The 53,538-nt window shown below is 73.0% G+C and carries 58 protein-coding genes and 1 riboswitch (2 of these 59 running past the window's edge); of the genes, 24 read left to right on the forward strand and 34 right to left on the reverse strand.

Features of this window, described 5'->3' with window-relative positions:
* Positions 1-349, forward strand: partial view of a hypothetical protein gene (locus ACFV6E_RS00550; RefSeq protein ID WP_385458553.1) — the final stretch only. Its footprint begins 527 nt before the window's first position; only the last 349 of its 876 coding nucleotides appear in the window; its start codon lies beyond the left edge, outside the window; it ends in the stop codon at positions 347-349.
* Here ACFV6E_RS00550 and ACFV6E_RS00555 read toward each other — a convergent pair.
* Positions 333-2,900 (reverse strand): ABC transporter permease, encoded by a 2,568-nt coding sequence (locus ACFV6E_RS00555; RefSeq protein ID WP_385158616.1) that lies wholly within the window; start codon positions 2,898-2,900, stop codon positions 333-335. The genes ACFV6E_RS00550 and ACFV6E_RS00555 overlap by 17 nt on opposite strands.
* A gap of 7 nt (positions 2,901-2,907) precedes the next feature.
* Positions 2,908-3,798: an ABC transporter ATP-binding protein gene (locus ACFV6E_RS00560; protein ID WP_385158619.1), complete on the reverse strand. Its 891-nt coding sequence runs from the start codon at positions 3,796-3,798 to the stop codon at positions 2,908-2,910.
* Between the two features lie 235 nt (positions 3,799-4,033).
* On the opposite strand from ACFV6E_RS00560, the gene ACFV6E_RS00565 reads away from it, so the two are divergent.
* The gene (locus tag ACFV6E_RS00565; RefSeq protein WP_385458555.1) at positions 4,034-4,273 is read left to right on the forward strand and encodes a toxin-antitoxin system HicB family antitoxin; all 240 of its coding nucleotides are present in this window, start codon (positions 4,034-4,036) and stop codon (positions 4,271-4,273) included.
* Positions 4,274-4,277: 4 nt separating this feature from the next.
* On the forward strand, positions 4,278-4,652 hold the full coding sequence (locus tag ACFV6E_RS00570) for a fic family toxin-antitoxin system, toxin component (protein ID WP_385158625.1): 375 nt from the start codon (positions 4,278-4,280) through the stop codon (positions 4,650-4,652).
* A gap of 52 nt (positions 4,653-4,704) precedes the next feature.
* Here ACFV6E_RS00570 and ACFV6E_RS00575 read toward each other — a convergent pair whose 3' ends face one another.
* The 4 genes from ACFV6E_RS00575 to bioB all read right to left on the reverse strand — a co-directional run bounded on the left by ACFV6E_RS00575 (position 4,705) and on the right by bioB (position 9,064).
* Positions 4,705-5,400, reverse strand: a complete 696-nt coding sequence (locus tag ACFV6E_RS00575) for a class I SAM-dependent methyltransferase (RefSeq protein WP_385458557.1) — start codon at positions 5,398-5,400, stop codon at positions 4,705-4,707.
* A gap of 365 nt (positions 5,401-5,765) precedes the next feature.
* Complete coding sequence (gene bioD / locus ACFV6E_RS00580; RefSeq protein WP_385458559.1) at positions 5,766-6,482, reverse strand: dethiobiotin synthase; 717 nt, start codon at positions 6,480-6,482, stop codon at positions 5,766-5,768.
* Position 6,483: 1 nt separating this feature from the next.
* Positions 6,484-7,770: an adenosylmethionine--8-amino-7-oxononanoate transaminase gene (locus ACFV6E_RS00585; protein WP_385458561.1), complete on the reverse strand. Its 1,287-nt coding sequence runs from the start codon at positions 7,768-7,770 to the stop codon at positions 6,484-6,486.
* A complete protein-coding gene (gene bioB, locus ACFV6E_RS00590) occupies positions 7,763-9,064 on the reverse strand; it encodes a biotin synthase BioB (protein WP_385458563.1) in 1,302 nt (433 codons plus the stop codon). The genes ACFV6E_RS00585 and bioB overlap by 8 nt, the downstream gene beginning before the upstream one ends.
* A gap of 160 nt (positions 9,065-9,224) precedes the next feature.
* Between bioB and ACFV6E_RS00595 the strand changes: the two genes are divergently transcribed.
* A complete protein-coding gene (locus ACFV6E_RS00595; RefSeq protein ID WP_385458565.1) occupies positions 9,225-10,358 on the forward strand; it encodes an 8-amino-7-oxononanoate synthase in 1,134 nt (377 codons plus the stop codon).
* 54 nt (positions 10,359-10,412) lie between these two features.
* Here the strand turns inward: ACFV6E_RS00595 and ACFV6E_RS00600 are convergent, their stop codons facing one another.
* Positions 10,413-10,637 carry a DUF397 domain-containing protein gene (locus tag ACFV6E_RS00600; protein WP_385158643.1) on the reverse strand — a complete coding sequence of 75 codons (225 nt, stop codon included), beginning with the start codon at positions 10,635-10,637 and terminating at the stop codon, positions 10,413-10,415.
* Between the two features lie 9 nt (positions 10,638-10,646).
* Positions 10,647-11,504: a helix-turn-helix domain-containing protein gene (locus ACFV6E_RS00605; protein WP_385458567.1), complete on the reverse strand. Its 858-nt coding sequence runs from the start codon at positions 11,502-11,504 to the stop codon at positions 10,647-10,649.
* A 249-nt stretch (positions 11,505-11,753) separates the two neighbouring features.
* Here ACFV6E_RS00605 and ACFV6E_RS00610 point away from each other — a divergent pair, with 249 nt between their 5' ends.
* Positions 11,754-12,212 (forward strand): ATP-binding protein, encoded by a 459-nt coding sequence (locus ACFV6E_RS00610; protein ID WP_385458569.1) that lies wholly within the window; start codon positions 11,754-11,756, stop codon positions 12,210-12,212.
* Between the two features lie 419 nt (positions 12,213-12,631).
* Here the strand turns inward: ACFV6E_RS00610 and ACFV6E_RS00615 are convergent, their stop codons facing one another.
* Positions 12,632-13,549: a LysR family transcriptional regulator gene (locus ACFV6E_RS00615; RefSeq protein ID WP_385458571.1), complete on the reverse strand. Its 918-nt coding sequence runs from the start codon at positions 13,547-13,549 to the stop codon at positions 12,632-12,634.
* Between the two features lie 144 nt (positions 13,550-13,693).
* On the opposite strand from ACFV6E_RS00615, the gene ACFV6E_RS00620 reads away from it, so the two are divergent.
* Positions 13,694-14,308: a LysE family translocator gene (locus ACFV6E_RS00620; protein WP_385458573.1), complete on the forward strand. Its 615-nt coding sequence runs from the start codon at positions 13,694-13,696 to the stop codon at positions 14,306-14,308.
* Here the strand turns inward: ACFV6E_RS00620 and ACFV6E_RS00625 are convergent.
* From ACFV6E_RS00625 to ACFV6E_RS00645, 5 genes are all read right to left on the reverse strand, one after another.
* The gene (locus ACFV6E_RS00625) at positions 14,247-14,780 is read right to left on the reverse strand and encodes a DUF6328 family protein (RefSeq protein ID WP_385458575.1); all 534 of its coding nucleotides are present in this window, start codon (positions 14,778-14,780) and stop codon (positions 14,247-14,249) included. The two genes, ACFV6E_RS00620 and ACFV6E_RS00625, sit on opposite strands and share 62 nt — an antisense overlap.
* A 93-nt stretch (positions 14,781-14,873) precedes the next feature.
* Positions 14,874-15,347 carry a C40 family peptidase gene (locus tag ACFV6E_RS00630; protein ID WP_385158658.1) on the reverse strand — a complete coding sequence of 158 codons (474 nt, stop codon included), beginning with the start codon at positions 15,345-15,347 and terminating at the stop codon, positions 14,874-14,876.
* A gap of 3 nt (positions 15,348-15,350) precedes the next feature.
* Positions 15,351-15,545: riboswitch (cyclic di-AMP (ydaO/yuaA leader) on the reverse strand.
* A 336-nt stretch (positions 15,546-15,881) separates the two neighbouring features.
* The gene (locus ACFV6E_RS00635) at positions 15,882-16,190 is read right to left on the reverse strand and encodes a hypothetical protein (RefSeq protein WP_385158661.1); all 309 of its coding nucleotides are present in this window, start codon (positions 16,188-16,190) and stop codon (positions 15,882-15,884) included.
* Positions 16,191-16,197: 7 nt separating this feature from the next.
* Positions 16,198-16,833 (reverse strand): ATP-dependent Clp protease proteolytic subunit, encoded by a 636-nt coding sequence (locus ACFV6E_RS00640; protein WP_385458577.1) that lies wholly within the window; start codon positions 16,831-16,833, stop codon positions 16,198-16,200.
* A gap of 152 nt (positions 16,834-16,985) precedes the next feature.
* On the reverse strand, positions 16,986-17,381 hold the full coding sequence (locus ACFV6E_RS00645) for a twin-arginine translocation signal domain-containing protein (RefSeq protein ID WP_385458579.1): 396 nt from the start codon (positions 17,379-17,381) through the stop codon (positions 16,986-16,988).
* A 137-nt stretch (positions 17,382-17,518) separates the two neighbouring features.
* On the opposite strand from ACFV6E_RS00645, the gene ACFV6E_RS00650 reads away from it, so the two are divergent.
* Complete coding sequence (locus ACFV6E_RS00650; RefSeq protein WP_385158669.1) at positions 17,519-17,800, forward strand: type II toxin-antitoxin system Phd/YefM family antitoxin; 282 nt, start codon at positions 17,519-17,521, stop codon at positions 17,798-17,800.
* Between the two features lie 201 nt (positions 17,801-18,001).
* On the opposite strand, the gene ACFV6E_RS00655 is transcribed toward ACFV6E_RS00650, so the two are convergent.
* Positions 18,002-19,045 carry an ABC transporter permease gene (locus ACFV6E_RS00655; protein WP_385158672.1) on the reverse strand — a complete coding sequence of 348 codons (1,044 nt, stop codon included), beginning with the start codon at positions 19,043-19,045 and terminating at the stop codon, positions 18,002-18,004.
* Between the two features lie 142 nt (positions 19,046-19,187).
* On the opposite strand from ACFV6E_RS00655, the gene ACFV6E_RS00660 reads away from it, so the two are divergent.
* The 8 genes from ACFV6E_RS00660 (at position 19,188) to ACFV6E_RS00695 (ending at position 26,364) form a co-directional block, all read left to right on the forward strand.
* Positions 19,188-19,817, forward strand: a complete 630-nt coding sequence (locus ACFV6E_RS00660) for a TetR/AcrR family transcriptional regulator (protein WP_385158674.1) — start codon at positions 19,188-19,190, stop codon at positions 19,815-19,817.
* A gap of 191 nt (positions 19,818-20,008) precedes the next feature.
* Positions 20,009-20,311, forward strand: a complete 303-nt coding sequence (locus ACFV6E_RS00665; protein ID WP_385158677.1) for an urease subunit gamma — start codon at positions 20,009-20,011, stop codon at positions 20,309-20,311.
* A 25-nt stretch (positions 20,312-20,336) separates the two neighbouring features.
* Positions 20,337-20,648, forward strand: coding sequence for an urease subunit beta (locus ACFV6E_RS00670; protein WP_385458741.1), 312 nt, complete (start codon positions 20,337-20,339; stop codon positions 20,646-20,648).
* Positions 20,641-22,374 carry an urease subunit alpha gene (locus ACFV6E_RS00675; protein ID WP_385458581.1) on the forward strand — a complete coding sequence of 578 codons (1,734 nt, stop codon included), beginning with the start codon at positions 20,641-20,643 and terminating at the stop codon, positions 22,372-22,374. Before ACFV6E_RS00670 ends, ACFV6E_RS00675 begins: the two co-directional genes overlap by 8 nt.
* Positions 22,375-22,403: 29 nt before the next feature.
* On the forward strand, positions 22,404-23,078 hold the full coding sequence (locus tag ACFV6E_RS00680; protein ID WP_385458743.1) for an urease accessory protein UreF: 675 nt from the start codon (positions 22,404-22,406) through the stop codon (positions 23,076-23,078).
* Between the two features lie 123 nt (positions 23,079-23,201).
* Positions 23,202-23,885 carry an urease accessory protein UreG gene (ureG, locus tag ACFV6E_RS00685; RefSeq protein ID WP_385158683.1) on the forward strand — a complete coding sequence of 228 codons (684 nt, stop codon included), beginning with the start codon at positions 23,202-23,204 and terminating at the stop codon, positions 23,883-23,885.
* Positions 23,873-24,637 carry an urease accessory protein UreD gene (locus tag ACFV6E_RS00690; protein ID WP_385158686.1) on the forward strand — a complete coding sequence of 255 codons (765 nt, stop codon included), beginning with the start codon at positions 23,873-23,875 and terminating at the stop codon, positions 24,635-24,637. Before ureG ends, ACFV6E_RS00690 begins: the two co-directional genes overlap by 13 nt.
* Positions 24,638-24,771: 134 nt before the next feature.
* On the forward strand, positions 24,772-26,364 hold the full coding sequence (locus ACFV6E_RS00695) for an alpha/beta hydrolase (RefSeq protein ID WP_385458583.1): 1,593 nt from the start codon (positions 24,772-24,774) through the stop codon (positions 26,362-26,364).
* 55 nt (positions 26,365-26,419) lie between these two features.
* On the opposite strand, the gene ACFV6E_RS00700 is transcribed toward ACFV6E_RS00695, so the two are convergent.
* From ACFV6E_RS00700 to ACFV6E_RS00720, 5 genes are all read right to left on the reverse strand, one after another.
* Positions 26,420-27,436, reverse strand: a complete 1,017-nt coding sequence (locus tag ACFV6E_RS00700) for an NAD-dependent epimerase/dehydratase family protein (protein ID WP_385159143.1) — start codon at positions 27,434-27,436, stop codon at positions 26,420-26,422.
* Between the two features lie 102 nt (positions 27,437-27,538).
* Positions 27,539-28,270 carry a lysophospholipid acyltransferase family protein gene (locus ACFV6E_RS00705; protein WP_385458585.1) on the reverse strand — a complete coding sequence of 244 codons (732 nt, stop codon included), beginning with the start codon at positions 28,268-28,270 and terminating at the stop codon, positions 27,539-27,541.
* A 101-nt stretch (positions 28,271-28,371) separates the two neighbouring features.
* Positions 28,372-29,598 (reverse strand): ornithine--oxo-acid transaminase, encoded by a 1,227-nt coding sequence (gene rocD, locus ACFV6E_RS00710; RefSeq protein ID WP_385158694.1) that lies wholly within the window; start codon positions 29,596-29,598, stop codon positions 28,372-28,374.
* On the reverse strand, positions 29,595-30,437 hold the full coding sequence (ddaH, locus tag ACFV6E_RS00715) for a dimethylargininase (protein ID WP_385158697.1): 843 nt from the start codon (positions 30,435-30,437) through the stop codon (positions 29,595-29,597). Before ddaH ends, rocD begins: the two co-directional genes overlap by 4 nt.
* Before the next feature lie 253 nt (positions 30,438-30,690).
* Positions 30,691-31,176, reverse strand: a complete 486-nt coding sequence (locus tag ACFV6E_RS00720) for an Lrp/AsnC family transcriptional regulator (RefSeq protein ID WP_385158700.1) — start codon at positions 31,174-31,176, stop codon at positions 30,691-30,693.
* A gap of 109 nt (positions 31,177-31,285) precedes the next feature.
* Here ACFV6E_RS00720 and ACFV6E_RS00725 point away from each other — a divergent pair, with 109 nt between their 5' ends.
* The 4 genes from ACFV6E_RS00725 to ACFV6E_RS00740 are packed head-to-tail and all read left to right on the forward strand — an operon-like array spanning position 31,286 to position 35,467.
* A complete protein-coding gene (locus ACFV6E_RS00725; RefSeq protein ID WP_385158702.1) occupies positions 31,286-32,041 on the forward strand; it encodes a LytR/AlgR family response regulator transcription factor in 756 nt (251 codons plus the stop codon).
* Between the two features lie 9 nt (positions 32,042-32,050).
* Positions 32,051-32,446: a hypothetical protein gene (locus ACFV6E_RS00730; protein WP_385158705.1), complete on the forward strand. Its 396-nt coding sequence runs from the start codon at positions 32,051-32,053 to the stop codon at positions 32,444-32,446.
* A 49-nt stretch (positions 32,447-32,495) separates the two neighbouring features.
* Positions 32,496-34,256, forward strand: a complete 1,761-nt coding sequence (locus tag ACFV6E_RS00735; RefSeq protein ID WP_385158708.1) for a cation acetate symporter — start codon at positions 32,496-32,498, stop codon at positions 34,254-34,256.
* Positions 34,253-35,467, forward strand: a complete 1,215-nt coding sequence (locus tag ACFV6E_RS00740) for a sensor histidine kinase (RefSeq protein ID WP_385158711.1) — start codon at positions 34,253-34,255, stop codon at positions 35,465-35,467. Before ACFV6E_RS00735 ends, ACFV6E_RS00740 begins: the two co-directional genes overlap by 4 nt.
* A gap of 51 nt (positions 35,468-35,518) precedes the next feature.
* Here ACFV6E_RS00740 and ACFV6E_RS00745 read toward each other — a convergent pair whose 3' ends face one another.
* The 5 genes from ACFV6E_RS00745 to ACFV6E_RS00765 all read right to left on the reverse strand — a co-directional run bounded on the left by ACFV6E_RS00745 (position 35,519) and on the right by ACFV6E_RS00765 (position 40,131).
* Positions 35,519-35,677, reverse strand: a complete 159-nt coding sequence (locus tag ACFV6E_RS00745; RefSeq protein WP_037616653.1) for a hypothetical protein — start codon at positions 35,675-35,677, stop codon at positions 35,519-35,521.
* Positions 35,678-35,745: 68 nt separating this feature from the next.
* Entirely contained in the window at positions 35,746-36,699 is a 954-nt protein-coding gene (locus ACFV6E_RS00750) for a cytochrome c oxidase assembly protein (RefSeq protein ID WP_385158714.1), read from the reverse strand.
* Between the two features lie 154 nt (positions 36,700-36,853).
* Positions 36,854-37,879, reverse strand: coding sequence for a 6-phosphofructokinase (locus tag ACFV6E_RS00755; protein WP_385158717.1), 1,026 nt, complete (start codon positions 37,877-37,879; stop codon positions 36,854-36,856).
* 257 nt (positions 37,880-38,136) lie between these two features.
* Positions 38,137-38,865 carry a type 1 glutamine amidotransferase gene (locus ACFV6E_RS00760; protein WP_385158720.1) on the reverse strand — a complete coding sequence of 243 codons (729 nt, stop codon included), beginning with the start codon at positions 38,863-38,865 and terminating at the stop codon, positions 38,137-38,139.
* Between the two features lie 27 nt (positions 38,866-38,892).
* On the reverse strand, positions 38,893-40,131 hold the full coding sequence (locus ACFV6E_RS00765; RefSeq protein ID WP_385158724.1) for a MurT ligase domain-containing protein: 1,239 nt from the start codon (positions 40,129-40,131) through the stop codon (positions 38,893-38,895).
* A 153-nt stretch (positions 40,132-40,284) separates the two neighbouring features.
* Here ACFV6E_RS00765 and def point away from each other — a divergent pair, with 153 nt between their 5' ends.
* Entirely contained in the window at positions 40,285-40,854 is a 570-nt protein-coding gene (gene def, locus ACFV6E_RS00770; RefSeq protein ID WP_385158727.1) for a peptide deformylase, read from the forward strand.
* 78 nt (positions 40,855-40,932) lie between these two features.
* On the opposite strand, the gene ACFV6E_RS00775 is transcribed toward def, so the two are convergent.
* Positions 40,933-41,577: a TetR family transcriptional regulator gene (locus tag ACFV6E_RS00775; protein WP_385158730.1), complete on the reverse strand. Its 645-nt coding sequence runs from the start codon at positions 41,575-41,577 to the stop codon at positions 40,933-40,935.
* Between the two features lie 169 nt (positions 41,578-41,746).
* On the opposite strand from ACFV6E_RS00775, the gene ACFV6E_RS00780 reads away from it, so the two are divergent.
* Positions 41,747-42,973, forward strand: coding sequence for an acyl-CoA dehydrogenase family protein (locus ACFV6E_RS00780; RefSeq protein WP_385458587.1), 1,227 nt, complete (start codon positions 41,747-41,749; stop codon positions 42,971-42,973).
* Positions 42,974-43,001: 28 nt separating this feature from the next.
* On the opposite strand, the gene ACFV6E_RS00785 is transcribed toward ACFV6E_RS00780, so the two are convergent.
* Genes ACFV6E_RS00785 through ACFV6E_RS00795 form a run of 3 tightly spaced genes read right to left on the reverse strand, consistent with a single transcriptional unit; the run spans position 43,002 to position 45,830 of the window.
* The gene (locus ACFV6E_RS00785; protein ID WP_385159098.1) at positions 43,002-43,532 is read right to left on the reverse strand and encodes a cupin domain-containing protein; all 531 of its coding nucleotides are present in this window, start codon (positions 43,530-43,532) and stop codon (positions 43,002-43,004) included.
* 7 nt (positions 43,533-43,539) lie between these two features.
* Positions 43,540-44,754, reverse strand: coding sequence for a cytochrome P450 (locus ACFV6E_RS00790; RefSeq protein WP_385458589.1), 1,215 nt, complete (start codon positions 44,752-44,754; stop codon positions 43,540-43,542).
* Positions 44,751-45,830 (reverse strand): type III polyketide synthase, encoded by a 1,080-nt coding sequence (locus tag ACFV6E_RS00795; RefSeq protein WP_385458745.1) that lies wholly within the window; start codon positions 45,828-45,830, stop codon positions 44,751-44,753. The genes ACFV6E_RS00790 and ACFV6E_RS00795 overlap by 4 nt, the downstream gene beginning before the upstream one ends.
* A gap of 193 nt (positions 45,831-46,023) precedes the next feature.
* On the opposite strand from ACFV6E_RS00795, the gene ACFV6E_RS00800 reads away from it, so the two are divergent.
* Positions 46,024-46,734 (forward strand): transcriptional regulator, encoded by a 711-nt coding sequence (locus ACFV6E_RS00800; protein ID WP_385458591.1) that lies wholly within the window; start codon positions 46,024-46,026, stop codon positions 46,732-46,734.
* A 28-nt stretch (positions 46,735-46,762) separates the two neighbouring features.
* Here ACFV6E_RS00800 and ACFV6E_RS00805 read toward each other — a convergent pair whose 3' ends face one another.
* From ACFV6E_RS00805 to ACFV6E_RS00825, 5 genes are all read right to left on the reverse strand, one after another.
* Positions 46,763-47,002 carry a DUF6213 family protein gene (locus ACFV6E_RS00805; protein ID WP_385159106.1) on the reverse strand — a complete coding sequence of 80 codons (240 nt, stop codon included), beginning with the start codon at positions 47,000-47,002 and terminating at the stop codon, positions 46,763-46,765.
* A 25-nt stretch (positions 47,003-47,027) separates the two neighbouring features.
* Positions 47,028-48,413 carry an NADP-dependent succinic semialdehyde dehydrogenase gene (locus tag ACFV6E_RS00810; protein ID WP_385159108.1) on the reverse strand — a complete coding sequence of 462 codons (1,386 nt, stop codon included), beginning with the start codon at positions 48,411-48,413 and terminating at the stop codon, positions 47,028-47,030.
* Between the two features lie 113 nt (positions 48,414-48,526).
* Entirely contained in the window at positions 48,527-48,991 is a 465-nt protein-coding gene (locus tag ACFV6E_RS00815) for an NUDIX domain-containing protein (protein ID WP_385159110.1), read from the reverse strand.
* Positions 48,988-50,526, reverse strand: a complete 1,539-nt coding sequence (locus ACFV6E_RS00820; RefSeq protein ID WP_385458593.1) for an ATP-dependent DNA ligase — start codon at positions 50,524-50,526, stop codon at positions 48,988-48,990. Before ACFV6E_RS00820 ends, ACFV6E_RS00815 begins: the two co-directional genes overlap by 4 nt.
* 776 nt (positions 50,527-51,302) lie before the next feature.
* Entirely contained in the window at positions 51,303-52,289 is a 987-nt protein-coding gene (locus tag ACFV6E_RS00825) for an NAD(P)/FAD-dependent oxidoreductase (RefSeq protein ID WP_385458595.1), read from the reverse strand.
* A gap of 77 nt (positions 52,290-52,366) precedes the next feature.
* Between ACFV6E_RS00825 and ACFV6E_RS00830 the strand changes: the two genes are divergently transcribed.
* Both ACFV6E_RS00830 and ACFV6E_RS00835 read left to right on the forward strand, forming a co-directional pair.
* Positions 52,367-52,942: a helix-turn-helix domain-containing protein gene (locus tag ACFV6E_RS00830; protein ID WP_385159116.1), complete on the forward strand. Its 576-nt coding sequence runs from the start codon at positions 52,367-52,369 to the stop codon at positions 52,940-52,942.
* 86 nt (positions 52,943-53,028) lie between these two features.
* Positions 53,029-53,538: the 5' portion of an NADPH:quinone oxidoreductase family protein gene (locus tag ACFV6E_RS00835; protein WP_385159118.1), read on the forward strand. Its footprint extends 468 nt past the window's final position; 510 of the gene's 978 nt are visible here — the first part of the coding sequence; it begins with the start codon at positions 53,029-53,031; its stop codon lies off the right edge, out of view.

Raw genomic sequence — 53,538 nt, forward strand, 5'->3', positions numbered from 1 at the left:
GCACCGGTTCGACGCGCGCGACCTGCGGGAACAGCGCGCCGTAGAACGGGAGACGGCCGCGTCCGCAGAGCTGCGGACCGACGAGGCATCTGCGGCGGCCGGGTCCGCGGAGGTGCGGTCCGGCGAGGGCTCTGCGGCGGCCGGGTCCGCGGAGGTGCGGACCGGCGAGGGCCCTGCGACGGCCGCGTCCGCGGAGCCGCGGACCGACAACGATTCCGCGACGGCCGCGTCCGTGGAACTACGAACCGACGAGGCCCCCGCGACGGCCGCGTCCGTGGAACCACAGACCGACCAGGCCCCCGCGACCGCTGCCGGCCGGGACGCCCAGGGACTCACTCGTGAGCGATAGCCGCCAGCACGTTCATCCGTGAAGCCCGCAGCGCCGGGAGCAGCGCCGCGACGATGCCGACGAGGGCCGAGCCGATCACGACCGCGACGATGGTGGTCCACGGGATCGCCAGCGCCCGTAGCCCTTGCAGCGCCAGGACCTGCTGGACGCACAGGCCCCAGACCAGACCGAGCGCGAGGCCGAGCACCGCGCCGAACACGGCGATCACCACCGACTCCAGGCGGATCATCCGGCGGAGCTGCCGCCGGGCCAGTCCGATGGCGCGCAGCAGTCCGATCTCGCGCGTCCGCTCCACGACCGACAGGGCGAGGGTGTTGACCACCCCGAGCACGGCGATGATGATCGCGAGGCCGAGGAGCGCGTACACCAGGTAGAGGAGTACGGCGATCTGGTCGTGCACCAGGTCCTTGTAGTCGGCCAGGTCACGGACCTTTACCTGCGGATACGGGTCAAGCCGCTCGTCCAGCCGGGACCGCAGCAGGTCGGGGCCCGTGCCGGGCGCGGCGTTCACCAGCAGTGCGGAGTCCTGGCCGCCGGGCACGTACTTCTCGACCGTGGGGAAGCCGAAGAAGAGCCCGCCGCGCATGCCGGGGCCCTCGGCGCTGTCCTGGTCGGTGAAGGCGCTGGCCCGCAGGGTGGCGGTCCGTCCGCCGGGGAACTCGACCGGGACGGTGCTGCCGATCCGCACGCCGTGCTCCGCCGCGAAGTCCGCGTCCATGGCGAGGCCGCCGTCGGCGAGGGCCGCCGCCGTGCCGCCCTCGGCGTAGACGAGGTGGGCGACCTCGTCGAGCCGGGACTCGTACGCCGCGGCCGTGGTCTCGACGCGCTCGCCGTCCGGCAGCCGGACCGCCACGGGCGCGAACCGCTGCCGTACGACGAGACCGGTGCCCTCGGTGTCCCGGACGGTGTCGGTGACCTCCTGCGGGAACGGCATGAAGTTGTCGTTCTGGACCACGAAGTCGGCGCCCAGGGTCCGGTCGATCTGCTGGTCGAAGGACTTGCTCATGGAGGCGCTGGCCACGGACATCCCGCCGACCAGCGCGAGGCCCACCATGAGGGCCGCGGCGGTGGCGCCGGTGCGCCGCGGGTTGCGCAGCGCGTTGCGCCGGCTCATCCGGCCGACCGGCCCGAACAGCGCGGGGAAGCCCGCGCCCAGCACCCGTATCACGGGCCGCACCAGCAGCGGACCGGCGATGACCGTGGCGAAGAGCGTGAGGAACACGCCGAGTCCGAGCAGGGACGACGCGGTGGCGGTCCGCGTCGCCGCCGCGCAGCCGGCGAGCGCGGCGGCCCCGGCCGCGCCGACGACCCCGCCGACGATCGCGCGGGTCCGCAGCGGCCGCCCCACCCCGGCGATCTCGGCGTCGGCGAGCGCCGCCATCGGCGAGACGGCGGCCGCGCGCCGGGCCGGGAGGTAGGCGGCCAGGAACGTGACGCCCACGCCGACGGCGTACGCGGAGACGGGGGTCACCCAGCCGATCACCATCTCGGTGGACTTCAGGTTCATGCCGAGGGCGCCCATGAGCTCGATCAGGCCGACGGCGAGCCCGATGCCCGCCGCCAGGCCGACCGTCGAACTGACCAGGCCGAGCAGGGTCGCCTCGACCAGCACCGAGCGCCGTACCTGCCGCCGGTCGGCGCCGAGGGCCCGCAGCAGGCCCAGTTCGCGGGTGCGCTGGGCGATGAGCATCGAGAAGGTGTTGACGATGAGGAACACGCCGACGAGGACGGCTATCCCGGCGAAGCCGAGCATCACGTACTTGATCACGTCGAGGAATCCGCCGAGCTCGTCCGAGGCCGACTCGGCCTCCTCGCTCGCGGTCTGCAACTCGTATGTGCGCGTGCCCAGTTCGGTGGCGAGGCGGGCCTTGAGCGCGCTGTCGCTCACGCCCCGCGCGGCGACCACGGAGACGCCGGTGGCCAGGTCGTCGTCGCCGAGCAGCTTCGTCCGCGCGGTGGGCGGGTCCAGGAAGACCAGTGCGGCACCGGGGTTGGTGGTGGTGAAGGTGGCGATGCCGACGATCCGCACCTCGAACGAGCCGGGCCGTGCGATCACCGTCAGCGTGTCGCCCATGGCGACGTCCTTGGAGCGGGCGGTGTCCGCGTCGAGGAGCGCCTCGCCGGGGCCGTGCGGCGCGTGTCCTGAGGTCAGTTCCACCGGGCTGCGGTCGGTGACGAACCAGTCGCTGGCGATGGTGGGCGCGCCGGTGGTCGGCCCGACGGAGTCGTTGTCGCGGTCGACGACGGTGATGTTCTCGACGGAGACGTCGGCGTGCGCGCTCGCGACGCCTTCCGTGCGGGCCACGCGCTCGGCGAGCGCGGCGGGCAGGGTCCGGGTCGTCCCGGACGGTACCTGCGACTCCAGGTCGTCGCGGGGCGTCACGGTCACATCGGCCGAGGTCGAGGCGAACAGCCGGTCGAACGTACGGGTGACGGTGTCCGAGAAGATCAGGCTGCCCGCGACGAACGCCACGGACAGCACGACGGCCAGCGCCGACAGCAGCAGCCGGCCCTTGTGCGCGAGAAAGCTCCGTAACGTCGCCTTCAGCACGGCCGGGTCAGTCCTGGTCGGAGGGGGCCGGGTTGGAGCCGCCGCGGGGCGGTGCGGGGGCGGGGCCGCCGTCGTGAGCCGGGCGGCCGTCCTGACCGTCCTGACCGTCTTCGTCGAAGGCCGCGCGGACGGTGTCGAAACGCTTCATGCGCTCGAGCACCGCCTCCGCCGTCGGACCGGGCATCTCGTCCACGATCCGTCCGTCGCCGAGGAAGAGCACCAGGTCGGAGTGGGCGGCGGCGCCCGGGTCGTGGGTGACCATGACGACCGTCTGGCCGAGGTGGTCGACCGCCTCGCGCAGGAAGCCGAGGACTTCGAGCCCGGCCCGTGAGTCGAGGTTGCCGGTCGGCTCGTCCGCGAAGATCAGCTCGGGCCGGGAGGCGAGCGCCCGGGCGCAGGCGACGCGCTGCTGCTGCCCGCCGGACAACTGGGCGGGACGGTGCCGCAGCCGGTCGCGCAGGCCCAGGGTGTCGATGACCTGGTCGAGCCACTTCCGGTCGGGCTTCCGCCCGGCGATGTCCATGGGCAGCGTGATGTTCTCGACGGCGTTCAGCGTCGGGATCAGGTTGAACGACTGGAACATGAAGCCGATCCGGTCCCGGCGCAGCCGGGTCAGCTCGCGCTCCTTCAGCCCGGTGATTTCCGTGTCCCCGAGCCACACCTGGCCCGCCGAGACGGTGTCGAGACCGGCCAGGCAGTGCATGAGCGTGGACTTGCCCGAGCCCGAGGGGCCCATGACGGCGGTGAACCGGCCGCGGGCGATGTCCACGTCGACCGAGTCGAGGGCGAGCACGGTGGTCTCGCCGGTGCCGTACGCCTTGGTCAGGCCGCGGGCGCGGGCGGCGGTGCCGTCCGCGCCCGCCCGACCGGCGGCGTGCTCCGCTGTGGGTATGGACAAGGCCGCCTCCCAGCCGCTGGACGTGCCGAAGTCTTCCGTGGGGCCGAGGGTAAGGTGACCGCGGACACACCCGGTATCCCCCCGTGGTGCCGGGCCGTCTCCGCCCCAGGTCTGGCCCCCGAGATGCATGTAAGGGGCAATGTCCACCCGCGGGAGGAGCCGGCGCGCGCCGGGGGCCGTTGCCCCCGACCGGCCGCCCTTGCCGCCACTAGCGCATCGGCGCTAGCTTCAAGGTATGGCGAAGACGCAGCTGAACGTCCGGGTGGACGAGGGCACCGCCCGCACCGCCCGGGAACGAGCCCTGGAGCGCGGGATGAGCGTGAACCGCTACATCGAAGAGCTGGTCAGGCAGGACGCGGGAGAGGCGGGCCACACCTTCGTGGAGGCCGCCGCCGACTTCATGAAGCAGTACGAGACCGTCTTTGCCGAGGAGTTCGGCGCGGACCACGAGGGCGAGCGCGAAGGTCGTCGTTGATCCGTTGAGCCATCTCAGAATAGATCTCGCCTGGCTGCTCATGATCGCCGAGCAGAAGACGCCAGGAGACCCCCAGGTCACCGACTGGGGAGCACTCGTCGCCGCGGTCAGCCGCCACGAAGCGGAGATATTCGGCACCCCGGTGTACGACAGCCCGCACGCGCGCGCCGCCGCGCTGCTCCAACTCCTCTTGCACGTACCGGCGTTGGAGCGCTCCAACGCGCTGTTCGCGTCGGCCGTCGCCTACGCCTACCTGATCGCCAGCGGTGTCAAGGTCGCCACGACGCCCGAGCAGGTGCGCGACCTCGCCCTGCTGGTCAAGAACGGCCAGGCCACGGTCCAGGACATCGCCCGCGAACTGCGCCGGTGGAGTATGTGAGGGTCCGTACGGGGCCGTGGTCGCCGCTCATCCGTGAACGTCGGAGCGCCGCTCACTCCGTGAGGTCGGGGCGCCGGGCGTGGCCGAGGACGCAGTACGACGTGGGCAGCCGCGGCCCCTTCTCCGGCATCATCACCCGCCGGTACGGGCCCAGTTCGAACCCGGCGTCCCGCAGCGCCGCGATTGGGTCGCGGGAGAGGTGGCAGCCGCCGTTCAGCGGCGGCCACAGCGTGCGGTCCAGCGCGCGCTGGGTCAGCGACATCGTCCGCCCGCCGCCCGCGCCGTGCTCGAAGAACGCCACGGTCCCGCCGGGCCGCAGCACCCGCCGCAGCTCCCCGAGAGTGCGCCGCACGTCCCGGACGCTGCACAGCACCAGACAGAGCACGGCCGCGTCGAACGCCTCGCTCTTGACCGGCAGCGCCTCCGAGGTGCCCGGCACCACGTCGACGGGCACCTCGCTGCGGACGGCGGCCTCCACGGCCAGCTTGCGCAGCAGCCGCTCCGGTTCGATGGCGACCACCTCGGACACGGTGCCCGGATAGTGCGCGAAGTTCAGGCCGTTGCCCGCGCCGATCTCGACGACCCGTCCGGACAGGCCGGTCAGCAGCCGGTCGCGCACCGCGCCCATGCCGAGCCGCTGCTCCGCGGAGACGCTGATCCGGGCGTAGTAGCGGGCGAACAGTGGATGGTGCACGGGACCCCGCGGTGTCCGGTGCGTTCTGGCGGAGTCGGCGGACCGGAGCGCCATGGCGGTCCCTCCCTGCTTCCTGGCGGACGTGCCCCTGAGGGCATGCCCTGGCGGACGTGCCCTCAAGGGCATGCCCTGGCGGACGTGCCCTCAAGGGCATGCCCTGGTGGACGTGTCCCGGAGAGGCGTCTCCTGGCGGACGTGCCCCTGTGGACGTTCCTGACGGGCGTGCCCCTGCGGGGCATCTCTGGCGGACGTTCTCCCGGGGACGTCCCTTGGCGGACGTCTGCCCGGAGGACGGGTCTCACCAGGAGTGTCCCCCGCCCGCACGGCGCCCACCCCCGGCGCGCGCACCCGGTCGGGCGCGGACGGGCCCTCGGAAGCGCCACCCCCGGCGCCCGCCCGGGCGGACGGGACACGAGGGGCTACGGCGCCTGCTGGGCGGTGAACGCTGCCACGTCCCAGGTGCCGTGCAGCCGCGGGGCGAGCCAGCCGGCGGCCGCCGCCCGGAAGGCCGCGGGCGCCAGCGACCCGGACCCGGCGGGCACGGCGCCGAGCAGCGGCGCGCCCGTCACCTCCGGCAGATCGGCGAGGTTGCAGCGCGCCGCCAGGCCGGGGTCGGCCGGCCAGCTCCCGATGACGAGCCCCGAGCAGCCGAGGTCACGGGCGCGCAGTTCGCGCGTGGTGAGCTCCGTGCTGTTCAGGGTGCCGAGCCCGGCCGCCGCGACGACCAGGACCGGTGCGGCCAGCCGCCGGGCCGTGTCCGCGAGGGTGCCGCCCGCGTCGTCGAACCGGACCAGCAGCCCGCCCGCGCCCTCCACCAGGACGAGGTCGTGCTCGGTGGCCAGCTTGGCCGCCGCGTCCGCGACCTCGTGCGGGCGCACCGGCGCGAGCCCGGCCCGGCGGGCGGCCGTCGCGGGCGCCAACGGCTCGGGGAACCGGGCGAGTTCGAGCGTCGTCACCGCGCCCGCGAGCCGCGCCGCCTCGTCGGCGTCCCCGCGCTCACCGGGCAGCACCCCCGTCTGCGCGGGCTTCAGCACGGCGACCGTGCGTCCGGCGGCGAGCGCCGCGGCGGCGACGGCGGCCGTCGCCACCGTCTTGCCGACCTCGGTGTTCGTCCCCGTGATCACCAGGACCGCCATGTCATCCCTCCCGTGCGGCCGCGCACACCGCGCGCCCGATCCGTGCCAGGTCCGTGTCGTCGGTGACGTAGGGCGGCATCGTGTAGACGAGGTCGCGGAACGGCCGCAGCCACACGCCCTCCCGCACGGCGGCCCGGGTGGCCGCCGTGAGGTCCACCTCGTGGTCGAGCTGGACCACGCCGATCGCGCCGAGCACCCGTACGTCGCGCACGCCCGGCAGTCCGGCGGCGGGTGCGAGGCCCTCTCCGAGGCCCGTCTCGACCCGCTTGACCTGCGCGCGCCAGTCCTGGCCGAGCAGCAGGTCGATCGAGGCGCAGGCCACGGCCGCGGCCAGCGGGTTGCCCATGAACGTGGGCCCGTGGGCGAGCACCGGCACCTCGCCGCGCGAGATTCCGTCGGCCACCCGGGCGGTGCACAGCGTGGCCGCCATCGTCAGATAGCCGCCGGTCAGCGCCTTGCCCACGCACATCACGTCCGGTGTCACGCCCGCGTGCTCCGCCGCGAACAGGGCGCCCGTACGGCCGAATCCGGTCGCGATCTCGTCGAACACGAGCAGCACGCCGTGCGCGTCGCACGCCTGACGCAGCACCCGCAGATAAGCGGGGGAGTGGAACCGCATGCCGCCCGCGCCCTGCACCACCGGCTCCACGATCACCGCGGCCAGCTCGTCCGCGTGCCGCGCGATCAGCTCGCGCAGCCGCTCCGCGTACGACTCCTCGTACGCGGCCGGAGGCGGGTCCGCGAACACCTGCCGGGGCAGCACGCCCTGCCACAGCTCGTGCATGCCGCCCTCGGGGTCGCACACCGACATCGGCTGCCAGGTGTCGCCGTGGTAGCCGCCGCGCCAGGTCAGCAGCCGGTGCTTGGCGGGGCGGCCCAGCGAACGCCAGTACTGGAGGCACATCTTGACGGCGACCTCGACCGACACCGAACCGGAGTCGGCGAGGAAGACGTGCTCGAGACCGTCCGGCGACATGTCGACAAGGCGCTTCGCCAGCCGTACGGCGGGCTCGTGGGTGAGCCCGCCGAACATCACATGGCTCATGCGCTCCAACTGCGCGCGCACCGCGTTGTTCAGCACCGGGTGGTTGTAGCCGTGGATCGCCGCCCACCACGACGACATGCCGTCGACCAGCTCGCCGGAGCCGTCGGCGAGGCGCAGCCGCACCCCGCCGGCCGACTCCACGACGAGCGGCTCCCGCCGCCCCGGCATCGGCCCGTACGGGTGCCAGACGTGCCGCCGGTCGAGGTCGAGCAGCTCACCGAGGCCGGGGGACAGGTCAGGCATTGGGCGCGAGGTCCGTCCCGGCACCGCGGCGGCGCACCGCTACGAGGTCCGTGCGCGCGTCGGCGGGCCGCGGCGCCGGCGCGGAGTCGCGGACGCCGCTGTCGTCCCGGGACCCGCACGCACCGCCGCCCTCGTGCGACCCGCGTCCGCCGCCGTCATGGGAACCGCAGACACCGCCGCCCGTGTGCGAGCCGCACCCGCCGCCCTCGGAGGCGGACCCGCGGCCCGCCTCCCCGGAGGCGCGCGAGCCGCACCCGCCACCCTCATGGAAGCCGTATCCGCCCGCCGCCGCCCGGTGCTCCGGCAGCGTCACTTCGTCCGCGCCCTCCACCTCGAAGCCGGCGTCCGCGATCATCTCCAGGTCCGCCCTGCCCGCCTGGCCCTCGCTCGTGAGGTAGTCGCCGAGGAAGACGGAGTTGGCCAGGTGCAGCGCCAGCGGCTGCATGCTGCGCAGATGGACCTCGCGGCCGCCCGCGATCCGCACCTCGACGTCCGGGCAGACGAAGCGGACCATCGCCAGGATCCGCAGACAGCGCTGCGGGGTGAGGTTCCACTCCTTGGCGAGCGGGGTGCCCTCGAAGGGGATCAGAAAGTTCACCGGAACGGAGTCGGGGTCCAGCTCCCGCAGCGCGTACACCACGTCGACCAGGTTCTCGTCGCGCTCGCCCATCCCCGCGATGAGCCCGGAGCACGCCGAGAGCCCCGCCGCGTGCGCCTTGTGCACCGTGTCCACCCGGTCGGCGTACGTGTGCGTGGTCGTGATGTCCCCGTACGTGCCCTCGGAGGTGTTCAGGTTGTGGTTGTACGCGTCCGCGCCCGCCGCGCGCAGCCGTTCGGCCTGTCCGTCGGAGAGCAGCCCGAGGCAGGCGCACACCTCGACGTCCCGGTTCTCGTCCTTGATGGCCTTGATGGTGTCGGAGACCCGCTCGACGTCGCGGTCGGTCGGGCCGCGCCCGCTCGCCACCAGACAGACCCGCTTGGCTCCGCCGGCCAGCCCGGCCGCCGCGGCCCGCGACGCCTCGTCGGGCTTGAGCCAGGTGTACTTGAGGATGCCGGCCTTCGAGCCGAGGCGCTGCGAGCAGTACGAGCAGTCCTCGGGGCACAGCCCCGACTTGAGGTTGACCAGGTAATTGAGTTTGACCCGTCGGCCGAACCAGTGCCGGCGCACCCGGCCGGCCGCCGCCACCACATCGAGCAGGTCGTCGTCGGACGTGGCCAGCACGGCCAGCGCCTCGTCCCGGGTCGGCAGCTCGCGCCGAAGCCCCTTGTCCACCAGCGTTTTCAGCAGGTCCATGAGGCTCGATCCTGGCCCATGGAGCCGCCCCGGGCCAAGGAGACTTCGCACAACGGCGACGGTTCGACATGTGGGTATCGCCACACAGTGGTGGGCGTTGTGGGCGGCTAGGGTCTGTGGACTGCCTACAAAACGAGACCAGGGGCCAGGAGGTGCCGGCATGGCCGGATCGCCGTTCGCGTGGATCGACGGGCAGGCCCGCGGCCGCCACCGGGCCGGGCTGGTGCGCACCCTGCGCCCGCGCCCCGCCGACTCGCCGCTGCTCGACCTCGCGAGCAACGACTACCTGGGTCTGGCCCGGCACCCCGAGGTCACCGGGGCCGCCGCCGCGGCGGCCCGGCGCTGGGGCGCGGGCGCCACCGGCTCCCGGCTGGTCACCGGCACCACCGAACTGCACGCCGAACTCGAACGCGAACTCGCCGGCTTCTGCGGCTTCGAGTCGGCGCTCGTCTTCTCCTCGGGCTACGCCGCCAACCTGGCGGCCGTCACCGCCCTCGCGCCGCACGGCTCCCTCGTCGTCTCCGACGCGGGCAACCACGCGTCGCTGATCGACGGCTGCCGGCTGGCCCGCGGCACCACCCAGGTCGTCGCGCACGCCGATCCGGACGCCGTCCGCAAGGCGCTCGGCACCCACAAGGGCACCGCGATCGCGGTCTCCGACAGCGTGTTCTCGGTGGACGGGGACGCGGCCCCGCTGGCCGGACTGGCCGCCGCCTGCCGGGAGTCGGGGGCGGGACTCGTCCTCGACGACGCGCACGGGCTCGGCGTGCTCGGCGACGGCGGGCGGGGCGCGGCGCGGGCGGCGGGCCTCGCGGGCGCGCCCGACGTCGTGGTGACCGTGACGCTGTCGAAGTCGCTCGGCAGCCAGGGCGGCGCGGTGCTCGGCCCGGCGCCGGTCGTCGACCACCTGCTGAACACGGCCAGGACGTTCATCTTCGACACCGGTCTCGCGCCCGCGGCGGCGGGCGCGGCCCTGGCGGCGCTGCGGCTGCTGCGCCGGGAGCCGGAGCGTGCGGCGCGGGCCCGGCAGGTGGCCGCCGGGCTGCACGAGGCGCTCACCGCCGAGGGTCTCGCGGCGGTCGCCCCGGACGCGGCGGTCGTCTCCGTACGGGCGCCGTCGCCCGAGCGGGCCGTCGCGTGGGCGGCCGGCTGCCGGGCGGCGGGTCTCGCCGTCGGCTGCTTCCGGCCGCCGTCGGTGCCCGACGGCGTGTCGCGGCTGCGGCTGACCGCCCGCGCGGACCTGACCGGTGAACAGATCGACCGTGCCGTACGGATCGTCAGCCGGACACGGTGAACGGTGAACGAGGTGCGGGCCGCTCCGGGGGCCGGGTCGTCCCCGGGGCCCGGGTCAGGCCAGTGCGGAGAGGAAACCCTCCCAGGTGGCGGGGGCGAAGAGCAGGGCCGGGCCCGCCTGATTCTTCGAGTCGCGTACCGCCACGAGGCCGGCCCAGGGTCCGGGGCCCGGCCGGGCGGTCTCCACGCAGTTGTTCATTCCGGTACTGCGGCTGCTGCGCTGCCAGCGCACGCTGTGCAGGGAGGTGCTGCAAGCCACGTACCGAGGCAGTGCGGACATGGTGCCTCCTTACGCGCCGTCACGTACTGCGGCGATGTAATCCAACGTTTCCTCGGGCGAAAGGGCGTGGATCAGAAGGGTGTTGAAGGCCTCGCTGTAGGCATGGAGGTCTTCTTTCCGTTCGAGGTAGAGGCTACTCGTCATGTGGTCTAGAACAACCACATCTAGATCGGAAGTGGTCGGAAAAGAGAAGATAACGAAAGGGCCGGTGATTCCGATGTGGGCTCCGGCCGAGAAGGGGAGGACCTGAAGTCGTACGTGGGGAAGGTGTGCCGCCGCCAGCAGCCGTTCCAGCTGGCGTTCCATCACCTCGGGTCCGCCGACCGTCCGCCGCAGCACCGCCTCGTCCAGTACCGCGCTCAGCTCCAGCGGCGGTTCCGCGCGCAGCACGTCCTGCCGGGCGAGGCGCACCTCCACCAGCGCGTCCAGCTTGCGGTCGTCCAGGCCGCCGAGGGCGGCCCGGGTCACCGCCCGTGCGTAGGCGGGCGTCTGCAACAGCCCCGGCACCACGGAGGTCTCCAGCGTGCGCATCCCGCTGGCCTGCGACTCCAGGCTGATGAAATCGCGGTACGTCGGCGGGAGTACCCCGCGATAGGCGTACCACCAGTGATGACGCCCGTTGCCCTCGGAGCCGGCCAGCCCGACCAGCAGCTCCCTGAGTTCCAGATCCCCGACGCCGTACGCGTCGAGCAGCAGCCGTACGTCGGCCGGCTTCACCCCGCTGATGCCGGTCTCGATCCGGCTCACCTTCGACTGGTGCCAGCCGACCGCTCTGGCCGCCTCGCCACTCGTCAGGCGCGCCATGGCGCGCAGGGCGCGCAGCTCCGCGCCGAGCTTGCGGCGGCGTACCGCTGGACCGTGCTGCATGGCCGTCTCCTCCCGCCCGGTGCGCGGCGTTCACGGCGACGGTAGAGGATGAGCAGGCCGCACGCCCAAATGCGGTCGTGCGTGGGATAGTTCACCGCTTCGAGCGACAGATATATGCACATCTCGGTGGATCGCCGCCCCTGACCCGTCCCGCGATGGCAGTCTGGCGCGAAGCACCAGTACGGGACCGAACTCGGACCAACCGCTTCGTGCCGGGGCGTGGTCCCGTGGGAAAGGGACATCCTCGCCATGGCAGATCACCAGGAAGCCTCCGTCACTCTGCCGAGCGACCCCGCCTCGGTCTCCACGGCCCGGACATACGTGGCCGACGTACTGGCCGAGTGGGGCCTGCCCGGTGACAGCGACTTCGGCGAAACCGTACGTCTGATCGTGTCCGAGCTGGCCACGAACGCCGTCCAGCACACGTTCGGGCAGTCGCCCACCTTCACCGTGGGCCTCGAGCTCGACCGGGACGAGAGGCTGCGCATCGGCGTCACCGACAGCCACCCGCGCTTCCCCAAACGCCTGCCCGCCGCCGTCCAGCAGGACAACGGCCGGGGCATGGTCATCGTCCGCTGGCTGACCGCCGAGCACGGCGGCGCGCTGACCGTGCGCTCCACCACCGAGGGCGGCAAGACGGTCGCGATCGAACTGCCGTGGACGGTGGCCGCACACCCGGTGACCACAGCGGGAAAACAGGAGACGTGAGGGCACGGCCCGTCGCACGCGCGGCGGGGGCCACGGCGGAGGACGGCGCGGGGGTGCCGGGCGCCCGGCGGGCCTGCCGAGTCCGGCCCGGTCGGCTCTGCCGCGTGCGGCCCCACCGGCCCCACCGGTTCCGCCGCTTGCGGGCCGGTCCGGTCTGTCGCACGGCCCGGCCGAAGGCGCCCCGCAGCAGTGCACCGGAGGCGTCGGCGGCGGGGCAGCAGGAGTCTTGACGGCGCGGTCCGTCGCGCGGCGGGGGGCCACGGCGGAGGACGGCGCGGGGCGCTCGCCGCCCGGCGACCCCGCCGGCCCTGCCACGCTCAGCCTGGGTGGCCCTGCCGCGTCTGCGCCGGTCGGCTCTGCCGCACCCGGCCCCGCCAACCTCGCAGCGTCCGGCCCGGTCACCCCGCCGCGCGGCCCCGTCAGCTCTGTCGTACAGCCCGGCCGAAGGCGCCCCGTAGTAGGGCTCGGAAGGCGTCGGCGGTGGGGGTCGGGCCGTTGTTTCGGTGTACGACCGAGATCGTGCGGCGCAGTTCACCGGGGTCCAGGAGTCGCGTGCCGAGCGGGGTGGCCGAGGTCCTGGCCACCATCTCGGGCACCACCGCGACCCCGAGGCCCGCGCTGACCAGCGCGCACACCAGCGCATAGCCCGGCGTCTCGACCAGCACCGAGGGCGCCGCACCGGCCCGGGCGAGCGCGGCCTCCACGCCCTGCCGGGGCGGATGGTCGGGAGCCATGCTGATGAGCGGCTGCCCGGCCAGCGCGCCGAGCGGCAGCCGCGAGGAGCCGTCGGCGAGCGCGTGCCCCGGAGCGGTCACCAGCACCAGCTCCTCGACCAGCAGCGGCTCCGCGGCCACCGAGGCGGGCAGCGGCACGGGTTCCGCCGGGGCGTACGTGTGGGTCAGGGCCAGATCGACCTCGCCCGCGGCCACCGCCGCGATCCCCGCCGGGGGCTCGTGGTTCGCCACCGCCAGCTCCACGTCGGGATGCGCCCGGCGGAACGCGCTGAGCACCGGCGGCAGCAGATGGATGCCCGCGGTCTGGAAGGTGCCGAGCCGCAGTGAGCCACCGGCCAGGCCCGCGACGCGCGCCAGTTCGTGCCGGGCCAGCTCCAGTTCGTCCAGGACCCGCCGGGCCCGGGTGACGAGCAGTTCGCCCGCGGCGGTCAGCCGGGCGCCGCGCGGATGCCGCACCAGCAGGGCCGTGCCCGCCTCCCGTTCCAGCTTCGCCACCTGCTGGGAGAGCGCGGGCGGCGTGTAGCCGAGCCGCTCGGCGGCGCGCGTGATGGAACCGGCCTCCGAGACCGCCACCAGCGCCGCCAGCCGCGTCGGATCGTACATACCGCCCCTTTCCGTGACCGGCCGAGTCCCGCATGCGACGCCGCATGAAGCACTGCTCAAGGCAGCCGTATGAAGCACTGCTTAAGGCAGACCCAGTTTATTCGACATACCTCTTTAAGGGCCGGGGCGGGCAGGCTGGGCGGCATGGACGCACAACTGGTCGCCTTCACCGGGGTCGCCGCGGGCATGGTCGCCATGCCGGGCGCCGACTTCACCGTCGTCGTACGCAACGCCCTGGTCTCCCGCCGGGCCGGAGTGGCGTGCGCGCTGGGCATCGCGGGCGGCCTGCTGGTGCACACGGCGCTCGCCGTGGCCGGGGTCGCGGCGGTCCTGGTGGCGGTGCCCGCCCTGTTCCGCGCGCTCCAGCTGCTCGGCGGCGGGTACGTCCTGTACCTGGGCGTGCGGACGCTGTGGTCGCTGTGGCGCGCGCAGGGCGCACCGGCCGACGGATCGGCGGGCGCCCGGCCGCTGCGTCAGGGCTTCGTCACCAACGCCCTCAACCCGAAGGCGCCGATCACCTTCCTCAGCCTGCTCCCGCAGTTCGTGCCCGCCGGGAGTCCGGCGCTGCCCAGGACCCTGCTGCTCGCGCTGATCGTGGTCGGCCTGGCCCTGGTCTGGTTCCCGGCGGTCGCGCTGCTGGTCGACCGGCTCGGCCGGTGGCTGCGCCGGCCGCGCGCCGCGCGGGCAGTGGCCGGGGTCACCGGTGCGGTACTGGCGCTGCTCGGTCTCGTTCTGCTGTCGGAACCCCTCGTGTCCTGAGCGCGTGCCGCACCAGCCGCGGCAGCACGACCCACAGCGCCACGCACGCGACGAGCGTGGCCGCCGCGGCGGCGATGCCCGCGCCGCGGTCCAGCGTCACGTCCACGACGAGCAGTACGGACCCGGTGAACGCAAGCATCAGGACGCCGAGTCCGACGGTGGCCAGCACCGAGGAGACCCGGACTATCGCGGCCTTGGCGTTCTCCTGGAACAGCGACCTGTGCAGGGCGGCGGGTGCCACGAACAGGGCGGCGGCCAGCATCGCCAGCAGCAGCGTGGTCACGTACGTGGCGCGCTGCACGGTGTCGAGGGACGGGAAGCGCTGGGTGAACGCCAGGGTCAGCAGGAACGCGAAGAGGATCTGCACCCCGGTCTGGGTCACCCGTAGTTCCTGGAGGAGTTCGGCGAAATTCCGGTCGGCGCGCTCCAGGGGCGTCTCGCGCCGTGCCGGTTCTGCTGCGTGGTCGGCCATGGCCGAACGGGTTACCCGTTCGGCGGGCGTCACGCCTGCGGATCAGGGGTGACACCCCGGGGACGGCCCGTCGAGGCCGCCCCCGGGGTCGGGTCAGCGGACCCTGCCGTACCAGACGCTCTTGGTCCAGATCTTCTGGAGCTTCACCACGTCACCGGTCTTCGGGGAGTGCCAGATCTTGCCCTTGCCGGCGTAAATGCCGACGTGGTAGACGCTCCGGCCCGAGTGGAAGAACACGAGGTCTCCGGCCTTGCGGCTCGAGGCCGAGACATGACGGGTCTTGTTGTACTGCTGCGCGGCCGTCCGGGGCAGCTTCTTGCCCGCCTTCTTGTACGAGTAGAGCGTGAGTCCCGAGCAGTCGAAGCGGTGCGGCCCGGTGGCGCCCCACTTGTACGGGGAGCCCTTCTTCGAAGCCGCGACGTGCAGTGCCTTCGTCGCGGAGGTGGCCGCCGAGGCGTCGGCGGCGGCACCGGGGACCACGAGGCCGCCGCCCACGGCGGCGACGGTGAGAGCGGAGACCGTACCGGCCTTGCTCCACAGCGACGGGACACAGTTGAGCGCAGACATGCGCAACCCTTCGTCAGCCGCCTGTGAAGGATGACCTGTCGGATTCGGGCTGGCGAAGTTGCCCGGCCGCGTGCGCGGCTTCACCCCAAGGACCGCCCGGATCTCTCCGGCGGCCCGTCGTGCTGGGTCCTCCACTCCTGCCGATCCACTCCGTCGACCGGTCGTCCGGGCAGCGGCAGGACTCGGCGTCCGCCCGGACCGCCCCGCCGCTGTGGCGGGGGCTTGTCGTCGCAGAGGATCTTCACTCATGTCGCACGGGAAAACCGAACGGAACCGAGGATTTGTGGGGTTACTCACCACTCGCCCGTTCGGGTGGACACCCCGTGTTCGGAACGCGGGTTGAGGCCCCGTACCACCGTCGTACCTGCGGTGCAGGGCCTCATTCCGCCCCCGCTGTACGCGTGTTGCGCAACTCGACCGGTGCCGGAAAGGGTGGTGCGTCTACTCCGAAGAGAGGTCATCCGTTCGGTCCGTTTGAACCCCGGACCGGACGGCACGCCGACGGTGGCCGGGACCGGTGCGGGTGTGTATGCGTCAGATGTCCCCGGCGGGCGGGACGGTGACGCGAGCGGTCCGCCGCTCGCCGTCGAGGACCCGCAGCGCCCGCGCCAGGGTCGGCGCGTGGACTTCGCTCTCGCCCCGTTGATGCATCAGAGTGAGCGCGTCCCGCAGCGCCGCCGCCTTGCCGACCAGCGCCTGGGCGGCCCGCAGTCCGCGGTAGGTGTCCCCGGGGCGTGCCGGGTTGATGCGGCCGAGCAGGTCGACCAGGTCGAGGTAGCAGTCGACGAGTTCGCCCTCGGCGCGGGTGAGCGCGGGCAGCGGCGGCAGTTCGGGCGGCAGCATGCGCGGCTCACCTCGCGCCGGGTGTGGCGGGCGGCACCTTGCGGCTCGGCACGATCCGGTCGGCCAGGCCGTACGCCACCGCGGCCGGCGCGTCCAGGAACAGGTCCCGTTCGATGTCCGCGGCGATCCGCTCGGGGGTCTGTCCCGTGTGCCGTACGAGCATCTCCTCCAGTGTCCGCCGGGTGCGGGTCAACTCGGCCGCCTGGACGGCCAGGTCGCTCGCCTGTCCCTGGACCGGCTCGGTGATCGACGGCTGGTGGACCAGCACGCGCGCGCCCGGCAGCACGGACCGCTTGCCCGGTGCGCCGGCGGCGAGGAGCACGGCCGCCGCCGAGGCCGCCTGGCCCAGGCAGGTGGTCTCCACGTCGCAGGTGACGTACCGCATCGTGTCGTAGATCGCCGTCATCGCGCTGAACGAGCCGCCGGGGGAGTTGATGCAGAGCGAGATGTCCCGGTCGGGCGCCGCGTGTTCGAGGTGGATGAACTGTGCCATCACGTCGTTCGCGGACCGGTCGTCGATCGGCGTTCCCAGGAAGACGACCCGCTCCTCCAGCAGCTTCGAGTACGGATCCAGCGTCCGGATCCCGGCGCTGGTGCGTTCGGTGAACTCGGGCAGGACGTAGCGGGCGGACGGTCGGTGCATGGCTCACGCCTCCTCGCAGTGGTGTCCGTCAAAAATGTACAGGACGTACGTTCTTGGCGGTGGGCTGCGCGCCGGCTCACGCTGACAGCGAAAACGGCGCCCCGGACCGGGAGTTGGTCCGGGGCGCCGTGCGAGGCGGACGTGCTCGTGGGTCAGTTGATGTCGACCGGGGCGGGTCTGCCGCTGAACGTGATCGGCGGCCAGCCGCGGGAGACGGCCAGCGCGGACAGGGCGTCGGCGACCTCGCGCGGGGTGATGGCGTACGCCGAGGGGGCCGACTCGGTCCGCATCGTGAAGGTGAATTCGAGCGTCGCGTCCTCCGCGGCGAGGCTGGTGAAGCCGCTGAACTCGGTGTCGGACGGGAACTCGACCGCCGCCGTGCTCTCCGTACCGCCCGTGCTCTCCGTACCGCCCGTGCTCCGCGCGCTCGCGGCGGTCCCGGCGCCGTCGGCCTCCGCGGCCTGCGCCGTACCGGCCGTGCCGAGCGCCGCCCCGGCCGCCGCCGTCCCCGAGTACCCCAGCAGTGAACGCCTGGAAATCCTGGACATGTCCCCCTCCTCGGTCGTCCCGCGCACCTCCGTGCGGAGGGCGCCGCTTGATCGTACGAACGTGCGGGCCCGCATGGGGCAGAACGGGATCTTCCGCTCCCGGAGGGGTGTCGGGGCCGCGGTCTAAGCTGGATCACATGGCCTACGAGATTCCGGTGACGCAAGCCAGGGCTGAGCTCGCCGATCTGATCAACCGGGTGGTGTACGGGGGTGAGCGCGTCGTGGTCACACGGCACGGGAAGCCCCTCGTCGCCCTCGTCTCCGCCGCCGACCTGGAGCGGCTCGAAAAGCTCCAGGACCCGGCGGACGAACAGGTGGTCAGCGCCGTCTCCACCGTCCGCGAGCCCGCGTCGGCCGCCCCCCTCGAACGGCAGCGCTTCGGCATCGCGGCGGAACACCGCAGGCCCGGGGCGCCGTAGCGGCGCACGGGTCCGACGCCTCTCGTGATCACCCGGAGAACGCGGGCTCCCGCTCCGCGGTGGGTTCGTGGGCCGTCGGCCGGCGGCGCTCGAGGGTGCTGCCCAGCCGTACCGGCCTGAGCCGGCCGCTCCTGCACCAGCGCGCCATCGCGCCGACGGGTGCGGTGTGCGCCGCCCGCCGGGACGGGCGGCGCGGGCGCCTCACCGGGCGAGTGCCGGCTCCCGCTCCGCGGCGGCCCCCTGGGCCGCCGGCCGGCGGCGTTTCAGGGCGCTGCCCAGCCATACCGCGCCCAGGCCGAGTGCGGCCCACCAGGTCAGGGTGAGGGCGGGGCCGCTCGCCGCGGCGCCGTCGAAGAAGGACACCGACCGGAGCAGTGAGACGCCCGCGCCCGGCGGCAGCCACTGACCGATCACCCCGACGGGTCCTGGCAGCAGCTCCGGGGCGGAGGACGCGCCGGAGAACGGGTTGCCCAGCAGTACCACCAGCAGCGCGCCGAGCCCGATCCCCGCGGTCCCCAGCAGCGCCGCGAGCCCGGCGACCGTCGCGCTCACCGCCAGCGTCGACAGCGCGAGGACGCCCGCCTCGGCCCACCAGTCGCCCGGGAGCACGCCCAGCCAGCTGTGCGCGAGCGCGGCGGCCACCACGCCCACCAGAGCGGCCGCGGCGAGCAGACCGCCGATCGCCCGCCCGCCGCGCAGCCCGGCCAGGGTGACCAGCGCGCCGGCCGCCACCCCGGCCAGCGCCAGCGGCAGCACGCTCGCGCCGAAGGCGGCACCGCGCGGATCGCCGGCGGGCGTGGGCACGACGTCGGTGACCTTCGGCTCCGTACCCGCCGGGGCCTGGTCCGCCACGGCCTGCTGGAGCAGCTGGGCGACGAGCGGCCCGGCGGCCGAGGCGGTCAGCAGCTCGGGTGACCGGCCGCCGACGACCACCGCCCCGTATACGGTCCGGTCCTCGACGGCCTCCCGGGCGGCGGCCGCGTCCGCGTACCGGTGGATCTCGAAGGCGTCCCCGTGCGCCCGGAGTTGCTTCGACACCTGGGCGGCCGCCGTCTCGGGGCCCGCCACGCCCAGCGGCAGATCGCGGGGCGCGAGGCGGGCGGACGGCCAGGCGAAGGCCCAGAGCGCGAGCGCCACCACGGCCGGGACCAGCAGGACGACCGCCAGCAGCCGGCGGCGCTCGCCACGGCCCGGTGGTGCCGGGGGTGCCGGTACTCCGGCGGGCGGGGCGGAGGTGACGGACATCATTGCCCTCGTTTCGCTGATCGGCCCGGTCGGCGGCGCACCCGCCCCGGCTATAGAGAATGATCGTTCGTTTTACGTTCACTCCACTGTCTTGCCGCACCGGCCGCTTGTCAAGAAGGAATGTTCGTTTTACTTTGGCGGCATGGCCCGCGTATCCCAGGAACACCTAGACGCCCGCCGTCGGCAGATCCTCGACGGTGCCGCGCTCTGCTTCGCCCGCAACGGCTTCCACGCCACGTCGATGCAGGACGTGCTCAAGGAGGTCGACCTGTCGGCGGGGGCCGTCTACCGCTACTTCAGCGGCAAGGACGAGCTGATCGCCGCGATCGTCACCGAGGTCCTGGAGGAGGTCCGCGACGCCTTCGAGGCCGCCGCCCGGCTCTCCCCGCCCCCGCCGCCCGACGTCCTCCTGGGGCAGGCCCTCGACCATGTGCTCGGCCTGCGGCCCGGACTGGTCGTGGACGGGGAGTTCGTCTTCCCCCGCCTCGTCATCCAGGTGTGGACGGAGACCCTCCGCGACGAGCGGCTGGCGGCGATCCTCTCCGACGCCTACGTCAAGGTCCGTACGGCCTGGGTGAAGGTGGTCGAGGGGTACCAGGAGGCGGGCATGATGCGGGCCGACGTACCGGCGGAGAGCGTCGCGCGGACGATGGTCGCCTTCGCCCAGGGCCTCGTCGCGCAGATGGCGCTGTTCGGGATGCCGCCGACGGAGGTGTGGCGCGAGGGGCTGCGGGGCCTGACGAGTATGCGGGAGCCCAGCGCGGAGTCATGAGTGGATCAAGGTTCGGTTAACGTGCCCGAAACTCCGTCCAACTAGCCTGCCGTCCCACGCCACCAGGGGTTTCTGTATCCGGATTTGCGCCCGATCGGGCGCTTGGTCCGCGTGTTACACCTGTCCCGTCGCGGTGGCCGCGGCAACCGGGCCCCGCACGGTCCGGAGCGAGGACTGTGAGGTGGGACGCCGTGCAACTGACCCCGCACGAGCAGGAGAGACTGCTCATCCATGTGGCCGCCGACGTGGCGGAGAAGAGGCGCGCCCGCGGTCTGCGGCTGAACCACCCCGAGGCCGTCGCCCTCATCACCTCGCACCTCCTCGAAGGCGCCCGCGACGGCCGTACGGTGGCCGAACTCATGGCCTCCGGACGGGAACTGCTCACCCGGGACGACGTCATGGACGGCATCCCCGAGATGATCCACGACGTCCAGGTCGAGGCCACCTTCCCGGACGGCACCAAGCTCGTCACCGTCCACGACCCGATCGTCTGACGGGGGAGCGCACCCGATGAAGCCCTTGATCCCCGGAGAGATCCTGTTCGCGGACGGCCCCGTCGCCTTCAACGAAGGCCGCGACGTCACCCGGCTGACCGTCCTCAACACCGCCGACCGGCCCGTCCAGGTCGGCTCCCACTACCACTTCGCCGAGGTCAACCCCGGTCTCGACGTCGACCGCGCGGCGGCGCGCGGCAAGCGGCTCAACGTCGCCGCGGGCACCGCCGTACGCTTCGAGCCCGGCATCCCCGTCGAGGTCGAACTCGTCCCCCTCGCCGGCGCCCGCGTGGTGCCCGGACTGCGCCGGGAGACCGGAGGGGCGCTCGATGCCTGAGCTCTCCCGTGCCGCGTACGCCGATCTGTTCGGCCCCACCACCGGCGACCGGATCCGGCTCGCCGACACCGATCTGCTCGTCGAGATCGAGGAGGACCGTTCAGGCGGCCCCGGACTCGCCGGTGACGAGGCGGTGTTCGGCGGCGGCAAGGTCATCCGCGAGTCCATGGGCCAGTCCCGCGCCACCCGCGCGGACGGCACCCCGGACACCGTCATCACCGGCGCCGTCGTCATCGACCACTGGGGCATCGTCAAGGCCGACGTCGGCATCCGCGACGGCCGGATCACCGCCCTCGGCAAGGCGGGCAACCCCGACACCATGGACGGCGTCCACCCCGACCTGGTCATCGGCCCCGAGACCGAGATCATCGCGGGCAACGGACGGATCCTGACCGCCGGTGCCATCGACGCGCACGTCCACTTCATCTGCCCGCAGATCGCCGACGAGGCGCTGGCGGCCGGTGTCACCACGCTGGTCGGCGGCGGCACCGGACCCGCCGAGGGGTCCAAGGCCACCACCGTCACACCGGGACCCTGGCACCTGGCCCGGATGTTCGCGGCGATGGAGCAGTACCCGCTCAACATCGGGCTGCTCGGCAAGGGCAACACCGTCTCCCACGAGGCGATGGAGTCGCAGATCAGGGGCGGCGCGCTCGGGCTGAAGATCCACGAGGACTGGGGGTCGACGCCCGCCGCGATCGACGCCGCGCTGACCGTCGCCGACCGCACGGGCGTCCAGGTCGCCATCCACACGGACACGCTGAACGAGGCCGGTTTCGTCGGCGACACGCTCGCCGCGATCGCCGGACGCTCCATCCACGCGTACCACACCGAGGGCGCCGGCGGCGGACACGCGCCGGACATCATGTCCGTGGTCTCCGAGCCGCACGTGCTGCCCAGCTCCACCAACCCGACCCGGCCGTTCACCGTCAACACCGCCGAGGAACACCTCGACATGCTGATGGTCTGCCACCACCTCAACCCGGCCGTCCCGGAGGACCTCGCCTTCGCCGAGTCCCGCATCCGGCCCTCCACCATCGGGGCCGAGGACATCCTGCACGACCTGGGCGCCATCTCGATCATTTCCTCCGACGCCCAGGCGATGGGGAGGGTGGGCGAGGTGATCCTGCGTACCTGGCAGACCGCCCATGTCATGAAGCGGCGGCGGGGCGCCCTGCCGGGCGACGGCCGCGCCGACAACCACCGTGTACGTCGCTATGTCGCCAAATACACCATCAACCCGGCGCTCGCCCAGGGCCTCGCCCGCGAGGTCGGTTCCGTCGAGACCGGCAAGCTCGCCGACCTCGTGCTGTGGGAACCCGCCTTCTTCGGCGTCAAACCGCACCTCGTCATCAAGGGCGGACAGATCGCGTACGCGCAGATGGGCGACGCGAACGCCTCCATCCCCACCCCGCAGCCGATCCTGCCCCGGCCGATGTACGGGGCGATCGGCCGCGCCCCGGCCGCCAACTCCCTCAACTTCGTGTCCGAGCAGGCCATGGAAGACGGGGTGCCGGAGCGGCTCGGGACCGGGCTCGGGCTCGGCAAGGCGTTCACGGCCATCGGGTCGACCCGGGCCGTGACCAAGGCGGACATGCGCGAGAACGACGCCAGGCCGCGGGTGCGGATCGACCCCGACAGCTTCGCCGTGCACATCGACGGGGAGCTGGTCGAGGCCACGCCCGCCGCCGAACTGCCCATGGCCCAGCGCTACTTCCTCTTCTGATGCCGCGCGATCCGATGTCACACGAACCGATGCCGCGCGCCGCACTGCTCGTGCTGGCCGACGGGCGCTTCCCCGCCGGGGGGCACGCCCACTCCGGCGGGGCGGAGGCGGCCGTCCGGGCCGGGCGGATCACGGACGCGGCGAGCCTGGAGGACTTCTGCCGGGGGCGGCTGCACACGACCGGCCTGGTGTCGGCCGCGCTGGCCGCCGCGGCGGCGCTCGGGGCCGACCCCGCCGCCCTCGACGGCGCCGCGGACGCCCGTACGCCGTCGCCCGCGCTGCGCGGCGTCGCGCGCCGGCTCGGGCGGCAACTGCTGCGGGCCGGCCGGGCGACCTGGCCCTGCGCCGAACTCGACGCGCTGGCCGCGGCGTTCCCCAAGGGTGCGCACCAGCCTGTGGTGCTCGGGGTGGTGGCGCGGGGGGCGGGGCTCGGGGCCGTCGACGCCGCGTACTGCTCCGCGTACGAGAGTGTCAGCGGGCCCGCCACCGCCACGGTGCGGTTGCTGAGTCTGGATCCGTTCGAGGCGAGCGGGGTGCTGGTCCGGCTGGCGGGGGAGGTGGACCGGGTGGCGCTCGCGGCGGCCGAGGCGGGGCGGCGGGTGCCGGACGAAGGGGTCGATGTGCTGCCCGCGGCGTCCGCTCCGCTGCTGGAGGTGGGGGCGGAGGTGCATGCGGGGTGGGGGGCGCGGCTGTTCGCCTCCTAGGGTTTTCGCCCCCTCCGCCCTTTCCCTCTCCCTTGTTCCTGGGGGCTGCCGCTCCCAGACCCCCGCTTCGGCCTGGACGGCCTCGTCCTCGAGCGCCGGACGGGCTGGATGGTTGGAGTTGTCATGCATCTTGAGCACAGTCAATCTCACGACGGGGCTTCTGCCGTCAGCGCGGACTTCCGGCGGCCCGACGGCCGGCGCCGCGCGCTGCGCATCGGGCTCGGCGGGCCCGTCGGATCCGGCAAGACCGCGACCGTCGCCGCGCTCTGCCGGGTGCTGCGGGACGAGATCTCGCTCGCCGTGGTCACCAATGACATCTATACGCGGGAGGACGCCGAGTTCCTGCTGCGGGAGGCCGTGCTGCCGCCGGAGCGGATCAGCGCCGTGGAGACGGGGGCCTGTCCGCACACGGCGATCCGGGACGACATCTCCGCCAACCTCGAAGCGGTCGAGGACCTGGAGGACGAGGTGGGGCCGCTCGATCTCGTGCTCGTGGAGTCCGGCGGCGACAACCTGACGGCGACCTTCTCCAAGGGGCTGGTCGACGCGCAGGTCTTCGTCATCGACGTGGCAGGCGGCGACGACATCCCGCGCAAAGGCGGGCCCGGGGTGACCACCGCGGACCTGCTCGTGGTCAACAAGACCGACCTCGCCCCGTACGTCGGCTCCGACCTCGCGCGGATGGCCGCCGACGCCAGGGCGCAGCGGGGCGAACTCCCCGTGGTGCTCCAGTCGCTGCGGTCCCCGGACGGGGTCGCGGCCGTGGCCGGCTGGGTGCGGGAGCGGCTCGCCGCGTGGGCGGCGTGACGACCGGAGTGCGGGCCACCGCCCGGATCGCGGCACGGGACGACGGCAGGGGCGGTACGTCGCTGCCGGTGCTGCGGAGCGCGGGGCCGCTGGCGCTGCGCCGTACCCGGGCGGCCGGGCGGACGGCGCGGGTCATGATCGTCGGCGCGATGAGCGGTCCGCTGGGCGGTGACCACCTGACCGTCGAGGCGGAGGCCGGCGAGGGGGCCGTGCTGCACGTCGGGTCGGTCGCCGCCACCCTCGCGCTGCCGGGGCAGACCAAGGACGAGGCCCGTTACGACGTACGGCTCGGTGTCCGGGCGGGCGGGGAGCTGCGCTGGCTGCCGGAACAGCTCGTCTCCGTCGACGGCAGCGATCTGCGCCTGACCAGCCGGATCGACGTCGCCTCCGGCGGGCGGCTGGTCTTCCGGGAGGAACAGGTGCTCGGGCGGGCCGGGGAGCGGCCGGGGCGGCTGACCAGCCGTCTCACCGTACGGCTCGACGGGACGGCGCTGCTCGACCAGGAGCTGTCCTGCGGGCCCGGGGCGCCCGGCGGCTGGGACGGCCCGGCCGTGCTGGCCGGACATCGGGCCCTGGGCCAACTGGTAGTCGTACGGCCGGAGTTCCGGGACGAGCCGGTGGCCGCCCGGCTGCTGGGGGAGTCCGCCGCGCTCACGCCGCTCGCCGGTCCCGGTGTGCTCGTGACCGCTCTCGCGCCCGACGCGCTGCGGCTGCGGCACATCCTCGACGAGGCGCTCGGCCTGCTCGGCTGAGGAAGCGCTCCGGTGAACGGGGCACCGCGCACCGGTTATCGGATTAGTAAAGAACGCAGGCCGTGTCTTTCTCAGCGACCTCACAGCCGCAAGGATCCCCCTACCAATCGCAACGACGTACGGAGGGGTCTCACTTGAGTAGGAGACCGACCAGGCGGGTGACCGCACTCGGCTCGGCCGGAGCGCTCGTCACGGCGACCCTGATAGCCGGGGCCGTCGCGGCGCCCACCGCGACGGCGGACGCGCGGCACGGCCAGGACCGCGAGGCACGGGGCGCCACGATCGCCGCCGCCCGGGCGGCCAAGGCGGGCATCGACTGGCAGGACTGCCCCGAGGACTGGGGACTCGTGAAGCCGATCCAGTGCGGCTGGGTCAGCGTCCCGCTCGACTACGCCAAGCCGAACGGCAAGCAGATCAAGCTCGCCGTCGACCGCATCGGCAACACCGGCACCAAGGCGGAGCGCCAGGGCGCCCTTGTCTACAACCCGGGCGGCCCCGGCGGCTCGGGCATGCGCTTCCCGACCCGGGTCACCGGCAAGAACGCCGTCTGGGCGAACACCGCCAAGGCCTACGACTTCGTCGGCTTCGACCCGCGCGGCGTGGGCCACTCGGCGCCCATCTCCTGCATCGACCCGCAGGAGTTCGTCAAGGCGCCCAAGGCCGACCCGGTCCCCGACTCCGAGGCCGACAAGCGCGCCCAGCGCAAGCTCGCCGCCGAGTACGCGGACGGCTGCGCCGAGCGCAGCGGCGCCATGCTGCCGCAGATGACCACGCCGAACACCGCGCGCGACCTCGACGTCATCCGTGCCGCCCTCGGCGAGAAGAAGCTCAACTACCTGGGCGTCTCCTACGGCACCTACCTCGGCGCCGTCTACGGCACGCTGTTCCCGGGCCACGTGCGCCGCATGGTCGTCGACAGCGTCGTCAACCCCGACCGCGACAACATCTGGTACCAGGCCAACCTGAACCAGGACATCGCCTTCGAGGGCCGCTGGAAGGACTGGGAGGACTGGGTCGCCAAGAACGACGCGACCTTCCACCTCGGCGACACCCGCGCCAAGGTCCAGAACCAGTGGCTGAAGCTGCGCGCCACCGCGAAGAAGAGCCCCCTCGGCGGCGTCGTCGGCCCGGCCGAGCTGATCTCCTTCTTCCAGAGCGCCCCGTACTACGACTCCTCGTGGGTGCCGGTCGCCACGGTCTTCAGCCAGTACGTCGCCGGTGACACCCAGGCGCTCATCGACGCCGCCGCCCCCGACATGTCGGACACCGCGGGCAACGCCTCCTCGGAGAACGGCAACGCCGTCTACACGGCCGTCGAGTGCACCGACGCCAAGTGGCCCACCAGCTGGCAGAAGTGGGACCGGGACAACACCCGGCTGCACAAGGACTACCCGTTCATGACCTGGGCCAACGCGTGGATGAACCTGCCCTGCGCCACCTGGCCGGTCAAGCAGCAGACCCCGGTGAACGTCAAGACCGGCAAGGGTCTGCCCGCCGTCCTGATCGTGCAGTCCACCAACGACGCCGCCACGCCGTACGCGGGCGCCGTCGAGCTGCACAAGCGGTTCAAGGGCTCCCGTCTGATCACCGAGAAGGACGCGGGCTCGCACGGTGTGACCGGTCTGGTCAATCCGTGCATCAACGAGCGGGTGGACACCTACCTGCTCGCGGGCCGCACGGACCGCTCCGACGTGACGTGCGCGCCGCACGCCACGCCGAAGCCGTAACCGGTACGCGGAGCAGCACGGGCGGGGGCGGCCGGAGCATTCCGGCCGCCCCTCGTCATGCCCGGTCCAGCCAGGCGTCCTCCGCCGCGTAGTCGAACAGGTCGCCGTACGCGGCGTGCATCTTGGGGTACGCCTCGCGCCAGTCGCGTCCGGCGAGGCGGCGCTCGATCCACTCCACGGTCCCGGCCGGCCGGTCGGCGTACCGCGTCACCGGCCGGTAGCCCAGCTCCCGCTCGGCCGCCGACATGTCGCAGACCACCGGCCGCGGCACCGACCACGGCGATTCGCCCACGGCCGGGGCGGGCGGCGGGCCTTCGACGAGCACGGTCTCCGTCTCGACCCCCATCACGGCGTCGACGGCCTCCCCGATCTCCGCCGGCGACGGCGCGTCCGGGTCGCAGGCGTCGAGGACCCGGGTGCCGGGCGCGGCGGCCGCCGGCCGGACCAGCTCCGCGATGGTGTGGACGCTCGCCGGGTGGAAGGGGTGCGCGCCGCCGAAGGCGAGCACCCGCCTGCGCCGTCCGTCCAGGTTGCGCTTGACGAAGTACAGCTCGCGCGGCGCCCGGCAGTACGGGCCGTGCACCGCGCCCGCGCGCAGCAGTGTGGCGGGCAGCCGGTCGCCCGCCGCGAGGAGTTCGCGCTCGACGGCCACCTTCCGCGTGCTGTACGAGGCGTCACCCGGCGCCACCGTCCGCTGCCCCTCGGGTATCGGCACCGGGTAGGCGGGGAAGCCGTCCGGATCGCCCTGGGTGTCGAAGGACCGGCCCTCGGCGTCCTCGTACACCGACACGCTGGAGATCACCACCGCGGAGCCGATCCGGCCCGCCAGGCCGGTCAGCCGGCGGGCGTGGGCCGGGGTGAAGGCCACCATGTCCACCAGGACGTCGCAGCCGTCGCCCACCACGGCGGCCGGCGCCCCGTCGTCCTCGCGGTCGCAGCGCACCGCGCGCACCGACTCCGGCCGGCCGGCGTCCCGCCCGCCGCCGCGCGACACGGCCGAGACCTCCCACCCGTCCCCGGCCGGCGCGTCCACCGTCGCGCGCCCGATCTGTCCCGTCGCGCCGATCACCACAGCATGTCGTCCCATGCGGCGACCGTAAGGGCGGGGGCGGGCGCCGGCGCAGGGAATTGGCTGCGGGCAGAGCGGCCGGTCCCGGGGCGGGTGCGCCCGGCGTCAGCTCAGCGGTATCCGCGGGAAGTTCCGTGCCCGCTCCGGCCTGCCGGACGCCTGCTCCTCCTCGGACTTGACGACGGCCGCGTACCGGTCGACGTACTCCTGCTCGGAGAGGGTCAGGATGGCGTACATGATCTCGTCGGTGATGGCGCGCAGCACCGCCTTCTGGTTCTCCATCCCGGCGTAGCGGGAGAAGTCGAGGGGCGCGCCGAAGCGGATGGTGACGGGGTGGATCCGCGGGATCTTGCGGCCGGGCGGCTGGGCCTCGAAGGTGCCGATCATGGCGCACGGCACGACCGGTGCCTGGGCCCGCAGGGCCATCACCGCGACGCCGACCTTGCCCTTGTAGAGGCGGCCGTCGTGCGAGCGGGTGCCCTCCGGGTAGATGCCCAGCAGTTCGTCCTTGCCCAGCACGCCCAGGCCCTCGCGGATCGCGGCCTGGCCCGCCTCCTTGCCGGAGCGGTCCACCGGGATCTGGCCGATGCTGCGGAAGAAGGCGGCGGTGAGCCGGCCCTTGATGCCGGGGCCCGTGAAGTACTCGGCCTTCGCGAGGAAGGTGACGCGCCGCTTCAAGATCGCCGGCATCAGGAAGTGGTCCGAGAACGACAGGTGGTTGCCCGCGATGATGGCGGCGCCCGACGACGGCACGTGGTCCAGGCCCTCGATCCGAGGCCGGAACAACAGCCTCAACAGCGGCCCCAGAAGCACGTACTTGAGCACGTAATAGAACACTTCGCCGCTCCTTCGCTTCCCCCGGGGAGCGATCAGTGTAGGCGCGGCCGTCGGCGGGCGTAACCGCCCCGGAGTGATCCTCCGCTGTCTCGTGGCCGGTATCAGGCCCCTCGTGTCAGTACCTTCTCCAGCGACCCGAGAGCGGACCGCAGTTCCCCGGCCGTGATCGTCAGCGGTGGTGCGATCCGGATGGTGGCGCCATGGGTGTCCTTGACCAGGACGCCCTCGGCCAGCAGGCGTTCGCCGATGTCGCGGCCCGATCCGAGCGCCGGGTCGATGTCCACGCCCGCCCACAGCCCGCGGGCGCGGAAGCCGGCCACGCCCCGGCCCACCAGGGCCGACAGACCGTCCCTGAGGACGACGCCGAGCTCGGTGGCCCGGCGCTGGAACTCGCCGGTGCGCAGCAGCTCCACCACGGCCGAACCGACCGCCGCGGACAGCGGGTTGCCGCCGAACGTGGACCCGTGCTCGCCCGGCCGCAGCACCCCGAGGACCTCGCGGCCGCCGACCACCGCGGAGACCGGCACGATGCCGCCGCCGAGCGCCTTGCCGAGCAGCACCAGGTCCGGGACGACGCCCTCGTGGTCGACGGCCAGCGTGCTGCCCGTCCGGCCCAGACCCGACTGGATCTCGTCCGCGACGAACAGGCACCCGGCCCGCCGGGTCAGCTCCCGGACGCCGGTCAGATAGCCGTCGTCGGGGATGACGACGCCCGCCTCGCCCTGGATCGGTTCGAGCAGTACGGCGGCCGTGGTCTCGTCCACGGCGGCCTCCAGGGCCGCGAGATCGTTGTACGGCACGATCCGGAAGCCCGGCGTGAACGGGCCGAAGCCCGCCCGCGCGCTCTCGTCCGTGGAGAAGCTGACCACGGTGGTGGTCCGGCCGTGGAAGTTCCCGTCGGCCACGACGATCGTCGCCCGTCCGTCCGGGACGCCCTTCACCTCGTACGCCCATTTGCGGGCCACCTTGACGGCGCTCTCGACCGCCTCGGCGCCGGTGTTCATCGGCAGCACCATGTCCTGCCCGGTCAGCTCGGCCAGCGCGGTGGCGAAATCGGCGAGCCGGTCGTTGTGGAAGGCGCGCGAGGTGAGGGTGAGCCGGTCGAGCTGGCGGTGCGCGGCCTCGACCAGGGCCGGGTGCCGGTGGCCGAAGTTGAGGGCCGAGTAACCGGCCAGCAGGTCGAGGTAGCGGCGTCCCTCGACGTCCTCGACCCAGGCGCCCTCGGCGCGGGCGACGACGACGGGCAGCGGATGGTAGTTGTGCGCGACGACCGGGTCCTCGGCGCGGATGAGGTCGGCCGATGTGCGGGCGGGTGCGGGAGCGGTCATGAGCGGATCTCCTGAGTGCAGCACTTGATGCCGCCGCCGGCCTTGTGGAACTCCGACAGGTCGACGGGGACGGGGACGTAGCCGTGGTCGGCGAGCCGGCCGGCGAGCGTCTCGGCCCGCGGCGAGATGAAGACATGACGGCCGTCGGACACGGAGTTGAGGCCGAACGTCAGCGCGTCCTCGCGGGTGGCGAGCACCGCGTCCGGGAAGAGCCGCGCCAGCACCTCGCGGCTGCCGGGCGAGAACGCCTCCGGGTGGTAGGCGATGTTGGCCGTGTCCTCGCCGGGGCCGTCCGCGTGCCCGTCGTCGAGGACGAACAGCGCGGTGTCCAGGTGGTAGAAGCGGGGATCCACCAGTTCCAGACCGATCACCGGTACGCCGAAGAACTCCTGCACCTCGCGATGGGCCTCGCGCGTCGTACGGAAGCCGGTGCCGGCCAGCAGCCAGCGGCCCGCCGGCACCAGGTCGCCCTCGCCCTCGCACACCGCCCCGGGCCGGTGCACGTCGAACCCGGCCGCCTTGAACCAGGTGTCGTACGCCGTGGACTCCGGGCGGCGCTGCGGGGCGTGGAAGAGGGAGCCGAAGACCCGGCCCGCCAGGACCAGCGCGCAGTTGGCCGCGAACACCATGTCGGGCAGGTTCACCACCGGCTCCACCCGGTCCACCGTGTGACCGTGCGCGCGGTAGGCGGCGATCAGCGCCTGCCACTGGCGCAGGGCCAGACCGAAGTCCACGGGTGTGCCGGGACGCATCCAGGGGTTGATCGCGTACCGCACGGCGAAGTGCCGCGGTTCGCAGACGAGGAAGCGCCGGGGGCGCGGAACGCGGCTTCCGGGCACGGCGGGGTACCTCCGCTTCCTGCGGTGGGCCGGGTCTCGGCTCGGGTGCCTCCACGGTAGAAAGCGCAAGTATCGGTCGACAAGCAGCGAAAGCTGCCTGTGTGCGCAGGACTGCTGCGTCTTCGAGGCCGTACGCGCATGAATGCTGCGCAGGACGGACCCGGGTCGTGCGGCTCGGGCGCGGACGCCGCCATTCGGGCGCGGGCGGTGCCGCACGGGCGCGAGCCGCCGTGTCACCTGGGCGCGGGCCCCGTCACTCGGGTGCGGCCTGTGTCGCCCCCGCCTCCGGGGCCTCCGGCAGCAGGTGCGACAGCACCAGGTAGCTGATGGTCTTCCGGATGAACGGCTCGGTCCTGATCCGCTCCAGCACCTCCTCGAAGTGCTCCACGTCCGTCGCCCGCACATGCAGCAGCGCGTCGGCGCCGCCGGTCACGGTCATCGCCGCGACGATCTCCGGATAGTCGCGCACCACCTCGGCGAGCCGGCGGGGCGGCGCCGCGCCCTCGCAGTAGACCTCGACGTACGCCTCCGTGCGCCAGCCGAGCGCCGAGGGCTGCACCGTCGCCGTGAACCCGGTGATCACCCCGGCCTCCCGCAGCCGGTCGACCCGCCGCTTGACCGCGGTCGCCGACAGGCCGATCGCGGCGCCGATCTCCGCGAAGGTGGTCCTGGCGTTCGCCACCAGGGCAGTGATGATCTTGCGGTCGAGCTCGTCGAACATCGCGGGCCTGCTGCTCATGGCGGCACTGTATCCAGCGGGAGCACCTCCGTATCCAGCGGCGACGGTCACCTCCCGCACATGTCCGGACGATGTCCAGGCGTACGAAAAGCTCTTACACTCCACCTTCATGCTGCGCGCGCTCGCCGTCGACGACGAACCACCCTCCCTCGAGGAGCTGCTCTATCTGCTCAACGCCGATCCACGCGTCGGCAGCGCCGAGGGCGCCCGTGACGCCACCGAGGCGCTGCGCCGGATCAACCGCGCCCTGGAGTCGGGCCCCGACGGCCCCGAGGCCATCGACGTGGTCTTCCTCGACATCCACATGCCGGGGCTCGACGGCCTCGAAATGGCCCGGCTGCTCACCGGGTTCGCCAGCCCCCCGCTCGTCGTCTTCGTCACCGCGCACGAGGGCTTCGCCGTCCAGGCCTTCGACCTCAAGGCCGTCGACTACGTCCTCAAGCCCGTGCGCAGGGAGCGCCTGGCCGAGGCCGTCCGGCGGGCCGCCCAACTGCGGGACGCCGCCCCGCTGATCCCGGTGCACGAACCCGACCCGGACCACATATCCGTCGAACTCGGCGGCGTCACCCGCTTCGTGGCCGTCGAGGACATCACCCACGTCGAGGCCCAGGGCGACTACGCGCGCCTGCACACCGCCCAGGGCAGCCACCTCGTCCGCATCCCGCTGTCCACCCTGGAGGAACGCTGGCGCGGCCGCGGTTTCGTCCGCATCCACCGGCGCCACCTCGTCGCCCTGCGCCACGTCGACGAACTCCGCCTGGACGCAGGCACCGTCAGCGTTCTGGTCGGCCCGGTGGAGCTCCAGGTGAGCCGGCGCCACACCCGTGAGCTGCGCGACCTGCTGCTGCGCCGGACCACGGGCTGAGGAGGCGGCGTGCCCCAGGACCCGGCCGAACGCCGCGTCGTCGTCACCGGAGTGCCCCGGCGCACGGCCCCGCACACCCGGCTGCGCTCGCGCGGCTGGTACCCCCACACGTCCGGCTACTACCGGCCCCGGACCGAGATCGACGAACAGACCACGCTCGGCCACACCTACGTCCGCTCCCTGATGCGCAGCCAGTTGCGGGCCGCGCTCACCGTGGCGGCCGTCCTCGCGCTGCTCGTCGGCCCGCTGCCCCTGGTCTTCGCCGTCCTGCCCGAGGACGCGGGCCTTGAATGGGGCGTCCTCGGCTTCTGCGTGTACCCGCCGCTGGTGCTGCTGGGCCGCTGGTACGTACGGCGCGCGGAACGCAACGAGAAGGACTTCGTGCGCCTGGTGGAGGACCGCTGACCATGCGCGGGACGGGACACACACGCGAAGCCGTACGGGGCGGCGCCGGGTGAACGAGAGCTACGCCGTCACCGCGGTCGCCCTCGTCGTCCTCGCGACCGTCCTCGTCGGCGCCTTCGGCCTGCGGATCTCCCGCACGACCTCCGACTTCTACGTGGCCTCGCGCACCGTCGGACCCCGGCTCAACGCGGCCGCGATCAGCGGCGAGTACCTCTCCGCCGCCTCCTTCCTCGGCATCGCGGGCCTCGTCCTGGTCCAGGGCCCCGACATGCTCTGGTACCCCGTCGGCTACACCGCGGGCTATCTCGTCCTGCTGCTCTTCGTCGCCGCGCCGCTGCGCCGCTCCGGCGCCTACACGCTGCCGGACTTCGCCGAGGCACGGCTCGCCTCGCAGACGGTACGGCGGCTGGCCGGGGCCCTGGTGGTCGGCGTCGGCTGGCTCTATCTGCTGCCGCAGCTCCAGGGCGCGGGACTGACGCTGGCCGTGCTCACCGACGCACCCGACTGGTTCGGCGGCGTGCTGGTCGCCGTCGTCGTGGTCGCGACGGTCGCCGCGGGCGGCATGCGCAGCATCACCTTCGTGCAGGCGTTCCAGTACTGGCTGAAACTCACCGCGCTGCTCGTCCCGGCGCTGTTCCTGGTCCTGGCCTGGCAGGACCACGGCGCGCCGCGGCACGCCTTCGACGAACCGGCCACCTTCCGTCAGCAGCGCGCCGTGCGCGTCGACGACGCCCTCGACCTGAAGCTCGCCGGACCGCTGCGGGTCACGGCGACGGGCACGGTCGACGGCCGCCGCTACACGGACCAGCGCGTGGACCTGCCGGCCGGCGTGCACCGCATCGGCCGCGGCACCCGGCTGGTCTTCGACAAGGGCTCCCCGGTCCCCGTCGTCGAACACCGCGGCGGCGGCGTGACGTCGAGCTCACCGGCGTCACTGGCCGCCGGACGCGAGGACCGCCCCCTCTACGCCACCTACGGACTGATCCTGGCGACCTTCCTCGGCACCATGGGCCTGCCGCACGTGGTCGTCCGCTTCTACACCAGCCCGCACGGCGTCGCCGCCCGGCGCACCACCGTCACCGTGCTCGCCCTGATCGGCGCCTTCTACCTGCTGCCCCCGGTCTACGGAGCGCTGGGCCGGCTCTACGCGCCCGAACTCGTCCTCACCGGCGACGTGGACGCCGCCGTACTGCTGCTGCCCGGCCGCATGATCGGCGGGGTCGGCGCGGACCTGCTCGGCGCGCTGGTGGCGGGCGGGGCGTTCGCCGCGTTCCTGTCCACGGCCTCCGGACTGACCATGGCGGTGGCGGGCGTCCTCACCCAGGACGTACTGCCCTCGCGCGGCGTACGGCACTTCCGCCTCGGCACGGTGCTCGCCATGGCCGTACCGCTCGCGGCGAGCGTGCTGGTGGGCGGCCTGCCCGTGGCCGACGCCGTGGGCCTCGCCTTCGCGGTCTCCGCGTCGTCGTTCTGCCCGCTGCTCGTGCTCGGCATCTGGTGGCGGCGGCTGACCCCGCCCGGCGCGGCGGCCGGGATGCTGGTCGGGGGCGGCGCGGCCTTCGCCGCGGTCACCGCGACCATGGCCGGCTACCCGGGCACCGGCACGCTGCGCGCCCTGCTCGCCTGGCCCGCCCTGTGGTCCGTCCCGCTCGGCTTCCTCACCATGACGCTGGTGTCCCTGGCCACCCCCGGCCGGGTGCCCGCGGGCACCGCCGCCGTCCTGGCCCGCTTCCACCTGCCGGAGGAACTGACCGGCGGACCGGTCCGGGCGCCCGCCCCGTCCGCGACCACGAAAGAGGCCGGCGCATGAGCGGTTTCCTCGCCGGGCTGTGCGTGGCCGTGCTGCCGCTGCTGGCCGCGGGGTTCTGGCTGGGCCGGCGCACCGCACGGCCCGAGAGCCTCGGCGGCCTCGGCACGCCCGTCGAGCACGCCACCTTCCAGACCCTGCACACCGCCTCGCTCGCCGCGCCCCCGCTGCGCGCCGGACTCACCGAGGAGACCGCCCGCAAGTCCGCCCGCAGACTGCGCACCCTGCTGGGCACCGACGCCCTCTGCCTCACCGACCGGGACACGCTCCTGGCCTGGGACGGCGCGGGCGAACACCACCGCGCCGAGATCATGGAGCGCCTCGCGGGGCCGCTGGAGACCGGCCGCGGCGAGGCGTTCCGGCTCGCGTGCGAGACCCCCGACTGCCCGCTGCGCTGGGCCGTCGTCGCCCCGCTGACCGTGGACGACCGGGTGCACGGGGCGCTCGTCGCCTGCGCGCCCCGCGAGTCCGCCGTCCTGGTCCGCGCGGTCGGCGAGGTCGCCCGCTGGGTGTCGGTGCAACTGGAGCTCGCCGACCTCGACCAGTCCCGCACGCGCCTCATCGAGGCCGAGATCAGGGCGCTGCGCGCGCAGATATCCCCGCACTTCATCTTCAACTCGCTCGCGGTGATCGCCTCGTTCGTCCGCACCGACCCCGAGCGCGCCCGTGAACTGCTCCTGGAATTCGCCGACTTCACCCGCTACTCGTTCCGCAGGCACGGCGACTTCACCACGCTCGCCGACGAACTGCACGCCATCGACCACTACCTGGCGCTGGTACGGGCCCGTTTCGGCGACCGCCTCTCGGTCACCCTCCAGATCGCCCCCGAGGTGCTGCCGGTCGCCCTGCCCTTCCTGTGCCTCCAGCCGCTGGTGGAGAACGCCGTGAAACACGGCCTGGAGGGCAGGGCGGCGTCCGCCGGGAAGAGCCGCATCAGCATCACCGCGCAGGACGCCGGGGCCGAGGCGCTGGTCGTCATCGAGGACGACGGCGCGGGCATGGACCCCGAGCTGCTGCGCCGCATCCTCGCCGGCGAGGTCAGCCCGTCGGGCGGCATCGGCCTGGTGAACGTCGACGACCGGCTGCGCCAGGTCTACGGGGACGACCACGGACTGGTCATCGAGACCGCGGTCGGCGCGGGCATGAAGATCACGGCCCGGCTGCCGAAGTACCAGCCGGGCGTCCACTCGGCGGGCCGGCTGCCCCGTGAGTGAGCCCCGGGGCCGCTGCCGTGAGCACACCGGACCCGGGGCGGAAGGCGGGCATCAGGCGCTGCGCGAAGCCACCATGCCCAGCGTGATCAGACCGAGCACGACCCAGCCGAACCACAGCCAGCCGTTGCTTCCGAGCGCCACCGTGTAGGCGGTCACCACGACGAGCCCACCCACGGTGAGCACCCCCATGGTCTTCGTGGAACCGGGCATCGCAACACCCTCCTCATGGTCCGTCTGACTCCATGGTGCCCCGGTTCCGCCGGAAAGGGCGCGCGGAATCAGTTGCCGCGCGCGTTGAGCGAGGCCAGATAGGCGTTGTACGCCTCCAGCTCCTTGTCGCCGTCGCGGTCGGCCGCGCGGTCCGTGCGCCGGGCCTGGCGCTGTTCGGAGTTGTACCACTGGAAGAGCAGCGCGAGGAGCACGAGCACGGAGGGGATCTCGCTGAACGCCCAGGCGATCCCGCCGGCCGCGCTCTGGTCGGAGAGCGCGTCGATACCGAGCGAGGCGGGCGGGTTCCTGTACGTCTCCACCATCGGCTCGGACCCCATCATCAACGCGATGCCGAAGAACGCGTGGAACGGCATGCCCGCGAACAGCTCCAGCATCCGCATCAGATAGCCGGGCCGGTGCGGCCCCGGGTCCACGCCCATGATCGGCCAGAAGAAGACGAGGCCGACGGCGAGGAAGTGCACCATCATCGCGATGTGGCCGGTCCTGGACCCCATCAGGAAGTCGAAGAGCGGCGAGAAGTAGAGGGCGTACAGGCTCGCGATGAACAGCGGGATCGTGAACGCGGGGTGCGTGACGATCCGCATGTAGCGGCTGTGCAGCAGCATCAGGAGCAGCTCCCGCGGCCCCTTGCTGCCCCGCGTCGCGGCCACCGGCAGCGCCCGCAGCGCCAGCGTGATCGGCGCCCCGAGCAGGATCAGGATCGGCGACAGCATGCTGATCACCATGTGCTGGACCATGTGCACGCTGAACATGACCATGCCGTAGTCGTTCAGCTTGGTGCACATCATGAGCAGCACGGTGAGCACGCCGATGACGAAGGAGACGATGCGGCCGGCCGACCATGTGTCACCGCGGCGCACCAGACGCACCACACCCCACCCGTACAGGCCGAGCCCGATCAGGCAGGCGACGAGGAAGAAGGGGTCCGCGGACCATTCGAGCCCTCGTCCCAGCGTGAACGGCGGCAGATCCGAGGTCATGCCGTGCCCGCTGTGATCCATCCGCCGGCTCCTGATTCGTGGGGGTGCCGCCCCGGGCACCGAGGCACTCGGGGAGGTTATGCGCTGTCTGTCCGCTCCAGAGTAGAACCGCCCCCGGCCGCGACTGCGACCGGGGGCGGACTCCGTACGAGTGGACCGAGGGGCGCGGCGACGGCTACAGCACGCACTCCGACTCGGTGTAGCGCTCCTCCGGGACGGTCTTCAGCGTCTCCACCGCCTCCGCGAGCGGCACCATCACGATGTCGGTGCCGCGCAGCGCCGTCATGTGGCCGAACTCACCGCGGTGCACCGCCTCCACCGCGTGCCAGCCGAACCGCGTGGCGAGCACCCTGTCGTACGCCGTCGGTGTGCCGCCGCGCTGGACGTGCCCGAGGATCACCGGACGGGCCTCCTTGCCGAGCCGCTCCTCCAGCTCCAGGGAGAGCTGCCGGGCGATGCCCGCGAACCGCTCGTGGCCGTAGACGTCCGTGCCGCCCTCGTCGAAGCTCATCGTGCCCGGCCGGGGCTTGGCGCCCTCGGCCGCCACGACGATCGCGAACCGCTTGCCCGCCGCGAACCGCTCGCCGACCTTGGCGGCCAGCTCCTCGATGTCGAAGGGGCGCTCGGGTACGACGATGGCGTGGGCGCCGGCCGCCATACCGGAGTGCAGCGCGATCCAGCCGGTGTGCCGGCCCATGACCTCCACGATCAGCACCCGCTGGTGCGACTCCGCGGTGGTCTTCAGCCGGTCAAGGGCCTCGGTGGCGACCCCGACGGCCGTGTCGAAGCCGAAGGTGACGTCGGTGACGGCGATGTCGTTGTCGATGGTCTTCGGCACCCCGACGATCGGCAGGCCGCTGTCGGAGAGCAGCCGGGCCGCCTTGAGCGTGCCCTCGCCGCCGATCGGGATGATCGCGTCCAGGCCGAGCTCCTCGACATGGCCCCGGGCCCGCTCCACCCCGTCACGCAGGTGCGCCGGCTGTACCCGGGAGGAGCCGAGCATGGTGCCGCCGCGGGCCAGGATGCCGCTCACCGCGTCGAGGTCGAGCTTGAGGTAGTCGCACTCCAGAAGGCCCTTCCAGCCGTCCCGGAAGCCGATGACCTCGTCACCGTGGTCGACGACGGCACGGTGCACGACGGACCGGATGACGGCGTTCAGACCGGGACAGTCGCCGCCGGAGGTCAGGACACCAATGCGCATAGCCCGAAATACCTTCTCCACGTGGGCCGGGAACCGGACCACGCTGTCCGGCGGGACCCCGTCACCCTACCGGCGTGAACCCCCGCGCCCGTACGGGGCGTCCGCCTGCTGGACGCCCCCGCACAGGTGAGCACGGCCATGGTCAGAAGGGCTGCCCCGAGCCCCCGTAGGGGGCTAGGGGCGCGGGGAACTGCGTGACCGGCCCCGACGGCGCCGCAGCCGCCCGACGGCAGACGCAGGCACCCCCAGCGGCGCCCTCACGCCGGTTGCTGCGCGGCAGCGATACGCTCGCTCCGCAGCGCCTCGTACCAGCGGTCATCCGTAGGCGGCAACGCGTTCACATCCAGCGCCAGCTTCAGCAGCAGGTCCGCGATCTGCGGGTTGCGGGCCAGCACGGGTCCGTGCATGTACGTACCGAAGACGGTGTCGTTGTACGCGCCCTCGGTGCCGTCCCCGGTGCCGTTGCCCTTGCCGAGCTTGACGTGCGCGAGGGGGCGGGCGGTCGGGCCGAGGTGGGTGACGCCCTGGTGGTTCTCGAAGCCGGTCAGCGGCGGCAGCCCGAGGCGGCCGTCGATGTCGGCGAGGACGTCGCCGACGCACCGCTCGCCCTCGCCGCGGGTGGAGACCACGTCGAGCAGGCCGAGACCCGCCTCGCGCTGGCCGAGGTCGTTGATGAACTCGTGGCCGAGGATCTGGTAGCCGGCGCAGACGGAGAAGACGATCGCGCCGTTGCCGACCGCCCGGTGCAGGCCGCCGTCGCGGCGCAGCCGCTCGGCCGCGAGCCGCTGCGGCCGGTCCTCGCCGCCGCCGATCAGATAGATGTCGCCGGAGGTCGGGATCGGCTGGTCGCTGCGCACGTCGAGCCGCGCCACGTCCAGGCCGCGCTGGCGGGCCCGGCGCTCGACGACGAGGGCGTTGCCCTGGTCGCCGTAGGTGGACAGCAGGTCCGGGTAGATCCACACCAGACGCAGTTGGTTGTCACTCATGCTCATCGTCCTTGTCGATCTTTTCGATCAGTTCCCGACCCGGCGGCGCAGGTCCTGGAAGGCGGTGTAGTTCGCGATGACCTCGATCCGGCCGGGCGGGGCGAGCTGCACCGCCTGGTCGAGGCTGTCGCAGACCTGGAAGGACTGGTTGGCGACCTCCAGACGCACGGCGAGGTCCAGCTTGCGGTCGCCGAGGACGAAGATCGGGTGGCCGGTGAGCCGGGTGTAGTCGACGTCCCAGAGCCAGGAGGTGTCGGTGCCGTCGGCGCCGCGCGCGTTCACCGAGAGGATCACCGGGGTCGGCGGCGGGTCGATGAGCGAGAACGTCTCCAGCCAGCCCGCCGGGTTCTTGGCGAGCAGCAGCCGCAGGTCGCGCTGCATGAACTGGACCACGTCGTAGCGTCCGGCCACCGCCTGCACCTGGTACATGCGCTCCAGGGCGACCTGCGGCGGGACGCCGAAGACGGCGGCCACCGCGGCGGAGGAGGCGGCGTTCGCCTTGTTGGCGCGGCCGGGGAGCTGGAGGTGGATCGGCCAGCTGGAGCCGTGCGGGTCCAGGACGTAGTCGCCGGACAGCGCCCAACTCGGCGTCGGACGGCGGAAACCGCACTCGCCGCAGAACCAGTCGTCGCCGGGCCGCTGCATGACACCGCCGCAGGACGGGCACGACCAGGCGTCGTCCTTCCACATCTGGCCGGCCGCGACCCACACCACGTTCGGCGAGGAGGAGGCGGCCCAGACCACCAGCGGGTCGTCCGCGTTGGCGATGACGACGGCCTTGGAACCGGCGAGGCCCTCGCGCCAGTGCTCGGCGAGCATCCGGGTCTCGGCGGCCCGGTCGAGCTGGTCGCGGGAGAGGTTGAGCAGCGCGATCGCCTTCGGGTCGGTGTCGCGGGCGACCCCGGCCAGGTACTTCTCGTCGACCTCGATGACCGCGTACTTGGCGTCGGAGCCGCCGGCCAGTGCCGAGGTGATGCCGGCGGGCATGTTCGCGCCGAGCGCGTTGGAGACGACCGGGCCCGCGGCGCGCAGCGCCTCCGCGATGAGCCGGGTGGTCGTGGTCTTGCCGTTGGTCGCCGACACCAGGATCACGTCCAGGTGGGTGGCCAGCCGCGCCAGCAGGTCGGGGTCGAGCCGGAGCGCCACCTTGCCGCCGATCACCGATCCGCTGCCCCGTCCCGCTGCCCGGGACGCCGCCGCGACCGCCCTGCCCGCGGTCACGGCGAGCTTGGCCCGCGGCGTCAGCGGGTCCGAGTTGCCTGACATCGTGTCCGATCCTCCTTGCGTACGCGCCGCGCCTCTGCCCCCGGCACCGTGTGACCCTCAGCCTATCGAGATCCACTCACGTGCCCGAATCGCGGCACCGTCACGGTGCCCGCGCGACATTCGCGCGACAACCAGGACCGTACCCTTGCCGCCATGCGACAAGGCTCCATCCCGGGCGCCCGAGGGCGGGTCCGGCCCCTCACCCTGCTCGGCGCCCCCGTACTGCACGCGCCCTGCGCGGAGGTCACCGACTTCGGCCCCCAACTGGCCGGACTGGTCGAGGACATGTTCGCCACGATGTACGCGGCCCGGGGCGTCGGCCTCGCCGCGAACCAGGTCGGCGAATCCTTGCGGGTCTTCGTGTACGACTGCCCCGACGACGAGGACGTCCGGCATCTGGGACACCTGGTGAACCCGCGGCTCGTCGAGGCGGACGGGCTGGTGCTGCGCGGCCCCGAGGGCTGTCTCTCACTGCCGGGCCTGGAGGCGGGCACCGAGCGGTACGACCACGCGGTCGTCGAGGGGCTCACGGTCACCGGCGACCGGGTGCGGGTGCACGGCACCGGCTTCTTCGCGCGGTGTCTGCAGCACGAGTGCGATCACCTTGCCGGTGGGGTGTATGTGGACCGGGTCACGGGGTGGCGCCGGCGCCGAGTGCTGCGGCAGGCGGCGCGGGCGCCGTGGTCCGGCCGGACGGAAAGCGGAGAAGGGGCGCCGTCGTAGTCTGCGGGTCCGTCCTGGCTGGTCGCGCCCGCGCGGCGGAGCCGCACATGGACACAGCCCCGCGCCCCTTCGGGGCGCTCAGAACCCCGGGCCGCCCACCCTGTCCCCCGCCGCAGCCAGCCGCCCCCACAGCAGATCCGCCAGGCTCTGTACCAACTCGGCGCGCGGGCACGGACGTTCGCCCAGCCACCAGTCGCCCGCCGCGTGCATCATGCCGACGATGCCGTGGCCCCACACCCGGGCGAGCTGCTGGCTGCCGGGGCCGAGGTCGACGCGTTCCTCGATGACCGCCGCCAGCTCCTCGCCCATGCGGCGCAGCAGGGGAGCGGAGTGCAGGCCGACGTCGAAGCCCTGGTCGCCGGGCTGGCCCGGCTCCGACGGGTGCATCAGGAAGCGGTAGACCTGCGGACGGGCCTCGATGGCCGCCAGGTAGGTGTCGAGGGTGGACTCCACCCGCTCCCGGCGCCCCGCCGGCGCGTCCAGTGCCGCCCGCAGCGAGTCGAGGAGGGCGTCGGTGTGCCGCTTGGCGAGGGCCGCGTACAGTCCGCCCTTGTCGCCGAAGTGGCGGTAGAGGATCGGCTTGGTGATGCCCGCCTCGGCGGCGATGGCGTTCATGGAGGCCCCGGGGCCGTCGCGGAGCACCACGCGGTCCGCGGCCTCCAGCAGCTCGCGCCGGCGGCGGTCGGCCGACCTCTGCTGATCGGTCCGCTGTGTGGTGTCCATGATCTCTCCCCACCCGTGCTGATTCGGTGACGCCTGCGCAAACTAACACTCAACGGCCCCCCGGCATCGAACGGGCTGCCGACCTTGGCCAGGGAGTTGACTTTTCCTACCGGCCGGTAACAGACTCCTGTTACCTTAAGTAACACGTACATGCAGCGCTGGAGGGGACATGGCCGAGTTCACCATGGAGCTCAACGACGAACAGAAGGAGGTCCGGGACTGGCTGCACGGCTTCGCCGCCGATGTGATCCGCCCCGCGGCCGCCGAATGGGACGAGCGTGAAGAGACGCCGTGGCCGGTCATCCAGGAGGCCGCGAAGGTCGGCATCTACTCCCTGGACTTCTACGCGCAGCAGTACTTCGACTCCACCGGGCTCGGCATCCCGATGGCGATGGAGGAGCTGTTCTGGGGCGACGCCGGCATCGCCCTGTCGATCGTCGGCACCGGGCTCGCCGCCGTGGGCGTCCTCGCCAACGGCACCGAGGAGCAGATCGGCACCTGGATCCCGCAGATGTACGGCGACGCCAATGACGTGAAGGTGGCCGCTTTCTGCTCCTCCGAGCCCGACGCCGGCTCCGACGTCGCCTCCATGCGCACGCGCGCCGTGTACGACGAGGCCAAGGACGAGTGGGTGCTCAACGGCACCAAGACCTGGGCGACCAACGGCGGCATCGCCAACGTCCACGTCGTCGTCGCGGTCGTCGACGCGGAGCTGGGCTCCAAGGGTCACGCCTCCTTCATCGTCCCGCCGGGCACGCCGGGCCTGTCCCAGGGCCAGAAGTTCAAGAAGCACGGCATCCGCGCCTCGCACACCGCCGAGGTCGTCCTCGACAACGTGCGCGTCCCCGGCTCCTGCCTGCTCGGCGGCAAGGAGAAGCTGGACCACCGCCTCGCCCGCGCCCGTGAGCGCGCGAAGACGGGCGGCGAGCGGGTGAAGAACGCCGCGATGGCCACCTTCGAGGCGTCCCGCCCGGCCGTCGGCGCCATGGCGGTCGGCACCGCCCGCGCCGCGTACGAGGAGGCGCTGGAGTACGCCAAGACGCGCGAGCAGTTCGGTCGGCCGATCATCGACAACCAGGGCGTCGCCTTCCAGCTCGCCGACATGAAGACGTCGATCGACGCGGCGCGGCTGCTGGTCTGGCGGGCCTCCTGGATGGCGATCAACGGCAAGCCGTTCACCTCCGCCGAGGGCTCGATGTCGAAGCTGTTCGCCAGCGAGACCGCCAAGAAGGTCACCGCCCAGGCGGTCCAGATCCTCGGCGGCAACGGCTACACCCGCGAGTACCCGGTCGAGCGCATGCACCGGGACGCGGCCATCTACACCATCTTCGAAGGGACCAGCGAGATCCAGCGTCTGGTGATCGCCCGTACGCTCGCCGGGATGCCGATCAGGTAGCCCGGGCAGGGCCCGCGGCGGCGCCCGGTCAGCGGTGCCGCAGCGGGGTGAGCTGTTCGATGTCGTAGCGGCCGCGCAGTTCCCCGATCGCCGCGTGGTCGGGGGGTCCGCCGGCCGACAGAATTTCGAGCAGTTCCTCGAAGTACCGCTCGTGGTCCGGCGGCGGCGACGCCTGGAAGAACATCTTCGCCGGGGTGTCCGTGGGATTGGCGAACGCGTGCGGGCACCCCGGCGGTACGACGATGACCGTACCCGGGGCGGCCCGCACGACGCCGTTGCCCGAAGGGGACCGCCAGCCCTGCCAGTTGTCCGCGGTGCGCACCCGGGGCTCGAAGGCGAGCACGTCCAGCTCGCCCTCGAGCACGTAGAACAACTCCTCGCTGCGGGTGTGCACATGGGCGCCCACGTCGAAGCCCGGCGGCACGACCACCTCGAAGCTGGACGCGCTGCGCGAGTGCGTGCCCGTCACCTTGAAGGTGACGTGCTGGGCCGGGGTGCGGACCGTGCGCCCGTGCCCCGGCGGCACGAGCAGCCCCTCGGCCGGTGTGAGCGCCGTCATCTGCCGCTCACCAGGTGACGGGCAGGGCCTCGGGGCCGCGGATCAGCGCGCCCCGCCGGAACGGCACCTGGTCCGCCGGGACGGCGAGCCGCAGCCCCGGCACCTGGTCCAGGACCGCGTCGACCAGCAGCTCCGATTCCAGGCGGGCGAGCATCCCGCCCACGCAGTAGTGCGGTCCGAAGCCGAAGGCCACGTGCGGGTTCGGACCGCGGGAGAAGTCGATCCGGTCGGGGTCGGGGAAGACGTCCGGATCACGGTTGGCGGCCAGGTAGGACACGTACACCGGGTCGCCCTCCCGGATCCGTACGCCCTTGATCTCCACGTCCTCCAGGGCGATCCGGGACAGGCCCACCGCGCTGCGGTGCGGGATGTAGCGCAGCAGCTCGTCGATGGCCTGCGGGCGGATCGCCGGTTCGGCGATGAGCTGGTCGCGCAGGTCCGGACGGGTCAGCAGGAGGTAGAAGAGCTGTCCGCTGTTGTTGGTGACCGCCTCGCCGCCGATCTGGATGAGTACGGCGAGCCCGACGGCCTCGTCCATGGTCAGCTCCTCGCGGCCGACCGCCGCGCCGAGCAGCGAGGCGACGTCCTCGCCGCCCGGGCCGACCCGGTCGCCGATCAGCCGCGTGAAGTAGGCGCCCATCTCGTTCCTGGCCCGCTCGCTGACGTCGGCGCCGTGCGCGGAGGACAGGATGAGCTGGGTCCATACGTGCATGGACTGCCGGTCGGCGGCCGGGACGCCCATCAGCTCGCAGATGACGGCGATCGGGAAGGGACTGAGCACCGTCTCGGTCAGGTCGGCGGGCGGACCGTCCTGGAGCATCTCCCCGACCAGGTCGTCGAGCATCCCCCGGGCGCTGTCGCGCAGCCGCTCCACCCCGCGGGCGGTGAACGCCGCGGCCACCGAGCGGCGCAGCCGGGTGTGCTCCGGCGGATCGGCGAAGCCCACCGCGCCCGCCGCCGGGATGAAGTGCGGGGCGAGCCGGGTGACCTGCCGGCCCAGGACCGCCGCCCGGCTGAAGCGCGCGTCGTTCGTCACCAGGCGGACGTCGTCGTGGCGCGTCACCAGCCAGGCCCAGCCCTCGCCGTTCGGCAGCTGGATCCGGGTGACCGGACCCTCCGCCATCAGGTCGGCGAGGACGGGGTCGAACTCCACGTCGGTCAGGTCGAGGGCCGGCCAGTGCCGGATCGGCGGCAGCGCCTCGGTGATCGTCTCGTCGGTCATTCCACTTCAGATCCCGTCATCTCATAGGTCGTGTCCTGCCAGCAGCCGAGCGCCATCTCGGCGGTGATGCCGGGGCCGAAGCCCGCGAGCAGTCCGCGCGCGGTGTGCGCCGCGCCGCCCTCCTCGAACAGCCGGCGCAGTGCGTCCAGGACGACCGCGCTGGCGATGTTCCCGTACTCGGTGAGCGTGGCCCGGCTGAACCGGAAGGCCTCCGGTGGTACCTGGAGAAACTTGCTGAGGTCGTCGAGGATGCGGGGGCCACCCGCATGGACGATGTAGAAATCCAGATCCGAGGCGTTCCAGCCGTGTTTCCTCGCCAGTTGGTGCAGCGCCGGGGCGAGCGGTTCCATCGTGGCGGGCACCCGCTTGTCCAGCAGGAAGTGGAAACCCGTCGCCCGGACGTCGTACATGATCCATTCCTCGGTCTTCGGGATCAGGTACGAGCCGTTGCGCTCCAGGCGGATGCCCGTGCCGCCCTCGCCGCGCACGACCGCCGCCGCGACGCCGTCGCCGAACAGGCCGTTGCTCAGCAGCGAGCCGACGCCGAGGTCGGTCGGCTGGTAGCACAGCGAGCAGAACTCGCAGGCCACGATGAGCGCGTTGGCCTCGGGGTAGGCCGTGCAGAAGTCGTGCGCCCGGTTGATGGCGGCGCCCCCCGCCGCGCAGCCGAGCTGGGCTATGGGTATCTGGCGGGTGTCGCTGGCGAAGCCCATCTCGTTGATCATCCAGGCGGTGAGCGAGGGCATCATGAAGCCCGTGCACGACACGTAGATGATCACGTCGACATCGGAGCTGAGCAGTTCCGCGTCGTCCAGCGCCCGCTGGACGACGGCGGGGACGCGGGCCTTGGCCTCGCTCTGGTAGAGCTTGTTCCGCTCCTCGAAGCCGGGGTGCTTGAGGGTCTCCTCGATGGGCTGGACGATGTGCCGGGTGCGGACCCCGGTGTTCTCGATCAGCCGGAGCGCCAGCGGCAGCTGGGGGTGGTCGTGGTGACGGGAGCGCGCCAGCTCCAGCGTCTCCTCCATCGTGATCACGTGCTCGGGAACGGACACCGCGGGTCTGCACAGAGTCGCCATGAACAAGCGCCTACTTTCGCCTTCGGGAGGACCCTTCGTCCCCCGGCGGAAGGGTGGTTCATTCACGATCACCCGTAGGGGCGGCAATATCTCGTCGGACTACTCCGAATCGGGGAATGTGCGACGGACGTGACAATCTGGTCGAAGGTGTCCGAAAGGTTTGTTAACAGGTTCGTCCACGAAGGAGTGCGCGATGCCGCGGAAGGCCGCTGAACTGCTGGAGAGCATCACCGGGAAGCTCGCCCCCGACCCCCACGCCAACCGGCTGCTGCCGCTGATCGGGCGAGGCGCCGCGCGGCGCTCCACGCTCGCCGCCCTCTGTCTGGAGCAGCGCCATGTGATCGAGGCGGACCGGCGCGCGTTCCTGCATCTGGCCCAACGCTCGGCATGGGGATCCGCCCGTCCGGGCGAGGCCGGCAGCGGGGGAGCGTCGGCGGTCTCCGAGTTCTTCACCGTGCTCGCGGAGGGTGAGGCCGTGGCCGGACATCGGCTGGGCGCGTTCGGCGCCGCCTGCGGGGTGGACGAGGAGCAGGCCGCCGCGTACCAGCCGCTGGCCGACTGCCAGAGCTATCCGGCCTACGTTGCCTGGCTCGCCCTGAACGGGGAGCCCGCCGACGTCGTACTCGCCCTGAACACCAATTTCGCGGCCTGGGGCGACTACTGCGCCACGATCGCCGACGCGCTGCGCCGCCACTACGGCTACGACGACGCGGCCTGCGCGTTCTTCGACCTCTTCGCCGAGCCGGGCCCAGAACTGCGGCAGAAGTCGCTGGCCGCCGTCGAGGAGGGACTCGACAGCGGCCGGACCGACGAACACGAGGCCCTGCGCTACGGACGGCTGCTCCAGGCGTACGAGGCCAGGTTCTGGCACGCCCTGTGGGAGCTGGACCAGCGGACCGGATGACGGCCCCCGGCCCGCCGGTGTGCGCTCTCTACCCCCGCGACCCGCCGCTGCTGTGCGCGATGCACGCCACGTCGATCCGGTCGGCGAGCTTGGCGAGTTCGATGGTCAGCGTCGCCACCGTGTCCTCGTCGAGCCCGTCCTGGCCGGCCTCCACCAGGTGCAGCCACCGGCCGCCCACGGTGCGCAGCAGTTTGCTGACGTCGGCGGCCGACACCTGCAACGTGCCGCGGTCGTCGACGATCAGAGGGAGGGTCACTTCGCGGTTCACAGTGGGGATCGTAGCCCTCGTGCCCTCACGCTCCGTGCCACACCGTGGTGATGTTGCAGAACTCGCGGATTCCATGGCCTGAAAGTTCCCGTCCGTAACCGGACCGCTTGATCCCGCCGAACGGGAACGCCGGGTGCGAGGCCGTCATCCCGTTGACGTACACGCCGCCCGCCTCCAGGTCGCGCACGAACCGGTCCACGTCCGTCTCGTCCCGGGTCCAGACGTTCGAACTCAGGCCGAACGGCGTGTCGTTGGCGATCCGGATCGCGTCGTCGAGGTCGTCGGCGCGGTACAGCGTCGCGACCGGGCCGAAGGTCTCCTCGCGGTGGATCCGCATCTCGGGGGTGATGTCGGTGAGCACGGTCGGGGCGTAGTACCAGCCGGGCCCGTCGGGGCGCTCCGCGCCGCACAGGACCGTGGCGCCGTGCTCCACCGCGTCATCGACCAGCTCCGCGAGGTCGTCGCGGCCCTGCTCGCTGGAGAGCGGCCCGACCTCCGTCTCCTCGTCCATCGGGTCGCCGACCTTCAGCGCCGCCACGGCCGCCGTGAACCGCTCGGTGAAGCGGTCGAAGACGTCCGTGTGCACGATGAACCGCTTCGCCGCGATGCACGACTGCCCGTTGTTCTGCACCCGCGCCGTCACCGCGGTCGACGCCGCCCGGTCGACGTCCGCCGAGGGCATCACCACGAAGGGGTCGCTGCCGCCGAGCTCCAGGACCGTCTTCTTGATCTCGTCGCCGGCCACCGAGGCGACCGCGCGGCCCGCCGGTTCGCTGCCGGTGAGGGTGGCCGCCCTGACCCGCTCGTCGCGCAGGATGTCCTCGATCGCCCCGGAGCCGACCAGCAGTGTCTGGAAACAGCCCTCCGGGAACCCCGCCCGCAGGAACAGGTCCTCCAGGTACAGGGCGGTCTGCGGGACGTTCGAGGCGTGTTTGAGCAGCCCGACGTTGCCCGCCATCAGCGCGGGCGCCGCGAACCTGATCACCTGCCACAGCGGGAAGTTCCACGGCATGACGGCCAGCACGGGCCCGAGCGGGCGGTAGCGCACCAGCGCGCGCGAGCCGCCCGAGTCGTGCACGTCGGACTCGGCCGGCTCCTCGTCGGCGAGCAGCTCCGCGGCGTGGTCGGCGTACCAGCGCATGGCCTTCGCGCACTTGGCGGCCTCGGCGCGGGCCTGCTTGACCGGCTTGCCCATCTCGGTGGTGATCGTCCGGCCGATGTCCTGCTGGTCCGCCTCCAGCAGGTCGGCGGCCCGGTGCAGCAGCCGGGCCCGCTCGGCGAACGGGGTGGTGCGGTAGGTGCGGAACGTGGCCGCGGCGGTGGCGAGGCGGCGCTCGATCTCCTCGGCGCCCAGCGCGTCGTACGTCTTGAGCGTCTCCCCGTTCGCCGGGTTCACCGTCGCGATGGGCATGGTCGACCTCCTGGGTGCGGGCTGTCCTTCGACCCTCGCGCGCGGCGCGGGACGGCGCAATGCGAGGGTCCTCCACGAGAGCCGGTGCGGACCGGCTCTCAGAGCCTGTGCTCTCAGTGCGAGTGCTCCGCGAGCCGGTCGAGAAACGCCGCCTGTGCGGGCACGACCAGCGCGCGGGCCGCGTCCGGAGCCAGCCACGCCACCCGGTCCAGCTCGGGGAAGTCCTGGAACCGGCCCGACCGCGGCGGCCACTCCATCCGGAAGGTGCCCGGCACCATCTCCGCCGGGTCGAGATCGGCCTCGACCGCCCAGACCGTGACGAGCTTGCCGCCGGCCTGCCGCACCTCGCCGAGCGGCACCGCGGGGCCCTGTGGCGGCGGCAGCCCCAGCTCCTCCTCGAACTCGCGGCGCGCCGCGTCCCAGGCGCTCTCCGCCGCGCCGTACTCGCCCTTCGGCACGGTCCACGCGCCCGCCTCGCGCCGGGCGTAGAAGGGGCCGCCCATGTGTCCGAGCAGCACCTGCGTGCCGCCTTCGGTACGGCGGAACAGCAGCAGACCCGCGCTGCGCCGCGCGGTCACGGCGCCACCCCGGGATGCGCGGCGAGCAGCGTCTCCACCGTGTCCGCCTCGGCCGGATCCTTGTCTTCCCGGTAGCGCAGGACGCGGGCGAAACGGAGCGTGACCCCGGCCGGGTAGCGGCTGGACCGCTGGAGCCCGTCGTAGGCGATCTCCACGACGAGTTCCGGCCGTACGGTCACCACATGGCCCTTCTCCCCGACGGCCAGCTCCCGCAGCCGCTCGGTCTGCCAGGCCAGCATCGCGTCCGTCATGCCCTTGAACGTCTTGCCCAGCATGGTGAAGGAACCGTCCGCGGCGCGGGCGCCGAGGTGCAGATTGGACAGCTTGCCGGTGCGCCGCCCGCTGCCCCACTCGGCGGCGAGGACCACCAGGTCGAGGGTGTGCACGGGTTTCACCTTCAGCCAGGACGCGCCGCGCCGGCCCGCGCTGTACGGCGCGTCGAGCGCCTTGGCCACGACGCCCTCGTGGCCCCGGGCGAGGGTGTCGACGAGGAACCGCTCGGCCGTGTCCGCGTCCTCCGCCCCGGACACCAGGACGCGCCGCACCCGCATCGGCTCCGGCACCAGCCGTGCCAGCTCCGCGTGCCGCTCGGCGAACGGCAGGTCGAGCAGGTCACGGCCGTCCACGGACAGCGCGTCGAAGAAGACCGGGGAGACGGGCACCGCGGCGGCGGCCGTCGCCACGTCCACCCGCGAGCCCACGCGCCCGGCGATCTCCTGGAAGGGCCGCGGCCGTCCGTCCGCGTCGAGCGCGATGACCTCCCCGTCCAGGACGAACCGCTCCTCCGCCAGCTCCCGGGCCGCGGCCGTCAGCTCGGGCAGCCGGCCGGTGATGTCGTCGAGGGTGCGGGTGTAGATCCGTACGTCCGCGCCGTCGCGGTGCACCTGGACCCGGATGCCGTCCAGCTTCTCCTCGACCGCGCACGCGCCCAGCTTGCCGACCGCCTCGGACACCGAACCCGCCGTCTGGGCCAGCATCGGATGGACCGGGCGTCCGACGGTGAGCCGGAACTCCGCCAGGGCCTCCGGCCCCTCGGCGAGCAGCGCCCGCGCCACCGTCTGGAGCGACCCGGCGAGCATCACCGCCCGGCGTACGTCCGCGGGCGGTGCGCCGGTCGCCTGCGCGAGACCCTCGGCCGCGAGGGCGTCCAGGGCGCCCTGGCGCACCTCGCCGGTGAGCAGCCCGCGCAGGAACCGCTGCTCCTGCTCGGTGGCCGCACCCATCAGCTCGCCGACCAGGCGCGCCCGTTCGGCCTGCGCGCCGCTGCCGGAGACAGCGCCGAGCGCGGTGAGCCGCGCGTCGGTCTCGCGCACGGTGAGCGAAGGGTGCGGCGCGGGCTCCACCGGCGAACCGAGGGTCTTCCAGCCGATCCCGAGCCGCCCCTGCGGCAGCCGGCCCGCCAGGTACGGGATGACGACCGGCACGTCATCGGCGTCGGCCTCCCGGAACAGCTCGGCGAGCAGTGCGGTCTTCCGCGACCGCGCCGCGGTGGCGGCGACCTCCTGGGACACAAGCGCAAGCCGACTCAGCAGCATGCACCCATGGTGCTACGGGGTCGCCGCGGACACACCCTGGGGGCCCTGCCCCGGCGACACGCCCCGTCGCCCCGGCGCCGGGGCCCCCGGACGCGTGCCTCGGGGCCCGTGCCCCGGCCGGGCTCCCCGTTGATCCGACGCCGCACTCCCCGGACGCGCGCCTCCGGGCCCTGCCTCGGTCGGGCGTCCAGCTGGTCCGGCGTCGGCGTCGCGTCGGGGTTTTTGGACGTGGCTTCCGGGGCTCTGCCCTGGTGGCGTGGCTCGTCGGTCCGGCGGCAGCGTGATGTCGGGGTCCCCGGACGCGGGCCTCCGGGCCCTGCTTCGGTCGGGCGTCCAGCTGGTCCGGCGTCGGCGTCGCGTCGGGGTTTTCGGACGTGGCTTCCGGGGCTCTGCCCTGGTGGCGTGGCTCGTCGGTCCGGCGGCAGCGTGATGTCGGGGTCCCCGGACGCGGGCCCCAGGGCCCCTGCCCCGGCCGGGTGTCCTTTTGGTCCGGCGGCAGCGTCGCGTCCGGGTCTGCGGACGCGTGCCCCGGGGCCCTGCCCCCGCTGCGCGGCTCGCCAGTCCCGCGGCAGTGCCGCGCTGGGGTCTGCGGACGCGCGCTCCGGGGCGCCATCGCCCTCGACCGCGCGGCCCGTGCATACTGCGGCAGTGCCGAGTCGGGGTCCCCGGACCCGCACCCGGGAACCCCGGCCGCGCCCCCGTCACCCCCGCAGCCGTGCCACGTCGAGGTCCCTGGACCCGCACCCCGGGCACCCTCACCCCGGTCGCGCGGCTCGTCAGTCCTGCGGCAGCCCCGCGTCCAAGTCCTCGAACAGGAGCTCCCCGTTGATCAGGGACGCTGCCCGGTAGCCGGCGCTTGCCGCGTTTATCACCTGTTCCATGGGGCTTGCCGCGTTGCCCGCGGCCCAGAGGCCGGGCACGGTGGTCAGGCCGTGGGCGTCGGTCACCGGGTACGTGCCGTGCGGCGTCTCGTTCAGCTCGGCGCCGAGCTGCTCCAGCAGGTCCGTCCGGGGCCGCATCCGGGGTGCCACGAACACCACCGAGCGGTCGAAGACCGTGCCGTCCGCGAGCCGCACCCCGGTGAGCCGGTCGTCGCCGTCCACCACGAGGCCGCCGACCTCGCCCGGCACCACCGCGACCCCCGCCGCGCTCAGCCGGCGCAAATCCTGGTCCGTCAGGTCCGCCTCGGCCACGGTGTGCAGGAACAGCGTCACGTCCTTGGACCACTGGGACACCATCAGCGCCTGGTGCACGCTCAGCGCGCTGCTCGCCAGCACCCCGAACGCCTGGTCACGGACCTCCCAGCCGTGGCAGTACGGGCAGTGCAGCACGTCCCGGCCGAAGCGCTCGGCGACTCCCGGCACCGGCGGCAGCTCGTCGGCGAGACCGGTCGCGAGGATGAGACGCCTGGCGCGCACCTCACGGCCGCCGGCCAGGGACACCCGGAACCCGCCGACCTCGCGGCCCGCCTTCACCGCCCGGTCCTTCACCAGCTCCACCCCGTACCGCGCGATCTCCCGCCGCCCCTCCGCGAGGAACTCGGCCGGCGGCATGCCGTCCCGGGTCAGATAGCCCTGCATGTGCGCGGCGGGCGCGTTGCGCGGTTCGCCCGCGTCGACGACGAGCGTGCGGCGCCGGGCCCGCCCGAGGACCAGCGCGGCCGACAGCCCGGCCGCACCGCCGCCGACGACCACCACCTCGTACGCGTCGCCGTTCCCGGCCCCGTACACGTCGCCGGTCTCGTTCCTGCTCTTCTCGGCCACGGTGACCACCTCCACCCGCAAGGTCGCGCATCCTATGCGGATTGACAAACTTTGTTGCCGGAACTGCAATGGACGGCATGACTACGGACGAAGTGCTCGCCGGCGTGGGGCCGAGGCTGCGGCGGATCAGGAAGGAGCGCGGGGCGACGCTCGCGGGGCTCTCGGCCGACACCGGGATCTCCGTCAGCACGCTCTCGCGCCTGGAGTCCGGGCTGCGCAAGCCCAGCCTGGAGCTGCTGCTGCCGATCGCCCGCGCCCACCAGGTGCCGCTGGACGAGCTGGTCGGCAGCGGACCGACCGGCGACCCGCGGGTGCGCACCAAGCCGATCGAGCGGCACGGCCGCGTCTACTGGCCGCTCACCCGCCACCCCGGCGGCCTCCAGGCGTTCAAGGTGCTGGTGCCGCAGCGGGAGGAGGGCGAGCCCGAGCCCAGGACCCACGAGGGCTACGAGTGGCTGTACGTGCTCTCGGGGAAGCTGAGGTTGGTCCTCGGGGAGCACGACGTGGTGCTCGGGCCCGGCGAGGCCGCCGAGTTCGACACCCGGGTGCCGCACTGGTTCGGGTCGGCGGGGGAGGGGCCCGCCGAGTTCCTGAGCCTGTTCGGCCCGCAGGGCGAGCGCATGCACGTCAGGGCGCGCCCCGGCCGATCGTGAGGCGCGGGACTGTTCCCTGATGGGCAAGCGACCGCTTAGTATGCGGTCGAGCCCGGTCAGACGAAGCAGTCCCGTGGAGGCCCCGCATGCAGGCATGGCAAGTGCACCAGAACGGCGAGCCGCGCGAGGTGATGCGGCTCGAAGAGGTCGAGCGGCCGGTGCCGGGCGCGGGACAGGTGCTGCTCAAGGTGCGCGCGGCGAGCGTCAACTTCCCGGACGCCCTGCTCTGCCGGGGCCAGTACCAGGTCAGGCCCCCGCTGCCGTTCACCCCCGGCCTCGAGCTCTGCGGCGAGACCGAGGACGGCCGCCGGGTCCTCGCCACCCCCGCACTGCCGTACGGCGGCTTCGCCGAGTACGCCGTCGCGGACGCCGCCGCCGTGCTGCCCGCGCCCGAGGCGCTGGACGACGCCGAGGTCTCGGCCCTGCACATCGGCTACCAGACCGGCTGGTTCGGCCTGCACCGCCGGGCCCGTCTCGAGGCCGGCGAGACGCTGCTCGTGCACGCCGCCGCGGGCGGCGTCGGCAGCGCCGCGGTCCAGCTCGGCAAGGCCGCGGGCGCCCGCGTCATCGGCGTCGTGGGCGGCGCCGACAAGGCG

It is taken from the genome of Streptomyces sp. NPDC059785, assembly GCF_042732375.1.
Lineage (GTDB): Bacteria > Actinomycetota > Actinomycetes > Streptomycetales > Streptomycetaceae > Streptomyces.

What these genes read in the sequence shown, in the direction of transcription:
- ACFV6E_RS00765 (WP_385158724.1), bottom strand. Translation starts at nt 40,131, where the DNA reads ATGTCAGGCAACTCGGACCCGCTGACGCCGCGGGCCAAGCTCGCCGTG.
- ACFV6E_RS00575 (WP_385458557.1), bottom strand. Translation starts at nt 5,400, where the DNA reads ATGGCGCTCCGGTCCGCCGACTCCGCCAGAACGCACCGGACACCGCGG.
- ACFV6E_RS00640 (WP_385458577.1), bottom strand. Translation starts at nt 16,833, where the DNA reads ATGCACCGACCGTCCGCCCGCTACGTCCTGCCCGAGTTCACCGAACGC.
- ACFV6E_RS00605 (WP_385458567.1), bottom strand. Translation starts at nt 11,504, where the DNA reads ATGCAGCACGGTCCAGCGGTACGCCGCCGCAAGCTCGGCGCGGAGCTG.
- ACFV6E_RS00745 (WP_037616653.1), bottom strand. Translation starts at nt 35,677, where the DNA reads ATGCCCGGTTCCACGAAGACCATGGGGGTGCTCACCGTGGGTGGGCTC.
- ACFV6E_RS00790 (WP_385458589.1), bottom strand. Translation starts at nt 44,754, where the DNA reads ATGACCGACGAGACGATCACCGAGGCGCTGCCGCCGATCCGGCACTGG.
- ACFV6E_RS00585 (WP_385458561.1), bottom strand. Translation starts at nt 7,770, where the DNA reads ATGCCTGACCTGTCCCCCGGCCTCGGTGAGCTGCTCGACCTCGACCGG.
- ACFV6E_RS00830 (WP_385159116.1), top strand. Translation starts at nt 52,367, where the DNA reads ATGACTACGGACGAAGTGCTCGCCGGCGTGGGGCCGAGGCTGCGGCGG.
- ACFV6E_RS00595 (WP_385458565.1), top strand. Translation starts at nt 9,225, where the DNA reads ATGGCCGGATCGCCGTTCGCGTGGATCGACGGGCAGGCCCGCGGCCGC.
- ACFV6E_RS00780 (WP_385458587.1), top strand. Translation starts at nt 41,747, where the DNA reads ATGGCCGAGTTCACCATGGAGCTCAACGACGAACAGAAGGAGGTCCGG.
- ACFV6E_RS00610 (WP_385458569.1), top strand. Translation starts at nt 11,754, where the DNA reads ATGGCAGATCACCAGGAAGCCTCCGTCACTCTGCCGAGCGACCCCGCC.
- ACFV6E_RS00615 (WP_385458571.1), bottom strand. Translation starts at nt 13,549, where the DNA reads ATGTACGATCCGACGCGGCTGGCGGCGCTGGTGGCGGTCTCGGAGGCC.
- ACFV6E_RS00760 (WP_385158720.1), bottom strand. Translation starts at nt 38,865, where the DNA reads ATGAGTGACAACCAACTGCGTCTGGTGTGGATCTACCCGGACCTGCTG.
- ACFV6E_RS00750 (WP_385158714.1), bottom strand. Translation starts at nt 36,699, where the DNA reads ATGGATCACAGCGGGCACGGCATGACCTCGGATCTGCCGCCGTTCACG.
- ACFV6E_RS00755 (WP_385158717.1), bottom strand. Translation starts at nt 37,879, where the DNA reads ATGCGCATTGGTGTCCTGACCTCCGGCGGCGACTGTCCCGGTCTGAAC.
- ACFV6E_RS00820 (WP_385458593.1), bottom strand. Translation starts at nt 50,526, where the DNA reads ATGCTGCTGAGTCGGCTTGCGCTTGTGTCCCAGGAGGTCGCCGCCACC.
- ACFV6E_RS00645 (WP_385458579.1), bottom strand. Translation starts at nt 17,381, where the DNA reads ATGTCCAGGATTTCCAGGCGTTCACTGCTGGGGTACTCGGGGACGGCG.
- ACFV6E_RS00810 (WP_385159108.1), bottom strand. Translation starts at nt 48,413, where the DNA reads ATGCCCATCGCGACGGTGAACCCGGCGAACGGGGAGACGCTCAAGACG.
- ACFV6E_RS00565 (WP_385458555.1), top strand. Translation starts at nt 4,034, where the DNA reads ATGGCGAAGACGCAGCTGAACGTCCGGGTGGACGAGGGCACCGCCCGC.
- bioD (WP_385458559.1), bottom strand. Translation starts at nt 6,482, where the DNA reads ATGGCGGTCCTGGTGATCACGGGGACGAACACCGAGGTCGGCAAGACG.
- ACFV6E_RS00630 (WP_385158658.1), bottom strand. Translation starts at nt 15,347, where the DNA reads ATGTCTGCGCTCAACTGTGTCCCGTCGCTGTGGAGCAAGGCCGGTACG.
- ACFV6E_RS00775 (WP_385158730.1), bottom strand. Translation starts at nt 41,577, where the DNA reads ATGGACACCACACAGCGGACCGATCAGCAGAGGTCGGCCGACCGCCGC.
- ACFV6E_RS00800 (WP_385458591.1), top strand. Translation starts at nt 46,024, where the DNA reads ATGCCGCGGAAGGCCGCTGAACTGCTGGAGAGCATCACCGGGAAGCTC.
- ACFV6E_RS00720 (WP_385158700.1), bottom strand. Translation starts at nt 31,176, where the DNA reads ATGAGCAGCAGGCCCGCGATGTTCGACGAGCTCGACCGCAAGATCATC.
- ACFV6E_RS00785 (WP_385159098.1), bottom strand. Translation starts at nt 43,532, where the DNA reads ATGACGGCGCTCACACCGGCCGAGGGGCTGCTCGTGCCGCCGGGGCAC.
- ACFV6E_RS00600 (WP_385158643.1), bottom strand. Translation starts at nt 10,637, where the DNA reads ATGTCCGCACTGCCTCGGTACGTGGCTTGCAGCACCTCCCTGCACAGC.
- ACFV6E_RS00675 (WP_385458581.1), top strand. Translation starts at nt 20,641, where the DNA reads ATGCCTGAGCTCTCCCGTGCCGCGTACGCCGATCTGTTCGGCCCCACC.
- ACFV6E_RS00650 (WP_385158669.1), top strand. Translation starts at nt 17,519, where the DNA reads ATGGCCTACGAGATTCCGGTGACGCAAGCCAGGGCTGAGCTCGCCGAT.
- bioB (WP_385458563.1), bottom strand. Translation starts at nt 9,064, where the DNA reads ATGGACCTGCTGAAAACGCTGGTGGACAAGGGGCTTCGGCGCGAGCTG.
- ACFV6E_RS00625 (WP_385458575.1), bottom strand. Translation starts at nt 14,780, where the DNA reads ATGGCCGACCACGCAGCAGAACCGGCACGGCGCGAGACGCCCCTGGAG.
- ACFV6E_RS00660 (WP_385158674.1), top strand. Translation starts at nt 19,188, where the DNA reads ATGGCCCGCGTATCCCAGGAACACCTAGACGCCCGCCGTCGGCAGATC.
- ACFV6E_RS00655 (WP_385158672.1), bottom strand. Translation starts at nt 19,045, where the DNA reads ATGTCCGTCACCTCCGCCCCGCCCGCCGGAGTACCGGCACCCCCGGCA.
- ACFV6E_RS00620 (WP_385458573.1), top strand. Translation starts at nt 13,694, where the DNA reads ATGGACGCACAACTGGTCGCCTTCACCGGGGTCGCCGCGGGCATGGTC.
- ACFV6E_RS00635 (WP_385158661.1), bottom strand. Translation starts at nt 16,190, where the DNA reads ATGCTGCCGCCCGAACTGCCGCCGCTGCCCGCGCTCACCCGCGCCGAG.
- rocD (WP_385158694.1), bottom strand. Translation starts at nt 29,598, where the DNA reads ATGACCGCTCCCGCACCCGCCCGCACATCGGCCGACCTCATCCGCGCC.
- ACFV6E_RS00795 (WP_385458745.1), bottom strand. Translation starts at nt 45,830, where the DNA reads ATGGCGACTCTGTGCAGACCCGCGGTGTCCGTTCCCGAGCACGTGATC.
- ureG (WP_385158683.1), top strand. Translation starts at nt 23,202, where the DNA reads ATGCATCTTGAGCACAGTCAATCTCACGACGGGGCTTCTGCCGTCAGC.
- ACFV6E_RS00680 (WP_385458743.1), top strand. Translation starts at nt 22,404, where the DNA reads ATGCCGCGCGCCGCACTGCTCGTGCTGGCCGACGGGCGCTTCCCCGCC.
- ACFV6E_RS00740 (WP_385158711.1), top strand. Translation starts at nt 34,253, where the DNA reads ATGAGCGGTTTCCTCGCCGGGCTGTGCGTGGCCGTGCTGCCGCTGCTG.
- ACFV6E_RS00725 (WP_385158702.1), top strand. Translation starts at nt 31,286, where the DNA reads ATGCTGCGCGCGCTCGCCGTCGACGACGAACCACCCTCCCTCGAGGAG.
- def (WP_385158727.1), top strand. Translation starts at nt 40,285, where the DNA reads ATGCGACAAGGCTCCATCCCGGGCGCCCGAGGGCGGGTCCGGCCCCTC.